Source organism: Candidatus Marinarcus aquaticus, assembly GCF_004116335.1.
GTDB lineage: Bacteria > Campylobacterota > Campylobacteria > Campylobacterales > Arcobacteraceae > Marinarcus > Marinarcus aquaticus.
Genome location: NZ_PDKN01000008.1, coordinates 1 through 57,671 on the forward strand (window position 1 = coordinate 1; position 57,671 = coordinate 57,671).

Annotated in this window: 56 protein-coding genes, 3 tRNA genes and 1 rRNA gene (1 of these 60 running past the window's edge); 21 read left to right on the forward strand and 39 right to left on the reverse strand. The window is 32.5% G+C overall.

The features are described 5' to 3' along the window. The first annotated feature begins 1 nt into the window (after position 1). Positions 2 to 117 (forward strand): 5S ribosomal RNA (gene rrf, locus CRV04_RS10285). 231 nt (positions 118 to 348) lie between these two features. Here the strand turns inward: rrf and CRV04_RS10290 are convergent. From CRV04_RS10290 to tlyA, 8 genes are all read right to left on the reverse strand, one after another. Next, a complete protein-coding gene (locus tag CRV04_RS10290) occupies positions 349 to 606 on the reverse strand; it encodes a CBU_0592 family membrane protein (protein WP_128996766.1) in 258 nt (85 codons plus the stop codon). Beyond that, positions 596 to 1,411, reverse strand: a complete 816-nt coding sequence (locus CRV04_RS10295; protein ID WP_128996767.1) for a YihY/virulence factor BrkB family protein — start codon at positions 1,409 to 1,411, stop codon at positions 596 to 598. Before CRV04_RS10295 ends, CRV04_RS10290 begins: the two co-directional genes overlap by 11 nt. Then, positions 1,412 to 2,800: an FAD-binding oxidoreductase gene (locus CRV04_RS10300; protein WP_128996768.1), complete on the reverse strand. Its 1,389-nt coding sequence runs from the start codon at positions 2,798 to 2,800 to the stop codon at positions 1,412 to 1,414. It lies immediately after the preceding gene. Beyond that, positions 2,787 to 3,857, reverse strand: coding sequence for a plasminogen-binding N-terminal domain-containing protein (locus tag CRV04_RS10305; RefSeq protein WP_128996769.1), 1,071 nt, complete (start codon positions 3,855 to 3,857; stop codon positions 2,787 to 2,789). The genes CRV04_RS10300 and CRV04_RS10305 overlap by 14 nt, the downstream gene beginning before the upstream one ends. A gap of 8 nt (positions 3,858 to 3,865) precedes the next feature. After that, entirely contained in the window at positions 3,866 to 4,372 is a 507-nt protein-coding gene (gene bcp, locus CRV04_RS10310) for a thioredoxin-dependent thiol peroxidase (protein WP_128996770.1), read from the reverse strand. 123 nt (positions 4,373 to 4,495) lie between these two features. Next, positions 4,496 to 5,203: a carboxy-S-adenosyl-L-methionine synthase CmoA gene (gene cmoA, locus CRV04_RS10315; protein WP_128996771.1), complete on the reverse strand. Its 708-nt coding sequence runs from the start codon at positions 5,201 to 5,203 to the stop codon at positions 4,496 to 4,498. Between the two features lie 55 nt (positions 5,204 to 5,258). Continuing rightward, complete coding sequence (locus CRV04_RS10320) at positions 5,259 to 6,080, reverse strand: bifunctional riboflavin kinase/FAD synthetase (RefSeq protein ID WP_128996772.1); 822 nt, start codon at positions 6,078 to 6,080, stop codon at positions 5,259 to 5,261. A 7-nt stretch (positions 6,081 to 6,087) separates the two neighbouring features. Beyond that, complete coding sequence (gene tlyA, locus CRV04_RS10325; RefSeq protein ID WP_228126536.1) at positions 6,088 to 6,798, reverse strand: 23S rRNA (cytidine-2'-O)-methyltransferase TlyA; 711 nt, start codon at positions 6,796 to 6,798, stop codon at positions 6,088 to 6,090. A 14-nt stretch (positions 6,799 to 6,812) separates the two neighbouring features. Here tlyA and CRV04_RS10330 point away from each other — a divergent pair, with 14 nt between their 5' ends. Next, positions 6,813 to 7,385, forward strand: coding sequence for a YigZ family protein (locus CRV04_RS10330; RefSeq protein WP_128996773.1), 573 nt, complete (start codon positions 6,813 to 6,815; stop codon positions 7,383 to 7,385). A gap of 71 nt (positions 7,386 to 7,456) precedes the next feature. Further along, positions 7,457 to 8,869 (forward strand): type II secretion system protein GspD, encoded by a 1,413-nt coding sequence (locus CRV04_RS10335; RefSeq protein ID WP_128996774.1) that lies wholly within the window; start codon positions 7,457 to 7,459, stop codon positions 8,867 to 8,869. Here the strand turns inward: CRV04_RS10335 and CRV04_RS10340 are convergent. The 4 genes from CRV04_RS10340 to CRV04_RS10355 form a co-directional block, all read right to left on the reverse strand. Next, positions 8,860 to 9,438, reverse strand: coding sequence for an HNH endonuclease (locus CRV04_RS10340; protein ID WP_164969148.1), 579 nt, complete (start codon positions 9,436 to 9,438; stop codon positions 8,860 to 8,862). The two genes, CRV04_RS10335 and CRV04_RS10340, sit on opposite strands and share 10 nt — an antisense overlap. Before the next feature lie 47 nt (positions 9,439 to 9,485). After that, positions 9,486 to 10,580 (reverse strand): DUF5644 domain-containing protein, encoded by a 1,095-nt coding sequence (locus tag CRV04_RS10345; protein WP_128996776.1) that lies wholly within the window; start codon positions 10,578 to 10,580, stop codon positions 9,486 to 9,488. Between the two features lie 86 nt (positions 10,581 to 10,666). Next, positions 10,667 to 11,935, reverse strand: coding sequence for a UDP-N-acetylglucosamine 1-carboxyvinyltransferase (gene murA / locus CRV04_RS10350; RefSeq protein WP_128996777.1), 1,269 nt, complete (start codon positions 11,933 to 11,935; stop codon positions 10,667 to 10,669). Between the two features lie 11 nt (positions 11,936 to 11,946). Then, a complete protein-coding gene (locus CRV04_RS10355; RefSeq protein ID WP_128996778.1) occupies positions 11,947 to 13,020 on the reverse strand; it encodes a mechanosensitive ion channel family protein in 1,074 nt (357 codons plus the stop codon). A 78-nt stretch (positions 13,021 to 13,098) separates the two neighbouring features. Here CRV04_RS10355 and CRV04_RS10360 point away from each other — a divergent pair, with 78 nt between their 5' ends. The 9 genes from CRV04_RS10360 (at position 13,099) to CRV04_RS10400 (ending at position 18,742) form a co-directional block, all read left to right on the forward strand. Next, positions 13,099 to 13,983, forward strand: coding sequence for a DMT family transporter (locus CRV04_RS10360; RefSeq protein ID WP_128996779.1), 885 nt, complete (start codon positions 13,099 to 13,101; stop codon positions 13,981 to 13,983). Positions 13,984 to 14,004: 21 nt separating this feature from the next. Beyond that, the gene (locus CRV04_RS10365; protein WP_128996780.1) at positions 14,005 to 14,382 is read left to right on the forward strand and encodes a DUF6394 family protein; all 378 of its coding nucleotides are present in this window, start codon (positions 14,005 to 14,007) and stop codon (positions 14,380 to 14,382) included. Positions 14,383 to 14,401: 19 nt separating this feature from the next. Next, the gene (locus tag CRV04_RS10370) at positions 14,402 to 16,099 is read left to right on the forward strand and encodes a potassium channel family protein (RefSeq protein ID WP_419188592.1); all 1,698 of its coding nucleotides are present in this window, start codon (positions 14,402 to 14,404) and stop codon (positions 16,097 to 16,099) included. Then, a complete protein-coding gene (gene kdsA, locus CRV04_RS10375; protein WP_128996782.1) occupies positions 16,096 to 16,893 on the forward strand; it encodes a 3-deoxy-8-phosphooctulonate synthase in 798 nt (265 codons plus the stop codon). The genes CRV04_RS10370 and kdsA overlap by 4 nt, the downstream gene beginning before the upstream one ends. A 58-nt stretch (positions 16,894 to 16,951) precedes the next feature. Beyond that, entirely contained in the window at positions 16,952 to 17,422 is a 471-nt protein-coding gene (ribH, locus tag CRV04_RS10380; RefSeq protein WP_128996783.1) for a 6,7-dimethyl-8-ribityllumazine synthase, read from the forward strand. Positions 17,423 to 17,424: 2 nt separating this feature from the next. Next, positions 17,425 to 17,817 (forward strand): transcription antitermination factor NusB, encoded by a 393-nt coding sequence (gene nusB / locus CRV04_RS10385; protein ID WP_128996784.1) that lies wholly within the window; start codon positions 17,425 to 17,427, stop codon positions 17,815 to 17,817. Further along, complete coding sequence (pyrF, locus tag CRV04_RS10390; protein WP_128996785.1) at positions 17,814 to 18,497, forward strand: orotidine-5'-phosphate decarboxylase; 684 nt, start codon at positions 17,814 to 17,816, stop codon at positions 18,495 to 18,497. The genes nusB and pyrF overlap by 4 nt, the downstream gene beginning before the upstream one ends. 65 nt (positions 18,498 to 18,562) lie before the next feature. Beyond that, a tRNA-Ser gene (locus tag CRV04_RS10395) sits at positions 18,563 to 18,653 on the forward strand. Positions 18,654 to 18,665: 12 nt separating this feature from the next. Then, positions 18,666 to 18,742 (forward strand) — tRNA-Ile (locus tag CRV04_RS10400). Between the two features lie 84 nt (positions 18,743 to 18,826). Here CRV04_RS10400 and CRV04_RS10405 read toward each other — a convergent pair. The 9 genes from CRV04_RS10405 to CRV04_RS10445 form a co-directional block, all read right to left on the reverse strand. Next, positions 18,827 to 21,517 (reverse strand): AAA domain-containing protein, encoded by a 2,691-nt coding sequence (locus CRV04_RS10405; RefSeq protein WP_128996786.1) that lies wholly within the window; start codon positions 21,515 to 21,517, stop codon positions 18,827 to 18,829. A gap of 232 nt (positions 21,518 to 21,749) precedes the next feature. After that, positions 21,750 to 22,631 carry a hypothetical protein gene (locus tag CRV04_RS10410; protein ID WP_128996787.1) on the reverse strand — a complete coding sequence of 294 codons (882 nt, stop codon included), beginning with the start codon at positions 22,629 to 22,631 and terminating at the stop codon, positions 21,750 to 21,752. After that, positions 22,631 to 25,465 (reverse strand): N-6 DNA methylase, encoded by a 2,835-nt coding sequence (locus CRV04_RS10415; RefSeq protein ID WP_164969149.1) that lies wholly within the window; start codon positions 25,463 to 25,465, stop codon positions 22,631 to 22,633. The genes CRV04_RS10410 and CRV04_RS10415 overlap by 1 nt, the downstream gene beginning before the upstream one ends. Positions 25,466 to 25,634: 169 nt before the next feature. Then, a complete protein-coding gene (locus CRV04_RS10420; protein ID WP_128996789.1) occupies positions 25,635 to 26,132 on the reverse strand; it encodes an SbcC/MukB-like Walker B domain-containing protein in 498 nt (165 codons plus the stop codon). A 175-nt stretch (positions 26,133 to 26,307) separates the two neighbouring features. Continuing rightward, positions 26,308 to 28,761, reverse strand: coding sequence for an AAA family ATPase (locus tag CRV04_RS10425; RefSeq protein ID WP_128996790.1), 2,454 nt, complete (start codon positions 28,759 to 28,761; stop codon positions 26,308 to 26,310). Then, positions 28,761 to 29,024, reverse strand: a complete 264-nt coding sequence (locus CRV04_RS10430) for a hypothetical protein (RefSeq protein ID WP_128996791.1) — start codon at positions 29,022 to 29,024, stop codon at positions 28,761 to 28,763. Before CRV04_RS10430 ends, CRV04_RS10425 begins: the two co-directional genes overlap by 1 nt. After that, positions 29,003 to 29,272 carry an exonuclease subunit SbcD gene (sbcD, locus tag CRV04_RS10435; RefSeq protein WP_128996792.1) on the reverse strand — a complete coding sequence of 90 codons (270 nt, stop codon included), beginning with the start codon at positions 29,270 to 29,272 and terminating at the stop codon, positions 29,003 to 29,005. Before sbcD ends, CRV04_RS10430 begins: the two co-directional genes overlap by 22 nt. A 137-nt stretch (positions 29,273 to 29,409) precedes the next feature. Further along, positions 29,410 to 29,589: a hypothetical protein gene (locus tag CRV04_RS10440; protein WP_128996793.1), complete on the reverse strand. Its 180-nt coding sequence runs from the start codon at positions 29,587 to 29,589 to the stop codon at positions 29,410 to 29,412. Between the two features lie 147 nt (positions 29,590 to 29,736). Beyond that, positions 29,737 to 31,146, reverse strand: a complete 1,410-nt coding sequence (locus CRV04_RS10445; protein WP_128996794.1) for a methyl-accepting chemotaxis protein — start codon at positions 31,144 to 31,146, stop codon at positions 29,737 to 29,739. A gap of 175 nt (positions 31,147 to 31,321) precedes the next feature. Between CRV04_RS10445 and CRV04_RS10450 the strand changes: the two genes are divergently transcribed. Beyond that, a complete protein-coding gene (locus CRV04_RS10450) occupies positions 31,322 to 31,741 on the forward strand; it encodes a hypothetical protein (protein WP_228126537.1) in 420 nt (139 codons plus the stop codon). A gap of 25 nt (positions 31,742 to 31,766) precedes the next feature. On the opposite strand, the gene CRV04_RS10455 is transcribed toward CRV04_RS10450, so the two are convergent. From CRV04_RS10455 to CRV04_RS10510, 12 genes are all read right to left on the reverse strand, one after another. Continuing rightward, positions 31,767 to 32,258 carry a nitrous oxide reductase accessory protein NosL gene (locus tag CRV04_RS10455; RefSeq protein WP_128996795.1) on the reverse strand — a complete coding sequence of 164 codons (492 nt, stop codon included), beginning with the start codon at positions 32,256 to 32,258 and terminating at the stop codon, positions 31,767 to 31,769. A gap of 10 nt (positions 32,259 to 32,268) precedes the next feature. Further along, positions 32,269 to 33,096: an ABC transporter permease gene (locus CRV04_RS10460; RefSeq protein ID WP_128996796.1), complete on the reverse strand. Its 828-nt coding sequence runs from the start codon at positions 33,094 to 33,096 to the stop codon at positions 32,269 to 32,271. Positions 33,097 to 33,142: 46 nt separating this feature from the next. Then, positions 33,143 to 33,595 (reverse strand): nitrous oxide reductase accessory protein NosL, encoded by a 453-nt coding sequence (locus CRV04_RS10465; protein ID WP_128996797.1) that lies wholly within the window; start codon positions 33,593 to 33,595, stop codon positions 33,143 to 33,145. 14 nt (positions 33,596 to 33,609) lie between these two features. Then, entirely contained in the window at positions 33,610 to 34,248 is a 639-nt protein-coding gene (locus CRV04_RS10470) for an ABC transporter ATP-binding protein (RefSeq protein WP_128996798.1), read from the reverse strand. 1 nt (position 34,249) lies between these two features. Continuing rightward, entirely contained in the window at positions 34,250 to 35,155 is a 906-nt protein-coding gene (locus CRV04_RS10475; RefSeq protein ID WP_128996799.1) for a NapH/MauN family ferredoxin-type protein, read from the reverse strand. Positions 35,156 to 35,166: 11 nt separating this feature from the next. Then, positions 35,167 to 35,652 carry a c-type cytochrome gene (locus CRV04_RS10480; RefSeq protein ID WP_128996800.1) on the reverse strand — a complete coding sequence of 162 codons (486 nt, stop codon included), beginning with the start codon at positions 35,650 to 35,652 and terminating at the stop codon, positions 35,167 to 35,169. Further along, the gene (locus CRV04_RS10485; protein ID WP_128996801.1) at positions 35,649 to 36,242 is read right to left on the reverse strand and encodes a c-type cytochrome; all 594 of its coding nucleotides are present in this window, start codon (positions 36,240 to 36,242) and stop codon (positions 35,649 to 35,651) included. Before CRV04_RS10485 ends, CRV04_RS10480 begins: the two co-directional genes overlap by 4 nt. Further along, complete coding sequence (locus tag CRV04_RS10490; RefSeq protein WP_128996802.1) at positions 36,239 to 36,982, reverse strand: 4Fe-4S dicluster domain-containing protein; 744 nt, start codon at positions 36,980 to 36,982, stop codon at positions 36,239 to 36,241. The genes CRV04_RS10485 and CRV04_RS10490 overlap by 4 nt, the downstream gene beginning before the upstream one ends. Before the next feature lie 10 nt (positions 36,983 to 36,992). Next, a complete protein-coding gene (gene nosD, locus CRV04_RS10495; protein WP_128996803.1) occupies positions 36,993 to 38,204 on the reverse strand; it encodes a nitrous oxide reductase family maturation protein NosD in 1,212 nt (403 codons plus the stop codon). Between the two features lie 2 nt (positions 38,205 to 38,206). After that, positions 38,207 to 39,001 carry a cytochrome C gene (locus CRV04_RS10500; protein WP_128996804.1) on the reverse strand — a complete coding sequence of 265 codons (795 nt, stop codon included), beginning with the start codon at positions 38,999 to 39,001 and terminating at the stop codon, positions 38,207 to 38,209. A 183-nt stretch (positions 39,002 to 39,184) separates the two neighbouring features. Then, positions 39,185 to 41,782: a Sec-dependent nitrous-oxide reductase gene (nosZ, locus tag CRV04_RS10505; protein WP_128996805.1), complete on the reverse strand. Its 2,598-nt coding sequence runs from the start codon at positions 41,780 to 41,782 to the stop codon at positions 39,185 to 39,187. Between the two features lie 215 nt (positions 41,783 to 41,997). Then, positions 41,998 to 42,684: a response regulator transcription factor gene (locus tag CRV04_RS10510; protein ID WP_128996806.1), complete on the reverse strand. Its 687-nt coding sequence runs from the start codon at positions 42,682 to 42,684 to the stop codon at positions 41,998 to 42,000. A 72-nt stretch (positions 42,685 to 42,756) separates the two neighbouring features. Between CRV04_RS10510 and CRV04_RS10515 the strand changes: the two genes are divergently transcribed. Further along, a complete protein-coding gene (locus CRV04_RS10515) occupies positions 42,757 to 44,352 on the forward strand; it encodes an ATP-binding protein (protein ID WP_128996807.1) in 1,596 nt (531 codons plus the stop codon). A gap of 42 nt (positions 44,353 to 44,394) precedes the next feature. Here the strand turns inward: CRV04_RS10515 and CRV04_RS10520 are convergent, their stop codons facing one another. Further along, positions 44,395 to 45,030: a Crp/Fnr family transcriptional regulator gene (locus tag CRV04_RS10520; RefSeq protein WP_128996808.1), complete on the reverse strand. Its 636-nt coding sequence runs from the start codon at positions 45,028 to 45,030 to the stop codon at positions 44,395 to 44,397. Between the two features lie 101 nt (positions 45,031 to 45,131). Between CRV04_RS10520 and CRV04_RS10525 the strand changes: the two genes are divergently transcribed. The 7 genes from CRV04_RS10525 (at position 45,132) to CRV04_RS10555 (ending at position 51,678) form a co-directional block, all read left to right on the forward strand. Then, positions 45,132 to 45,914: an ABC transporter permease gene (locus tag CRV04_RS10525; RefSeq protein WP_128996809.1), complete on the forward strand. Its 783-nt coding sequence runs from the start codon at positions 45,132 to 45,134 to the stop codon at positions 45,912 to 45,914. Then, positions 45,902 to 46,651, forward strand: a complete 750-nt coding sequence (locus CRV04_RS10530; protein WP_128996810.1) for an ABC transporter ATP-binding protein — start codon at positions 45,902 to 45,904, stop codon at positions 46,649 to 46,651. Before CRV04_RS10525 ends, CRV04_RS10530 begins: the two co-directional genes overlap by 13 nt. Next, complete coding sequence (locus tag CRV04_RS10535; protein ID WP_128996811.1) at positions 46,648 to 47,886, forward strand: NnrS family protein; 1,239 nt, start codon at positions 46,648 to 46,650, stop codon at positions 47,884 to 47,886. The genes CRV04_RS10530 and CRV04_RS10535 overlap by 4 nt, the downstream gene beginning before the upstream one ends. Positions 47,887 to 47,896: 10 nt before the next feature. Further along, positions 47,897 to 48,874: an ABC transporter substrate-binding protein gene (locus CRV04_RS10540; RefSeq protein WP_128996812.1), complete on the forward strand. Its 978-nt coding sequence runs from the start codon at positions 47,897 to 47,899 to the stop codon at positions 48,872 to 48,874. A 13-nt stretch (positions 48,875 to 48,887) separates the two neighbouring features. Beyond that, on the forward strand, positions 48,888 to 50,942 hold the full coding sequence (locus CRV04_RS10545; protein WP_128996813.1) for a TonB-dependent receptor plug domain-containing protein: 2,055 nt from the start codon (positions 48,888 to 48,890) through the stop codon (positions 50,940 to 50,942). After that, entirely contained in the window at positions 50,942 to 51,367 is a 426-nt protein-coding gene (locus tag CRV04_RS10550) for a hypothetical protein (RefSeq protein ID WP_128996814.1), read from the forward strand. Before CRV04_RS10545 ends, CRV04_RS10550 begins: the two co-directional genes overlap by 1 nt. A 234-nt stretch (positions 51,368 to 51,601) precedes the next feature. Then, positions 51,602 to 51,678: transfer RNA gene (locus CRV04_RS10555), tRNA-Gly, on the forward strand. Between the two features lie 410 nt (positions 51,679 to 52,088). Here the strand turns inward: CRV04_RS10555 and CRV04_RS10560 are convergent. The 5 genes from CRV04_RS10560 to CRV04_RS10580 all read right to left on the reverse strand — a co-directional run. Further along, on the reverse strand, positions 52,089 to 53,471 hold the full coding sequence (locus CRV04_RS10560; protein ID WP_128996815.1) for an ATP-binding protein: 1,383 nt from the start codon (positions 53,469 to 53,471) through the stop codon (positions 52,089 to 52,091). Continuing rightward, positions 53,461 to 54,141, reverse strand: a complete 681-nt coding sequence (locus CRV04_RS10565; RefSeq protein WP_128996816.1) for a response regulator transcription factor — start codon at positions 54,139 to 54,141, stop codon at positions 53,461 to 53,463. Before CRV04_RS10565 ends, CRV04_RS10560 begins: the two co-directional genes overlap by 11 nt. Further along, a complete protein-coding gene (nhaA, locus tag CRV04_RS10570) occupies positions 54,138 to 55,478 on the reverse strand; it encodes a Na+/H+ antiporter NhaA (protein WP_128996817.1) in 1,341 nt (446 codons plus the stop codon). Before nhaA ends, CRV04_RS10565 begins: the two co-directional genes overlap by 4 nt. 110 nt (positions 55,479 to 55,588) lie before the next feature. Next, positions 55,589 to 56,056, reverse strand: coding sequence for a secondary thiamine-phosphate synthase enzyme YjbQ (locus CRV04_RS10575; protein ID WP_228126538.1), 468 nt, complete (start codon positions 56,054 to 56,056; stop codon positions 55,589 to 55,591). Further along, positions 56,004 to 57,671, reverse strand: the 3' portion of a protein-coding gene (locus CRV04_RS10580; protein WP_128996818.1) for an EAL domain-containing protein. Its footprint extends 345 nt past the window's final position; only the last 1,668 of its 2,013 coding nucleotides appear in the window; the start codon falls outside the window, past its right edge; its stop codon occupies positions 56,004 to 56,006. The genes CRV04_RS10575 and CRV04_RS10580 overlap by 53 nt, the downstream gene beginning before the upstream one ends.

The following is a 57,671-nucleotide window of genomic DNA, read 5'->3' on the forward strand; positions in this document are numbered from 1 at the left end:
TGCTGGTGGCTATAGAGAAGTGGAAATACCCAGCTCCATTCCGAACCTGGAAGTCAAGCACTTCATCGCTGATAATACTGCACCTTTCAGGTGTGGAAACGTAAGCCGCTGCCAGCTTTGAGTATTTGTGCTAAAAAAGATTTGCATCTTTTTCAGGGACAAATTTTATTTACAGGCTTAGTTTTAGACATCATCAGATGTTTAACCCTAGGCCTTTTTTTATGTCTGCATTTTACTGCTTTATTGTGTCTTACTACTCCAATCTATTATTTACTACACAAATTCTTTCTATTGTACAATATACTATTTGGATTTTAAGATAGGTTAGGTGATTTTCTGAAAGTGAAATCAGTTTATACGTTTCTCTTTTTTATTGTTTGTATACCATTTATATAAACCAAATAAGCTGATGACTATCCAAAAGAATTCTATGATGACTGAAGCCAGATTCCAATTGTATGTTAAAGAGTAAAGAATCATTAATGAGCCCAAGGCATTTAGAAATGAATACCCAAAACCGTTTGCATTGATTCTCTCTAATTGTAAAAGTAAATAGGTAAGTACCACAATAGATACACCAATTACTCCTATAATATTAATCCACATGTGTATTTGTTTTAAATCGATGACTTAAGGCTTTGATATTGAGCTGATGACACAGTTTTACTCCATATAAATAGATAATCCAAGAGATGTATATCCAAAAGAAGAAAAACAACAACGTTGCCAGTGAGCCATAAATGGTTGTATAGGTTTTATTATAAACCACATAGTAGACAAATAGGTTTTTAGTAACGCTGAGCGTTACAAGTGTTAGAAATGAACTTATAAGAGCTGCTTTATTATCGATGTATCGATTGACCGTTAATTTAAATAATCCAAAGAAAATAATCCACGCAAAACAAAAAGAGAGTAAGAAATTAAAAAATGCATTGTCAAACAAAGCAATCATAACTAAATAAGCAACAAATAAAATAGGAAATACCAATATAAATGATAGATAAAAGAAAAACGAAGCATAAATCGATTTTCGTTTTGCTTTGTGAATTTTATTGACAATGTATTCAAAGTCTTTAAAAAACATGGTAAATACAAACAGCATGTAAATAATACCAATTGAACCTAAGTGATTTGAGTTTGAAATGAAATTCTCAATTTGTGTGATGAATTGTTTGGAGTGCGTAGGGTTTAATAACTCTAAGATATATTGCATAAAGATTTCAATGTAGTTGTCAAACTGAGGTAAGCTTGATACTATGGAAATAGCTAAAGCAATAATGGGAAGAATAGAGAAAATAGTGAAAAAACTTAAGCTGGCTGCATAATACGTGGTGTCGTCATTAAAAAACGAATCCAATGCAGATATCAGCTTTTGAAAAGGAGTTTTTTCGACTCTTTTCTCTTTTTTCATTTAAAGTCCCATTTTAAATGGATTTAAAATATTATTGGGGTCAAATGCTTTTTTGATGCTTTTAAAGAGTTCCATCTCAGCTTGGTTAAAAGCGATGTTCATAAATGGAGCTTTTGATAATCCAATACCGTGTTCACCTGAAAGTGTACCTCCCATATCAACAACCAGTTGAAAAATCTCTTCGATGGCTTTGTGTCCATCGGCCATCTCTTGTTCATTGTTTTTATCTTTAACCATGACATTAACATGGATGTTTCCATCTCCAGAGTGTCCAAAACATGGTGCTTTTAAACCATATTTATCGGCAATTTTGTAAATCTCTTCAAGAGCTTCTGGCAGTTTACTTCTTGGAACTGAAATATCTTCATTGAGTTTTTTAGTACCGTACACCATGGTTGCAGGACTTGCATTTTTACGTGCAAACCAGAGTTTATCTGCCTCTTCATCACTTTGAGCTACGATAAAGCCATTGGAACCATTATCTTTAAAAGATTGTTTGAGTGTTTCAAGTTGTGAAGTGATTTCAGCTTCAGATGAACCATCCACATCTCCCACTAAAATACCACCTGCATTTTGTGGCAGGTCAATATCTGGGAATTTTTGTTTGAGAGCATCAATCACTAAGGCATCTAAAAACTCCATCGCCACTGGGTTCGCTCCAGCTGCAAGTGATTTAAATACTGCATTCATCGCTTTGGTTACATCAGGAAAAATACCCATGTATGTTTTTTTCAATTTTGGTTTAGGAATAAGTTTCAAGGTAATTTGAGTAATAACCGCCAATGTTCCTTCTGAAGCAATCAAAATACCTGCAGTGTTATATCCTGCTACATCTTTAATGGTCTTTTTACCTGCAGTGATGATCTCTCCGTTTGGAAGTACGGCTCGTAAAGCGACAACGTAATCTTTTGTAATACCATATTTAGCCGCTCTCATACCACCTGCATTTTCAGCAACATTGCCACCTAAAGTACAGTACATCTCGCTTGCTGGATCTGGTGGGTAAAAAAGTCCTACAGCTTCAGCTGCTTTTTGAAAATCCATATTGATAACACCTGGTTGTACAATCCCAAGCATGTTTTCCATATCAATTTCAAGGATTTGATTCATGTGTCTTTCAAGTGAAAGAATGATTCCTCCATTCGCAGGAAGCGCACCACCTGTAAAACAAGAACCTGCACCTCGCGGAACGATAATGATTTTATGTTCGTTACAATATTTTAAAATATTTGATACATCTTGTTCATCTCTTGGAAAAACCACGGCATCAGGTTCAAATCGTTCTCTTGTTGCATCATAACAGTATGCAATGAGGTGTGCTTTGTCTGATTTGACATTCTCAACTCCAACAATGCTTTTAAAATGATTTAAGTGTTTATTGTCTAACATCCGTTAATCCTAAAAGATTCATATAGTATGCTTCATAATTCTCTTGGTGTGTTTTTTGACCATCTGCAAGTTTCAAGTCCTCATTGAGGTACTCTTCTTCAGTTTGCTCATTGGCACCCACTAAGTCTTTAATGATGTCAATGTAACCATCAAAATCGATATCCCAGAATGCTTTGTCAATCTCTGCAACTCGCGTATAAAATGGCAGTTGTTCATCATTGTTTGAGTAAAGAACAGGATATGAGTGTAAGACTGAAAATGTTTTTGCATCCACCACATAGACTTGACTGTTTACAACAAAAAATATGGTACCAATGTTTTGGAATTTACTGAATTTAATAAATGTCTTTTTTGAAGGCAATGGTTCATTTTCAAGTTTTAAGTGCGTTGCAAAAATATCTGAATGTAAAAAGTTATTCTTTTTGAATTTTTCTCTTACCACACTGAAACTTTGTGAGGTGGGTGCAATTAAAAGTGAAGCGTCATACAAGTAGTTCAGAATAAAAGTGTCACCATTGGCACTTTTTCTGTTGGTTGTAGGAATAGCGTCTTGCTCTAAATCGTCAAATTGTGAGAGTCGTAAAACAGAGTAGCTTTCATTACTGTTTATTACATGTGCATTGTTTACAATCACCGATTTCCCATCTTCATATGTGTGTACGACAATACCACTTTGACCTTTTTTAAGGTTTGCTATATTGATTTTTGCTTCATTGTTAGAAACATCATATATTTTTGTGTATTGGATGTCAAACGAAGGAATCGTAACCTCTTTTTTTGCATTTAAAAATTTACTGACTTTAGGTTGAACATCTGTAAATGTATAGGTATAGTTTAAACCCTTTTTAGAAGAACTCACTTGAATATCTTTGATATTCCACCCTTTTTCTTTCATCTCAATAACACTGAATGTCGAGTTACACTCACCTCCATCAAGTGTTGTTGTTTCAATCGTTCCTGGAGATAACCAGTCTTTTTTATAACATATTGTCTCTTTTGCTTGAAGTGACAGTGTAACAAACAAAGATGCACAAAGCAGTAATATTTTGTTTTTCATTTTATTCCTTATTTTGATTGTAATTCTTTTAATGTCTCTTTAACAACGTCTACGTGAAGGACTTCTACCGTTTCACCTTTGACTTTTTTCTTCTTTCGAACGTTGACTTTTTCCCAAGCTGCTGCAATTTTTCCTTCAGGATTGATAATAAAGGTGCTTCTTACAACACCCATAGACTCTCGTCCCATGAACTTTTTAAGTTGCCATACACCATACGCTTCACACACTTTTTTATCTTCATCTGCTAAAAGTGTGATATCCAGTGATTGCTTTTCTATAAAGTTTCTGTGTTTAGCAGGTGTGTCAGGACTGACACCCAAAATCAACGCATCTAAGCCTTCAAAGTCTGGCATTGCAGCAGTAAAGTCGCAAGCTTCTGTGGTACAACCAGGTGTGTTGTCCCGAGGATAAAAATATAATACAATCCATTTTCCCGCTAAATCTCTCAGACAAATTTCAACATCATCTTGATTGGGAATACAAAACTCTGGAGCTTTTGTTCCAACTTCTAACATATTATTTCCTTTTTATTAGTCCCAATAAAAAGGGACCGTATTATTTCTTTCTTCTTTTTAGTATAGGAAATAAATTCCTATTAAAAGAAGCAAAACCTAAAGAGCCTCAGAAGAGGCTTTAATTTATTTGATGGCAATAAACGTTGCAAAATTCACCCACTTAAAAAGGGTTTCACAGTGTGAAAATCCTGCATCTTCTATCATTTGTCTGTTCTCCTCTTCACTGTAAGGAATCAAAACATTTTCTAACGCTTCTCTTTTTTGAGCAATCTCAAATTCAGAGTAACCTTGTGTTTTTTTAAATTTATAATACTCATCAATAGACTGTTTATTGAGTGTTTTATTGGATGAAATCACTTTTTCACTGAATATAAACACTCCGCCACTCTCTAAAGAATCATAAATTTTTTGAACCAGCTTCTCTCGATGCAGTGGGCGAATAAATTGCAGTGTATAGTTTGAGATAATCAACTTTGCATCTTCTAATGCAATGTCGTGAATATCTCCTTCAATAAACTCAATTGCTACACCAAAAGCTTTTGCTTTGTTTTTAGCTCGGTTGAGCATGGCATTTGAGTTATCAATCCCAATAAGTTGCAACTCTTTATCACAATGTTTTGCAAGTTCAATCAGTGTTGAAGCAGTTGAACAACCTAAATCATACACTTTATCATTGTTCTCTAAAAAATTCAAAGCAAAATTGATGGTCAATCGTTGCATCTCTTTGTAGTATGGAACAGAACGGTTGAGCATGTCATCAAAAACGGATGCAACCTCTTCATCAAACTCAAATTGTTTGGTTATAGATTTTTCAAATACTTTATCTATCATCTTAATATTGTATCGAATTGAAAGTTATATTCATATAATTTTTTTGCACACTGAATCATTTTTGAAAATAGTTTTTAACATCAATAATGTCTTGGTCAATTTGAAGTTTCAAGTCTTCAAAGGAATCAAACTTTTGATTGTCTCGTATTTTTTCAAAAAACTTGATCTGCACCTCTTTCCTGTGGTTGGTTAAGTTCTTGTCCAATATGTGAGTCTCTATAGCAAAAGAACCATCGGTGGTTACTCTGTGACCTAAGAAAGTAATCGATTCATAACTTTGTTTTTCTACGATGGTTTTGGTGGCATAAACCCCTTCATTGGGAAGCAAATAATCCTCAACTTTTAAGTTGATTGTGGGCACAAAACTTTTTGAACCAAGCCCTTGACCTTTGACTTGAACACCATCGATGGTATATTTTCTGCCAAGCAAAGTGTTGGCTGTGAGGAAATCTCCTTTGACAATATATTCTCGAATGATTCTTGAGTGTACGGGAATATTATTGATACACACTTCATTAATCACCACTACTTCCCCATGAAAGAGCTCTTTGAGTTCACTGATACAGTGAGTTCTATTCGCACCAAAACAAAAGTCAAATCCCACTACAATTTTTCGCATGTTGGGAAACTCTTCATTTAAAAGTGCCATAAACTCTTTGCCTTGTAAGTGTTTAATACTTTGTAAATCGTAATAGTATATCGGGTAGGAGGTGAAAGCTTCTCGTTTGGTTTTGGGGGTTAAGTTGGCATATCCGGTCTCTATAACAACTATAGCACCATTTTTTGTTAAGTTTGCAAAGAGTGTTTGATGCGCCATGTGCATGCCATCAAAACCACCAATGGCAATTGAGGTGATACTTTTTTTATCGACTAACATGTTTCTCCTACTGCTTAATAAAGTAAAGAAGCTCTTCTTGGTTGCCCTCTTTACCTTCAAGTTGACTCAAACTGTGATATTGAAGTGTCCAATTCAATTTTCTGGTCGCTTCTATAAAAGTGCTTCGTGCTTTTTCAATCGCTTTGGCATCTTTTACGACCCCTTTTTTATCACGTTTGATATGGTTACCCACTTCAAATTGGGGTTTAAATAAAATGATAATCTCATGACTGCTCAGTTCATTAATTGCATCTAAAATATGATGCAAACTGATGAATGAAACATCACAGGTCACCAGTTCAAAAGGCGTTTGTGCTTTGAAGTTTCGAATATCGCACTGCTCATGAAATGAGATTTTGGCATGATATTTGATACTCTCATGCAATTGATTGCTTCCCACATCAACACAAGTGACACTCTCAACCTCTTTTTCTAAAAGTATTTGCGTAAAACCACCTGTACTTGAACCAATGTCAAGGGCTTTTTTACCTTTGATATCTAGAGGAATCTCTTCGAGGAAATATTTTAACTTATACGCGGCTCTGGAGACATAAAGTTGCTCTTCAAGCAGTTCAATGGTATGCGTTTGTTCCACATTAAATGATGGTTTTGTTATAATCTCACCATTGACTTTAACTTTTGATGTTTTTATCAGCTCACACGCTTTATTTCTGCTTTGTACATCATGGTTTTTTGTTAAAAATATATCCAATCTCATAGGCGGTATTATAGTTGAAATTTGTTCAAAAAGAGTTTAGTTCAGTTTTTGAAGAGAAGAAGTCCAAATTCATTGCACATCTGTTTCCGTATGTGATGTTTGATGACGTGATGCAACGATTAAAAACAGAACACCCCAAAGCCAGACATCATGTCTATGCCTACCGATATCTTAATGAGTTTGAACAAATTGTTGAAAACAGCAGTGATGATGGTGAACCAAAAGGCACCAGTGGAAAACCAAGTCTGAATGTGCTTGCAGGACAAGAGCTGATTAACACAGGTGTCATAATTGTGCGATATTTTGGTGGAATAAAACTTGGAACAGGTGGACTTGTACGCGCTTACAGTGATGCAGTCAATGCCGTCATTAATGAGAGTGAACTTTATATGTATGAAAAAAAAGAAGAAGCATTGCTTCAAATGGATTACAGTATGCTTTCACAAATAGAGTATCTTCTTAACCAACTTGAAATTGAGGTTATTCATAAAGTTTTTGAACAAGATGTGACGCTCACACTTTCGGCCACTGAAGAAAAATTGGAACAATTACAAAAAGAATTGCCATTAAATGTCAAATTTAAGTGATTTTTCTCTTGCATAATTTATAAAATTGTATTATAATTGTGTTGTTTTTAAAACAATCATAAAGGGGATGAATGAATTTGAGGAAGTCCGCGCTCTCTTTTCTTCTGATGATTCAAACACTCCTTTACTCTTCTCCTTCTGAAAAAATTAAAATCAATTTCACTGACTTAAGCATACAAGAACTCATTCATATCACCTCCAAACAAATAGATAAAAACATATTGATAATTGACTCTGTCCAAGGCAACGTAGATTTTGTTTCCAACCAACAATTGAACCCTTCTGAACTTTTTAATCTATTAAAAATGGTATTGGAATCAAAAGGTTATGCCATAAAATTGGATAAGGGTATTTATAAGGTCATTCAAAAACAAACAAAGAACAATCATAAGAAAAGTGTTGAAATTATCAGTTTAAATAATGCCGATGTAGAAACGGTATTTCCCGTACTTGAAGAACTGCTCCAACATCGATTTAAAAACAAACAACTTTTTGTATCAAAAGATAACAGCAGTAATGCGCTTGTTCTCTTAGGACTTCAAGAAGATATTGCATTAGCTAAAGAGATTATCACGGAATTAGACCATGAAAAGTACCAAGTCTATGTGGAAGCAAAAATTGTGGAACAAAGTGAACTTAAAACAAAAAGTTTAGGTTTAAAGTATGGATTGAGTGGTTTGGATGTTTCAGGCAATACCATTTTCTCTTTGGGTGCCAATTTAGGTGGCGTAAGCAATGCGGTTAATGAGAGTATTTTTTCACTTTTTTCCTTTGAAACCAAGACATTGCAATCTGCTATTTCTTTGGGTGCAACGTTGAACTTTTTAAATGAGAACCAAGTCATTGATATTGTTTCTCAACCCTCCATTTTATGTATGAATAATAAAGAATCGATTATTTATGTAGGGGAGACAAAATCGTTTCAAACGGGTTCAACCACAACCGATGGGGGTACGACCAATAACAGTTTTCAAAGAGAAGACATTGGACTGACTCTGAAAATCAAACCTCGTGTCTCTAATGAACAAAAAGTAGTTTTAGATATACAAGCCATACAAGAAGATGCAAAAGAGCTGCAACAAGGACAAGTCAATCCTGATACCACTAAAAAAGAGGTGAAAACCACGGCCATTGTATCCAATGGAGAGAGTGTTATATTGGGTGGTTTGATAAAAAATAAACAGACGCAAGTCAATACAGAAGTTCCCATTTTATCAGATATCCCACTGTTAGGAAACCTTTTTAAAGACACTAAAAATGCCAAAGATCGTATCAATTTAGTGGTGATATTAACTCCATATATTGTGCCCAGTTCAAAGAATTTAACGCAAGTCACACAAGAGTTGAGCAGTTTAAAAGCACTTCAAAAAAAGTTTGCAAAAAAATTAGAAGAGAACTTACAAGAAGAGAAGACAACAACGGCTGTAAACTCTGTAAAAGTGCATCAACAACATTTACAGCAGTTGGGTTTAGCTTATGAGTAACGATTTGATAGATGGATTAAATCGTCATAGATTTTCAAAGAGGATGCCAGTTTTGCGGGTTCATCTGCTTTAACAATACGGTTGCAATCTACACAAAATGTAACCAGATTTTCTAAATGATACGTGCCACCATCCTCTATCTTTTTGATCATTCCTAAGTAAGCATCGGTTGGTTTGAGTTTTTGCCCACACCGTTTACACGTTTGTAAATCTCTTCTGTAAACCAACTCTTTTCGTTGAGAAAGATCTTTGGGGATTTTGTCTTTTTTGACAAAGGAGTTCTCTTCGTACGTTGCCCAAAGTAATTCTTTCCCTACTGAGGGCTGAGTCTTTAAACTATAAGGCATATGAATAAATTGTGAGACTAAATCCTCTATGACCATCACCTCTTCCATATTATCACTGGTTGCTTGTTCTTTACTGGTTTTAAAAATAGAATAATCCAGTGGAACCATTGGATGTCGGTTGGAAAAATAGATTTCTACTTCGTGTTTAAAGTGCTCTAAATCTGATTTTTCAAAGAGGCTTTTTTTTCTTTTTTTAACATAAATATAAAGCGGCAATAGCATTAGAAACATTGCTATTGACGCGAGAATAAATTCGTAACCCAGTTTCATCAGATCAGTTGAGGATTAATGCTGTGTTGGGCGAGTGTTTTTTGTGCTTCATCATGAAGTCCACATACCAGTTTTGATAACTCATTGCTGTGAATGACGGGAAGATTGACCTCTCTTCCACTGACACGTTGCAGTTCGTTTCTTTTTCCATCAAATAAATAGAAGTCATCTTCATTGTCCACAACCATAAAGTCTGCACCGTTGTCAAAGGCATCTAAGATGACTTCCGCAGCAAGCTTATAGGTAAAATCTTCATTGAGATGAAACACCTCTTTTGCAATGTCATTGTTCATGCTTTGCAGTTGTAAATAGTTTGCATCCAAAGCATGTAAAAGGTTGTGTGTCTTTTCACACCCTTTGTTTCCGGTGTAATATGCAATATTAAACTCTTTAAAGGTGTGTTTAATGATGGATGTACCACATGGTTTATCAAAGTCAATGTTTTTTGAACCTTTTTTCAATAGTTGTACCGATGCTTCAGAGACAACATTCAACTCTTTTTGAAGGGCAATAATACTATTTTCAATCTCTTCAGGAAGATTAAAAACTCTGTTTTTCAGTGAAGTGTGAAATGCGATGCCCTTTTCTTTAGAATTGAGAACTTCTAAAATAGCCATTTTGTTTTCTGGCTGTTTTTGGATCAGATCATACGCCAATAATATAATTGCATCGCCGATATACTCTTCATTGACATTCAATGTATTTGACGCATAATAGTAGAGTTTATAAGAGTCATAGAGTGCTTTGTCTGCTTGTGTTGTAAAGGCTTCAAGCAGTTTGAATTTTTCGTTGAAGTCATCTTCATTGATAAGTAGGTCTTTATAAACGCGTTTTATGCTCACAGGTTCAATTTGAAGCTCTACTCCAAACTCTTTTTTAATGGTTTCAAGTTCGATATCCAAAGTGGTATAAAGTCCATTTAAAACCACACCAAAATCGATGTGTGGATTGAACCCAAACGCTTCATCTTTGTGGATGGTTTTAAGAACATCTAAAAGTGTGCGTTCCTCTTTAATTTTTACAAAATGTTTTGTATAGTAGGGTAAGTAGTCCGATTGAGCATCAAATTTAAAGAGTGATATTTCTAATTTCATAATACTTTGTTCACCTTTTTGTGTTAATTTTTAATTGTAATACAAACTCACTTAAGGGTACCTCTAAAGAGCTGTTCCCGAGAGTTCTACTCGTTGAAACGTTTGACATCTGCTCCAAGTGCAGTGAGTTTTTCTTCTAAATTTTCATAGCCTCTGTCAAGATGATAGATTCGATGAATATTGGTTGTCCCTTTGGCAACAAGTGCAGCCAGTACCAATGCTGAACTTGCTCGTAAATCAGTTGCCATGACATCCGTTCCTGTCAATGCATTTGGCGTTCCAGTGATGGTTGCTGTATGCCCTTTGAGTGTAATATCTGCTCCCATTCTAAGAAGTTCGTTCACGTGCATGTATCTGTTTTCAAACAGATTTTCATCAATGATACTCACCCCATTGGCTTGTGTTGCAAGTGCCATGAACTGTGCTTGCATATCTGTAGGAAAGCCTGGGTACTCTGTGGTTGTCAGTTTCACTGGTTTGATGCTTTTTGCAGGTAGTAAGGTAATGGTTGTATCTGTTTTTTCAATACCAAATCCCATCTCTTCAAGTTTAGATAACACAGCATCTAAGTGCATGGGTATGACATTATTCAAAGTGATTTTACTGTTTGCAATGGCGCCTGCACAAAGGTAAGTTCCTGCTTCAATTCTATCAGCAATGATGCCAAAATCTTTGAACTCTAATAGCTCTTGTGCGGTTCCTTCAATCTCAATTTCATTGGTACCAATGCCTTTGATGTTTAATCCAGCATCTCTTAAGACTTCACACAGTTGTACCACTTCAGGCTCTTTAGCCGCATTGATGATTTTAGTGGTACCATGAGCTAAGGCTGCTGCCATAATGATATTCTCTGTTCCCGTTACGGTGATTTTATCAAAAACAATCGTAGAACCTTTTAATCCCTTGGGTGCAGTTGCAAGAATATATCCCGCTTTAATCTCAATGATGGCACCCATTTGCTCTAAAGCTTTTAAGTGTAAATCAACAGGTCTTTGACCAATCGCGCATCCTCCCGGCAGTGACACTTCACAATGTCCAAATCGTGCCAGCAGTGGTCCTAAAACTAAAATCGAAGCTCGCATGGTTTTGACGATGTCATAGGTGGCTTTTGTTTCATTGATGTTGAGTGTATTAATCGTAATACAGTTGTTATCAATTTTAGAAAAACTGCTTCCTAACATCTCAAGCAGTTTTAACAGGGTATTGATATCCACAACATTGGGTAAGTTGCAGATTTCTACACTATTTTTTGCTAAGATGGTTGAGGCTAAAAGTGGCAGTGCAGCATTTTTTGCTCCTGAAATGCTCACTTCTCCAGCAAGTTTTTTTTGTCCTAAAATTTGTAAATATTTCATTGTTATCCTGTTTAAATTAATTGATTGGTGTTGCTGTTTTCATTGTCGGTTTCAATATAGATTGAACGACTTGGAAACGCAAATGAAGCGCCATTTTTCTCTACAAGTTGCATCACTTTTAAGTTGACATCTTCTCTTACTTTCATGTACTCTCCCCAATTAATTGTATTGGTAAAGAAGTAGCAAAAAATACCCAGTGAAGAGTCATTGAAATCTGTAAAGTAGATGTGAATGGTCTCTTGATGAATCTCTTTATGATTTAAGAGCATTTCCCGTAACTCTTCCACAATGGTTTGCATCTGTAAGGCCGTTGTAGAGTAGGTCAAACCCAATTGCATCTTAATACGACGTTTTCCCATGGCTGACCAATTTAAAATGGCACTGTTGGCTAAAACGGCATTGGGTACGGTGACCAAGGCTTGTGCAAAGGTTCGTATTTTGGTTGAACGAATACCAATACGCTCAACAATACCTTCCACATCGGGAGTGTAAATCCAATCCCCAATTTTAAAGGGTCGATCTGAGAAAATAACCAGTGAACCAAAGAGGTTGGCTGCGGTATCTTTGGCAGCCAGTGCCAGTGCCATACCCACTAAACCAAGTGACGCTAAGAAGCCACTGATGTTGTATCCCCACTCATTCATAATGGCAGCAAACCCGATGGAAATAACGACAAATTTTAAACTCTTTATTATGAAGTTTGTAATATCATCGCTTAACTCTTTACCGAACTTAGCGGTGATTTTATGCAACACATTTGAAAGTGGATTGAGCATGTTATAAATCGCCCAAAAAATAGTAAATCCAAAGAGGGATTTTATGGTGTGACCGACAAATGCTTGCAGATCTTCTGGAATTTCAATAAATCCTAAAGCCACCTGTAAACCAATAACAATAAAAAGAAAGTGTGTTGGTTTTTCAACTGCATGTAGCAGTTCGTCGTCAAACGTTGTTTTTGTTTTTGTAACGAGTTTGCTTATAAATGTAAATATAATGATTCGAAACAGTTTTCGTGCAAGCAAGAAGAATATAAAAATAATAAGTGCAATGGGCAATTGATATTGTGGGTCATTTAAAAATGACATTGATTCTCCTAGATTGATAATAGGATGGATTTTAACAAAATATGTATTAAATTTTGATTTGAAATAAGTAGGGATTATATGACGAACGAGACAAAACAGGGAATACAGTACATGTTGATAGCTTCGCTGTTATTTGCTTTTATGGGTGCTTTTGCAAAAGAGTTGAGTGACAATATGAGCTCTGTTGAAGTGGTTTTTTTTCGAAATGTGTTTGGTGTTGTGTTAATTGCACTGTCTGTGTATAAACGACCTTTGCAACAAACGGGTGGGAAGTTTTGGCTTTTAGTGTTCAGAGGTTTAGCAGGTTTTACAGCTTTATTGATGTTTTTTTATAATATTTCACAAATTTCTTTAGCTGAAGCGATGACTTTTTCTAAAACGTCTCCTATTTTTACAGCAATATTTGCATACATTTTTGTCAAAGAGAGAATCTCGTTTAAGGGTTGGGTTGGAATTTTAATTGGTTTTATTGGGATTTTATTTATCACCAAGTTTGATGGCAGCAATTTAGATAAAACAGACTGGTTGGGGATTTTATGTGGTGTGGGCGCTGGGTTGGCTTATACTTCAATTCGTGAGCTTAGAAACTATTATGAGAACAGAGCCATTGTGTTATCTTTTATGACCATTGGTACGATAGGCCCTGTTTTTCTAATGATTTTGGCAGAATTTTATACAACTACTACGTTTGATTTTGTGATTGCCCCTTTTGCCATGCCTCAAACTTCGGACATACTTTTAATCATCGCATTGGGTCTGTTCTCAACGTTTGCACAAATTTATATGACCAAAGCTTATAGCAGTGCCAAAGCAGGTATTATAGGAACCATCAGCTATTCCAATATTGTCTTTTCAATTATTTTGGGGCTTTTTTTAGGGGATGCTTGGCCTGACATTTGGATATTTTTAGGTATAATGCTCATAGTTTACAGTGGCTATTTGGTCAGTAAAGTAAAAGCTTAGTTACAAAGTAGGGGAAGAAGTATGAATTTAGACAAAGTAATTTCTGGATTTTTTATCATTTTAGCGATGACAATTAACTTTGGGTTTTTCTATGGAGATATTGATTCATTAGAGACGCACAGTAAGTATGAGCTCTTTGCAGCAATTATCATTAACCTTATTGCGACCACTTTGAAACTGGGTGATAAAACACAAATGGGTTCAGTGCTTTTAGCAACTTCACTGGTTGCAGATATTCAACTGATTGCAGCAGCCATTATTTGGGGAGTAGCAGCGTATGCCTATACAATTGACAGAGAGATTGCATCAATTATTATTTCGTTAAGTGGTGGAGCACTGTTGGCCAATATCACTTCTGTTGCATTGTATGTGGGTGAAACCATTAAGTCTAAACGATAGATTTGCTTAACCAATAGGAATGATTGTGCAAAACAGTTCACTTTGGATCGTCTTTCACAAGATGAGGATGCCCTTTATTGTCATCATCTTAACCTACACCATTTCAATTACAGGTTTGCTGATTATTGAGGGTGTAGACAGCAATGGCAATCCATACCACATGAGTATCTTTGATGCGTTTTATTTTATTACGTATACAGCTACTACCATTGGATTTGGAGAAACACCTTATGAGTTTACTTATGCTCAAAGGCTGTGGGTCTCATTTTGTGTCTATTTGACCGTAATTGGTTGGTTTTATGGTGTGGGAGCATTAATCAGTCTGTTGCAAAATAAGATGTTTTTGCATGAAATTTCAAGGGTGAGATTTAAACGACAAGTCAAAGCCATACGTAAAAAGTATATCATCCTTTTAGGCTACAACTACATCACCAGTGAAATCATCAAACGACTGCTTGATGCAGATATTCGAGCCGTGGTGATTGAAAAAGATGAAGAGAGAGTTAATTCACTTATTTTAGAGAGTTATACGCCAACAGTCCCAGTGTTATTGGATAACGTACACTCTCCAAAATCGCTTGAAGCTGCGGGGATTTCACGCCTAAATTGTAAAGCGGTGGTTTCATTGTTTAACAATGATGCACTGAATTTACGGATAGGAATTGTCTCTAAGCTTTTAAATAAGAACATCACTTTAGCAGTTAAAGCTACTCACCCTAAAAGTGTGAATAATTTAAACGATATCAATGCAGAAATCATTGTCAATCCTTTTGTTACGATTGCCAATGAGTTAAAAATGGCGATACAATCGCCGCATTTACTCAAACTTGAAAAGTGGTTGTACCAAATTGATACATTGGATGCGCATATGCCAAAACTGCCAATTGGGCGATATATTGTATGTGGTTTTGGACGAATGGGACAGAGCATTTATCGTACCCTTAAAGATGAAAAAGAGGTGGATCTTTTCTTTATTGAAAGAAACAAAAAAAAGCTTGATGGTTTGAGTGAACGAGAGCTTCAAAATTTTATCGTGGCGGATGCAGATGATAAAGAGGTATTAGAACAAGCAGGAGTAAAAGAAGCGGTTGCTATTGTGGCATTTACCAATAATGACACGGTCAATATCTCTATTTTAGCAACTGCACGAAAACTCAACAGCAGTATTTTAACGCTTGCAAGAGAAGATGAGATGGATGATGTCTCGATTTTTAGCAATGCTCAAATGAATTATCTGTTTATGCCATCAAAAATCATCATCAATAAAATCACCAATGCGTTGATCAACCCATTGGCGGATCAGTTTGCTCGATGCATCATGGAAAAAGATGAAGCTTGGGCGATGCATTTGGTCAAAGATTTATTGCAAAAAATTGATAATGCACCGCTTTTATACGAGATGACTATCAATGAACAAGAAGCACCTGAGGTGATTAACTTTTTAGAAAAAAGCGAATTGATGTTAAGCATTTTTCAAGTTTCACTGCATAATCGTCATCAACATAACAATGTCATTCCGTTGTTGCTTCTTAGAAGTGATGATACGATTGTCCTGCCTCATTGGAATATGCCCATACGGCAAGATGACAAAATTTTGTTTGCATGCGATGCGTATGCACAAAATGACATTGAGTATATTGCTCAAAACCCTTATGAGTTCTACTATGCACTCACGGGGGAAGAAAAAACAATTTTTAAACAAAGGTTATTTAAATGATTATATTAACAGGTCCATGTGTTTTAGAAGACAGAGAGACGGTCTTTGACATTGCAAAAAAATTGCAACCACTCAGTGAAGATAAGCGAGTGGAATTCTATTTTAAAGCCTCTTTTGATAAAGCCAATCGAACCAGTTTAAGTTCATACCGTGGGCCCGGTTTAGAAGAGGGCTTACGAATTTTTGAAGAGGTGAAAAAAGAGTTTGGATATAAAGTCGTTACAGACATTCATGAATCACATCAAGCAGCGATGGCCGCTGAGGTTGTGGATATTGTTCAAATTCCAGCGTTCTTGTGCCGACAAACAGATTTACTTGTAGCTGCAGCTAAAACGGGGGCTAAAGTCAATATTAAAAAAGGGCAGTTTCTAGCAGCAGATGCGATGAAACATCCCGTAGAGAAAGTGTTACAAACTCGAGGCTTTGATGAGGTCAATTACCAAAACTCAAAAGAGGCAGGGGTGTGGTTGTGCGAACGAGGAAACACCTTTGGATACGGAGCCTTAGTTGTAGATATGAGAAACTTACTTCTTATGAGAGAGTATGCACCTGTGATATTTGATGCCACTCACTCTGTTCAAATACCAAGTACGGGTGGAACAACAGGAGGGAATTCAGCTTTTGTTCCATACATGGCAAAAGCAGCTGCCGCAGTGGGTGTGGATGGTTTCTTCTTTGAAACACACACCGACCCAAGTGTGGCAAAAAGTGATGGTCCTAACATGCTGCAAGTGGATGAACTGTATAAAACAGTGAATGATATTTTTGCAATTAAAGAGGCATTAGGCAATTAAGAGGGCTTAATGATTAATTGTAGTATAATCGCAAACATAAATAGAATACGGAGTAAACATGAAGACAATTGAAGGTAAATTAAGACTCAATGGAAATGAAAAAATCGCTGTCATTAATGGACGATTTAACCATATTATTACTGACAGATTGGTTGAAGGTGCTAAAGATGCATTCTTACGACACGGTGGTAATGAAGAAAATTTAGATTTGATTTTAGTTCCAGGTGCATTTGAGATCCCTTTTGCACTTGAAAAAGCCTTGGCAACAGGTAAATATGACGCTGTTTGTTGTGTTGGTGCTGTGATTCGAGGTGCAACTCCACACTTTGATTATATCTCTGCAGAAGCCACAAAAGGGATTGCAACAGTGGCACTAAAATATGGTAAACCTGTATCAAACGGGGTATTAACTACGGATACAATCGAGCAAGCAATCGAGCGAGCTGGAAGCAAAGTAGGAAACAAAGGTGCAGAAGCGATGGTAACAATTATTGAGATGCTGGATTTATACAGCGAAATGGGGAAATAAGGTTGGCAACAAGAGCACAAGCCCGAGAGTCAGTAATTGGTCTTTTATACGCCTATGATTTAGGGAATGAAGGCATTGCAAGTTTTGTGGATGATATTTTAGAAGACAGAAAAATCAGAAACAAACAAAAAGAGTTTGCACTTCGACTTTTTAATGGAGTGATTGAACACATTGAAGAAATCGATACGGAAATCACATTGCATTTAGACAAACGGGGTTTAGAAGATATTGGTTCAGTGGAGCGGTCAATTTTACGATTGGCAACGTATGAGATTAAGTTTGAAAGTTTAGACAAACCTATTATCATCAACGAAGCAATTGAACTTGCAAAAAGACTTGCAGGGGACAATGCACCTAAGTTTATCAATGGATTACTTGACAAGGTCAATAAGTGAAACTGTGTGTTGCATTAGATTTGCCCAGTGCAAAAGAGAATCTAGAACTCGTAGAAAAAATCAAAGAGTATGATGTTTGGTTAAAAGTAGGGCTACGAGCATTTATTCGAGACGGATATGCTTTTTTAGCTCAACTTAAAGCGATTAATCCTAACTTTAAAATCTTCTTGGACTTAAAACTTCATGATATCCCCAATACCATGGCTGATGCTGCACAAGAGATTGCACAGTTTGGTGTGGATATGTTTAATGTACATGCAAGTGCAGGAAAAGTTGCTATGAGTACAGTAATGGAAAGATTAAAAGGGTGTGAACAACAACCCATCGTTCTAGCTGTAACGGCATTGACAAGCTTTGATGAGGCAAACTTTCAAGCAGTTTATAATCAAGATATTGCGTCAAAAGCAACGCAGTTTGCAAAAGATGCACATGAGTCTGGGATTCATGGTGTTGTATGTTCTGCTTTTGAGAGTCAAGATATTAAAAACAACACTTCAAACAGTTTTGTAACACTGTGTCCAGGTATTCGACCATTTGGTGAGGATGCAGGAGATCAAAAACGTGTTGCAGACATTGCTTTAGCACAAGAACAAAGTGTCGATTTTATCGTTGTTGGTCGACCCATTTATAAATCTGAAAACCCCGCAGACGTCGTAAAAAGAATTTTAGAAAAACTCTAAAATTCTTTGTCAAATTTAAGCGATGTTTTAACTATTATTCAATAAAATTACAACCTCAAACCAAAGGATAGATGGGTGAGTTGGCTGAAACCACATCCCTGCTAAGGATGCGTACTGGTAACGGTACCGAGGGTTCGAATCCCTCTCTGTCCGCCATTTGTTTATTATGGGTCATTAGCTCAGCTGGTTAGAGCACTCGGCTCATAACCGAGTGGTCGAAGGTTCGAGTCCTTCATGACCCACCAGATACATTTAAAAATCATTATCAAAACTTATACCAAATACGATGGTCATCCCATATTGCATTTTGTAATTGTCTTTCTATCTATTCATAACAGATTAATCAAACATTTTTTTAATCTTTTTTCTTCTTTACTATCATTAGTTTTAAACCTCATAATAGCTATCTCACTTTTATTTAGAATAGAGTCTTTTACTCTATCTCTTTCTAATTGTTCAGGATTATTTTCATGATATGCATACCCATCAACTTCTACAGCTAATACAGTACTATTATTAATTTTGTTATATATCAGAAAATCAATATGAGATTCAGGATGAAGAACAAATTTTTGTTCTCTTTCAGTCAGTATACTTAAATCCCTAATTAATCTATTTAATGGCATATGAATAACTCTACCTAAGTGAGAGAATATATCCTCACTTAATATTTGTTCAATAACAATATTCATTAAATTTTCTGATTTATGCTTGCTCAAACTTTTATATTTTGTTAAATATTTTTTTAAGTATGGGGAATAACTTTGATATAATAAATCAAAAATTGAATATACCTTACTTTCTTTTATCTCTAAGTTGTTATATTTAATATAATTTACTAAATCTTTCATATTTTTATTTTTCTCTCTATCAGAAACAACAACAAAAAGTTTATCAACTGCTCTTGAAATTGCGACATTTAGAAGATTTTCATTATCAACAAAGTCATTTTCTTTGTCTACAACAGTTGATAAAATCATTATATTTTTTTCTCTGCCTTGATATTTATGAACTGTATCTATAACAATCTCTTCATCATTTTCAAATAAATTATTTAATTTAGAAACTTGTTTTCTAAAAGGTGATGCAATCCCTATATTTATTTTGTCTATGTTCGGTAATATCTCTTTTTCAATCACATCTATTTGCCGTTGATTATATGTTCCTCTTGCATGATTACCTTCTACAGTTTTATATAAAGTAAGAGGTATATCTTCATCATTTTGTTTTGTTAGAACTATTAACTCATTATTATAAAACTTTTTATTACAAAACCCTATAATTCTGGGATGACACCTATAATGTTCTTTTAACAATGTTTTAGGAATATCTTTATAAATTTTAGAAATAGAAGATAATAAACTTTCTTCATAATTATAAGGATTGCTAACTTTGTAGTTATTATATATATTATTAACGATTTCTTTTGTCTCATCTTTTATTACATGAGGTAATTGCTTTAAATCTCCAACAACTACAACATTTTTTGCACAAGACAATGCTAATGAACCAGCTACAATAGCTACTTGTGAAGCTTCATCAATAATCAAATAATCATACAATTTCCCATTGGCTATACAGTTTCTTAAAGAGTGCGTTGTACTTAAAACTACAGGATATTCTTCAATAAAGTTATCAAACTTATCACTTTTCCATAAAATATCATCATCAAAGCTATCTCTTTGGGTTTTAAAACCATATTTATTTGATAAAAAAGCTTTAAATAAAAGCATTGATTTTTCGCTAAATAGTTTCATACTATTATCAAAATCAAAGTCTTTTAAAGTATCTTCTAGTTTTTTTATCTGTTTTAATACCTCTTTTTCTTTTTGTATATAAAAATACTTTTGTAAAAGTAAAATAATAGAATCTATAGAGTTCTTATATAGTGAAAATAAAAGAATTCGATATTTTATTAAAATTTTAAATTTAAATAAAAATGATATTTTCTTATTTAATTTTTGTCTTTTCTCAAAATCAGCCCACAACGATAATATATTCTCTGTATTAAATCTATTAAATTTATGATAACTATCTATTTTATCTTCTCTTTTTTCATATAGATCCAAAAAATGGTTTTTTTCTACTTTAAGTTCCATTTGAAGCTGTTTTAATTTTGATAGTTCATTATTTTGTTCTAACATCACTTTTAAAGATTCTATATCATCAACTATTGTTTCTGTAAAATTATTTAAATCTATATCTTTTTTGTTTTTTATAAACTCTGGATATTTTGTGTTTTGATTTGAGAAAAATTCCTCTTTATTATCTTTATTCCCTAAAAAAGCAGAGATAAAAGATAAATCATATTTTTCTAATTTTTCAAATACATTTTTTGTAGCGGCATTATTATTCGATACTATTGCTATAGTTTTATTTCTCATAATAAGATTTGCAATAATATTAAGAATGGTTTGAGTTTTACCTGTTCCAGGGGGACCTTCTATCACACTAATTTGATTTAACAAAGCTTTTTGAACAGCCTTTTCTTGACTTAGATTAAAACCAAAAGGAAATATTATACTTTCTTTGTTTTCATTAGTATCTATTTCTGAAGCATTTAGATATTTTGATAAAACACTTTTTTCACTAATAAATGTCATTTTATCATAGCTATTAAATAAAAAATCATTTTCTTCATCAACACTTTTTGATAATTCTTTTAAATATTCTAAAATATTTTTTGAATTTTTATTTGTCAAACAATTTTTTTCAAAAGTTAAACGAGAAGATTTATAAATATTTTTTCTTCCATTTTCATAAAAAATCCTAAAATATAGTTTGAAACTTTGAATTTTAATTATATTTGAAAGAAGTTTCCCATCTAAATACAATATATAATCAGAGGGATCTAATTCTTCTAGTAATTCAAGTTGTACTACTCTGTGTTTTTTATATTTATAAACTGTATCATTAGTTATAAACTTGATATTCGCATAATCACTTTGAAAATCTAGTTGCTCTATATCTTCTGTTTTATCTTTATTATCTATAATTATTAAATATTTATTTTTATCCATTACTTCTCAATATATCATCCATCAATTTTTTTTACATACTCCTATTTAAATATAATTTGTGCTTGTTCATCTGGTGGTGTTAGTACACTTGGCTTGTATTTTTTAAGCCAAAGTGCTTTGGGGCATTGGATGCCTCTTGTGTAGAGGGATTTAGATAGGTTCATTGTCTTTTACCTTTGTTTGTTGTTGCATTTTTATTATATATCCTCTAATTTAAAAGACATGTATTAAATTATTTCAAATATTGTTTTGCCCAAATTAATAACTCAAGTAAATTATAAATTAATGATTTTAAAGCATAACTACTTATCATATAACTTCCCGCAGGAGTAGTATGTATATATTGTCCGCAAGACCAATATAATGAATCTGAAAAATTAAAAATTGTTTGATTTTTATATGCTGAATTATCTGGAATACGTTGTTTCACACAATTTGTTTCTGATGATTTACCTATAAGATGCTTCATTAATTTATTCCAATCTATCATACCATTAGGTTTGAACATAATATCAGGAACAATTGTTTTATTTTTTTGATTTATTTTTTTATATATAGCTTCTTGCATAGACCGTACATCACTCAATATTCCCTTAAATTTAGATGAGTCTTTTTCATTTAAATTTTTTAAAATATTCAACATTTGTATCTCTTGGGTACTATCCATTAAGTTTTGCTCAAAAATTTCAAAAATATCTTGATAATCTCTTTTAATTCTCAAATTTTCTGAATTATCACAATACCATTTAATTCTTGTAAATAAATCATCCTCTTGTCCTTTTAAAAAAACTTCTTCATGTTTATAAAATCGTTGAAATCCAGTAAATGATTCATCATCTCCAGTTAAAATTATTCTTGGAAATTTTGGATAATTTTGGTCTAGATAAGTTATCGCTGTTCCTATAAAATCTTCATTCTCTACTTCTTGATTATCATTAATTAAACATTTTATATCCAATATTACAACTGCAATTTTATGATAAAGTTTTGGCATTTCTTTTTTAAGCCCCTCAAAACTTCTTGCCGCAGCTACATTTATACTTTTAGCATTCATTTTTGTAAGAAATGCATCTACAAATTCTTTTTGATCATCTATTATTAATATATTATTCATTATATTTCTCCATTATGTTTTAGTGGGATTTCAACTTTAAATTTAAATCCTGTATCATTTTTTGTATCAATAAACAAGTCTCCATTATGGGCTTTAATAATTCTATAAATAAAATTGCCGCCTATACCTGAGCCATCACTCGATTGTCCTTTTTTAAACGCTCCTATATAATCTTCCTTGGAAACATTAAATTTTTGACCATTATTAAAATATTCAATAGTTACTATTTCTTTTGATTTATTTTCTCTTATATTAAAATCAATTTTATAATCATTATTACTATCTTTAAAAGCATGTTTTCTAGCATTTGAAATTAGTTGGTCTAATAACTCAACAAATGAAGCTTTATTAAAATCAACATAAACACTTTTCCCTTTTACATTAATAGTAAAGTTATTCCCATTTTCTGTTTTTTTTGATTCTATATATTTGGTAAAAAAATCGTATAAGTCAACATTTTCAAAATCATTATTATCAAGTTTAAAACGCATTACTTTATCTACTATATTTAAACTATCATGTAATTTTTTTGAATTTGCTTTAATTTTGTTACTAATTTCATCAAGAGTATAATCTATTGGTCTTGCAAAATCAGTGTCTTCTGGAATAATCAAATTTTTATTTTTTAAACTTCCTACATCTTGTGAATCCATAATAGTTTTTAAAATATCAACATCCATATTTATTGTAGATAATATAGCTCTTAATTGATGAGTTAAAGTTCTAACAATATCACTTTCTTTTGATTCAACTTCTTCTTTGTATCCAATGAGTTTTAATTTTGTTTCAAATTCAGCTCTTTGTAAAGCTATAATATTTGCTTTTTGTGTATCAATAAAGTTTGTTTGCTCTTCTAATTCTACATAAGGAATTACAAGTTCTGATATACTTGATATTGTTAAAAAAGTTCTAATAGAACCCGATGTTAAATTTTTTATTTGTTCTGTGACAATTTTTGAATACATTTGGTAATATAAATATTCTATTGAAACCGTATCATCTTTTGGTACCAAGGCTATTATATTAGTTGTAATAAAAATATTTGGTAGTTTGCTAGTTGGTCGATATATTGTCGGTTTTATTTGTTCACCAACAGAAGCTATTAGAATACATTCTTCACAAATCACATCTCTACTGGAAACATCTTGTAACATATCGAAAGTATCATTTTTATTTATATAGAAATCCAATACATCATTATGTAAATTTTGAATTTTCACAATAGGAAATTCACCTTGGTTAGAAAGCTTATATTTATTAAAATTTTTACCTTTTTTTATTACAGCCAAATCTTTTAGATATTTAGCTTTCCCGTCTTCTAAAGCATGGTGTAATTCAAAAATTTCTTTTTGAAATATATTTGAATCTAATCTATAATCTTTTTTTGAAATTTTCTCTATATCTATAAAAAATGAATCTTTTGTTTCATCATAGTAAGAATCCATTATGGTATCAATATCTAAAATGCTTTCATTGACAATTTCTCTATTTCTAGTCTTAGCTTCATACAGTAATTGAGCATTTATTATTTTGATTTTATTTTTTTCATTCTTATTAAAATTTATAAGTAGTAGTGATGTATTAATCCCAGAATGATACATTGTTCCAGAAGGTAGATTTACAATAGCTTCAATTAAATCATTTTCAATTAAATATTTTCTTACTTTTATATAATCTGTAGAGGTATAAAAAAGAAATCCTGTTGGAACATTAAATATAGCTTTTCCACTACTGTTAATTTTTGATAATGTATATATCATGTAATAAAGTATTGATTCTTTAGATTTGATATTGCCTATTGGATTATTAAATTTAATATTGTTAACACTACTAGAATATGATTCATTTTGTGTAAATTTTCTAGCAAGTGGCAATTCTGTAATCAAATAATCATACTTTTGATTATCTTGATATGAGAGAAAAGAATCTTCATGATTAAATTTTATATTAAAGTGTCCATACATATAAATAGACATAAAACCAAGTTGAAGAGTTCTCTTATTTATTTCACTATACTCAAGATTAATATTTGAATTATTTAGGATAGATTCAATTACTAAACCACCCAATCCACCAAAAGGATTTAAGACAGTTGAATTATCACCTAACTCAAAAAATTTTAACATTAGCTGTTGCATAGATTTGTTAGTAAAATTGTGTTCTATGTCTTTATCGATTAAATATTCATAAATTTTACCAAATTCAACTTGGTTATATTTTGTAGTGTCTAATTGTTCCAACATATAAAATATTTCTTCAAGTATTTCAATCTTAAAATTTTGAATATAATTAATAAAATCATCTACTAAATTAATTTCAAAATTATAATAGTTGTGAAATTGTTTTATATTTTCTATTAATACATTTTTTCTATCTATCTCCAACATAAAAGTAGTTAATTTTATATCATCTAATTGACGATTTTCATATTCGTTAAGTCTTTTATAAAAAAATAAAAAACTAACTATATATTGAATATCCGATTTATTAAAATAAGGGCTTAACAGATTTTTTATATAATCATGATACTTTTTAATCTTTTGGAATACTTCTTCTTTAGTATCAATAATAAGTCCATCAATATAATAAAAATTGCTAGGATATTTTAATATTTCTAAAAGTATTTTGTTTGTCTCGATATTTGGATTATGATATTTGTAATTATTTAACTCTTCTTTTAAAGTTTTAATATTAATAAATCCATCACTTTGTTCCAAAATATTTTGTATTCTACTATATAAAGTGGTACGATGTATTTCTCTTCCTTCTTCTACATGTTTAACAGCATCTTCCATGTTGAATCCTTCATCCATCATCATAGAAACTTCTTTCATAAATCCCATTATATAACCTCCAAAATCTATTAACTAATCTATTATTTTTTCTCAACTACTTTAAGAATTACTTTTTTCTAGTTTATAAATATCTAAAATAGTCATTTTTGATTATACTATTTTAATTAGATAAGTATATTTTATCTAAATATACTTGTCTAGAAATATTTTATTTAAAAATAAATGTATTCAATTCCAAACCACTCGTCCCATCACCCTTAGGCTCTATCTTTATCTGCAATGGAATTCTTTCTTTTAGTGCTTCCACATGGGAAATCACGCCTACCATCTTTCCTGAACTTTGCAGTTGATTTAGTGCATTTAGTGCTAGTTCTAGACTATCGCTATCTAGTGTTCCAAACCCTTCATCTAGAAAAAGTGAGTCTATACTTATCTTTTGGCTTGCTAGGCTTGATAGTCCTAAGGCTAAAGATAGACTTACTATAAAGCTTTCTCCCCCTGAGAGAGTGTTTACACCTCTTACTGCGTCTCCTTGGAAGCCGTCAATTATCTCTATATCTAAGAGTTTGTTTGATTCTGTGTTTCTTTGGAGTTCATATCTTGGGCTAAGTATTTCTAGGTGTTTGTTTGCTAGGTAGATTAGCTGGTCTAGGGTGATACCTTGGGCAAACTTAGCAAACTTGTCCCCTTGGCTTGAGCCTATCATATCATTTAGTTTTACCCATACTTGAAAGGCTTGTTTTTTCTTTTCAAGTTGTTTGATTTTATCTTCTGATTTTTTTATATTTTGGGTATTTATTTCTAACTCTTTTGAGATGCTTCCTATGGTTTCTTGTAGTTGGTCTATCGTGCTTTGTAGGTTTTGTAACTCTTTGTTTATATCATCTTGTAGGGTTTATCTCTTTTTCTAAGAGTTTGTGTTCCTTTAGTTTTTTATTTGTGTCTGTTTTTAGAGTTTGTATTTGTGTGTATTTCTCTTCTATAGTTTTGCATAGATTTGTTAGGGTTTCAAACTCTTCTTTTGGTAAATTTGCTTTTTCAAACTCCTCTTGTGAGTTGAAGCCATACTCTACTAAAGCTTTCTCAAACTTCTCTTTTATGAGTTGTAAGTTTTGTTTGTCATCTTCTTGTTTTTTATTTAGTTGAACTATCTGTTTTGATAGGGATTCATCTTTTGATTTTAGGCTTGAAAGATGGTTTTGCAAACTGTTATAATGTTTTGAAACAGTGTCTAAACTCTCTTGGATATTTTTCTCAAAAAGGTCTAAATCTTCTATATCTAAGATATTTTTGCTTTGGGTTTCAAGCTTTGTTATCTCTTCTTTTAGTGTTGATTGTTCCTCTTTTAATTCTTTTATAGTGTTTATGCTTGTGTTTATCTGTTGTTGTTTTTGCAGCTCTTTATTTAAAGATATTTGTAGAGACTCTTTTTTTACTTGTAAAGACTCTTTTTGCTCTCGTAAGTTTACATACTCTTTTAGCTCGTTTTCGCAAAATTGTATTTGCTCTTGTAGTGTGGCTTTTGAGTCTTCTTGCAGTTTGAAATCACTTGTTTTAAAGTACTCTTCTATTTGCTCTTTTGTAGTTTGTTGTTTTTGTATTTCTAGGTTTGAGCTTTCAAGTTTTGAGCTAAGTTTGGCTAGGTTTATTTGAGCGTTGTTTAGTTCACTGTTTTGCGCTTGTAGATAGATTTCTTGCTCTTTTATTTTAGCTAGTGTTTGACTTATCTCTGTATCTATATTTAAAGAGTAATTTATATATGGATGTTCTTTTGAACCACATAAAAAGCACTCTTGCCCATCTTTTAGTTTAGCTCTATCTTGCTCGTAGTTTTTGATAAGAAGCTCTTTTTCTCTTGTTTGTTTTAGTGAGTTTAGAGTTTCGTTTATTTGCTTAATTAGTTTTGTTTTTTCTTCGTTTAGTTTTGTTTGTGATTCTATTTGAGCGTTGTACTCTTTTATCTTGTTTTGCTCTTGTGTGATTTGCTCTTGTAGTGTTTCATAATCACTTAGGGCTTTTAGAAGTGTTTCTATCTCTTTTAGTTTGGCTCTTGTATTTTGCTCTTTTTGGTTTATATCTTTTGTTTGGGTTTCTAGTGTTTTATATTGTTCTACTAAAGTTTCTAACTGCTCTTTTTTTGTGTCTAGATTTGATGAAAAGTTTTTGTATAGATTGTCTATTTGTGTTTCGTCATTTAAAAGTGTTTCAAATGCTATCTCAAAATGTTTTACTAACTCTTGTAAGTGTTGTGATATTTTTTTACTTTTTTCTACATATAAAGAGTTCTTACCATCACTTTGTGTTTTTATAGTTCTTAATTCTTTTAGTTTTTTATAGTTTTCATTGTATGTAGTTTGCTCTTTTGTTTGGATTTGTTCTTTTAACTCTTTATCCTCTTTTTGCAAAGATTCTAAGCTTTGTTTATCATTTGTGATTGTGTTTGTTAGTTGGTTTTTCTCTTGGTTCAAAGCTTGTATTCTTATGGCTTTGTTTGCTAGTTCAAGCTTTGAAAACTGTTCTTTGTTGTCCTCTTTTTCTTTGCTTATTTGCTCAAACTCTTGGTTGTATTTTTGACTATCTACTTCTAGTTTACTTAGAGTTTCTAGGTAGTTTGATAGTTTTTTTAGTTCGGTTTCTTTTTTATCTAATTCTTGTTTTTCTTTTTTATTTGTTTCTAGTTGTTTTGTTTTCTCTTCTACTATGTTTGGCTCTAGTAGTTCTATACTTCCTAGTGCTATCTCATCGGCTTCTATCTCTTTTTTCTTTGACGAGTATGTTTCATAGATACTTTGTGAGATCTGTTTGTAGATATATGTTCCAGTAATCTTTTCTAGTAGGTTTGAACGCTCGTTTTCTTTGGCTTTTAAAAAGGCATCAAAACTTCCTTGGGCTAACATCATAGATTGAACAAACCTACCAAAATCAAGCCCTGAGATTTCCTCAACTACTTTTGGTACTTTTGAAAGATATGATTCTAGTATTTTGTTAGAATCTAATTCTACTATCTCCATCTTAGCAGATTGGAAGTTTCCATTTGGATTTTTTCTAGCTCTTTTTTGCGCCCAAGAACTTCTATAGACTTTGCCTTTGATTTCAAACTCCACTTCACATAAACACTCGCCTGTGTGTCTACTCATCAAGTCATTTGGGTTTGTTAATCTGGCTGTTCTTCCATATAAGGCACAAGTAATTACATCTAGGATTGTACTTTTCCCTGCTCCTGTTGGTCCTGTTATGGCAAAAAGAGATTCATCATGCAAAAACTCTTGGAAGTCTATGCTAAACTCACCTTTTAGGGAGTTTATATTTTGTAGTCTTACTTTTAGTATCTTCATTAGACCTGCTCACTTTTTGGCTCTTCATGAAGATTTGAGACTACTTCATTAAAAGTTTGTGATAACTGCTCTTTAAACTCACTGTTTTCTATCTCTTCTAAGTCTAATCTTTTTTCAAAAACCTCTTGAACACTTAGTTCATCTAAACTTATAGCTTTTAACTCTTTTGCTCTTAGTTGCTTTTCACTTTTTTCTATTTTAACTGCTAGGATTGTTAGCTCAAGTTTTGTGGCTAATTCTCTTATCTCTGTATTTGCAAACATTGGGTTGTCATCTTTGTATTTAAACTATTTACTTGTGATAGTTGTTTCAAAAAGTTATAATATATTTCAAGTGCATAGTTTGGTGGAGTTCCTGTATCAAAGATATCTCCTGATACAAGTAATACGTCTATATTATTTTCTTTTATTGTTTCTAAAAGCCAAGATAAAAAAGCTTCATGCTCTTCAATTCTGCTTTTTCCCATAAAGTTTTGACCTAAGTGCCAGTCAGAAGTGTGTAAAAATTTCAAATGATTCCTAAAATATATTAATAACTGTAATAATTATAACAAATAACTGTTACAAAAAAGTGTAAATCTTCTTTTTTTAGGAGGAGGGTGTTCAAAAAGAAACACTCTTTATATATATAATTATTTAACTAACGGTGTTAGAAGAGTTTTTTGATGTCGTGTATAGTATAAGATTTGTTTAAATAAGCAAACAGTAATCCAAAACATAACAGTATACCACCCATAGCAATAGCATTATTGTCATTGACAGTAAATAGTATTGTAGCAGGTAGTATGAGTAATATAAAAAAGATAATGTAGTCTTTATACTTTGTCATTAATTGTTTGCTCTTCACTTTCAATTTAATCTCATTTTTTTATGGATAAGACATTAAATATAAACAACAATTACTCTTAAATTGAACTTTTAATGTTATATAGTACAATTTATTTTGATATAAATATTTCTAACCATGGTTAGACTTTTATGCACATCGGCTACAAGAAATTGTATCTTTATTTTCAAACTCTTTTTCATTGGCTTTATCTACAATAGTATTTGCGATATTTGATGTGTTTGTTGCTATGATATGAGCTTGTGAAGAGACTTCAGAGTTTGTATGTACTTGTTGTTCTAAAATAGACATGGAGTTGTTGATTTGTACTATTCCCTCTTGTTGCTCTTTTGATATGTTTGCTACATTATTAATAATATGAATGGTTTTATCAATATCATGATGAAGACAACTGTAACCTTCTATCATATCATTGGCAATATCTTTGCCTTGGTCTGCTTTTTCTTTTGCAAATTCAACAATATTTTTTATCTCTTTGGCTGCTTGAGTACTTCTGTTAGCAAGGTTTCGAACTTCACTTGCAACTACAGCAAAACCTTTTCCTGCTTCACCCGCAGTTGCAGCTTCTACGGCTGCATTGAGTGAAAGAATATTGGTTTGAAAAGCAATTTGATCAATAATTGCAATGGCTTCATTGATTTGATTGACTTGGGTTGAGATTTCATCCATAGCGCTCGTTGTTTGAGAAGCGAGTTTTTTACCTGTATTGGCTGAAGAGATAACAGCATTTGCCAGTGTGGACATCTGATTCATTTGTTGCGTTGTTTGTGATACATTAAAAGTAATCGTTTCAAGCGCGGTTGATGTATATTGTAAACTTTTTGTCGCTTCATTAGAAGAGAGGTTGAGCTTATCAACATTATCTAAAAGTACTTCAGATGAGTTTTGCAAATTAACACCATTTTTTTTATTATCAAGCAACATTTGAGTGATGGCCTCTTTTAATTGATTCACAGAAGATACAATTTGTTCTAAATCACCCTCTTTGATTAAACCATCAATACTCAATTGATTTCTGTAGTCATAGTTGGTGTATTCATTTAAAATTTTATTGGTATTTGCAAAATGTTTTTTTGTCTCTAAAATCATCTCATTGACACTCTCTTTAAATAATTCTAAAGGCTCATTGGATGTTGAAGCTTCTATGGTCTTAGAATATAAACCTTGCTTTAAATTATTCATTACAGCATTGGCTTGCATAATAAGAGCTAAATCTTCTTGTTCTTTTTTCAGTAATTGCACTTCTCTTTTATCAATCACTTCTTTAATTTGACTGTATTCATTCGCCATAGATGTATTTATTTGTAATGTTGCATTTTTATTGTCCATATTTTTTAAAAACTCAACAAGTTTTTGTGAAAGTTGTTTTCCATTTTTCCTTTCATCCAATTCATGAATTATTAATGCTAAAGTGATAATGATTTGAATTGTTTGTGATATTGTATTTGATGAAAATAAAAAAGCATTGATAGGCAATAGTATCATCCCCACATAATGCACTATGGTCATTCTAAAATAGAGTGATCTAAAATTAAACATAAAGAATCCTTTGATTAAGATAATGAAAATTTATCACAACAAGGAATAAATTTAATTGACAATAATCAATATAGGACTATTTTTATCCTATTTTAGAAAATGAATAAAAAATTGAGTAATATCATGAAAAAAGAGATACAATCAAGCTATACTTCTCAATTAAAAAAGGAGCACAATGGAATATTTATTTATTAAATTGGTGCATATTTTCTCAGTATTGATTTATGGTGGTTTTTTATTTACAGATAATCTTATTTTAATGAGAATGCAAAAAGTTTTATCTAAAGAGAAGTATGAAGAGGTTCGGTCATATTTTAGAGGTTTTACAAGAACAATTGTTCCCGAAGCGTTGGTCTTAGCAGTAATTTCAGGCGTGTTTTTGTTCCATAATAGTTTTGGCAGTGTAGGAGAGAATGGTTTAACTCATTTCCAATTATTACTTTCTATAAAAGCTATTTTGGGTCTGTGGTTAGGACTTAGAGGTGTGTTGCAAGTCTTTTTTGGAATACAACCTTTTATTTTTAAAAGCCATAAATTGCCCTTTATTTTAGTGGTGGTTATTGTCATTTTGTCTCAAGTAATGTTTTACGTTTGATGAATAAAAGGGAGTTTTTTCCCTTTTATATATCGCCATTGAGTAACTCAATTAAGGCCTTTTTTACTTCCTTAAAAGAGAAAATACGTTTTCCATTATTATGTTGTGCAAACTCGTTAGCATCATCGTAACTCGCAAATGCGGGTAAATCATCACCTGATGGAGATGTTTTATTACTGCCATAGACATAAAACGCACCTTTTGCATTGATGGCTTTGTGTGTTTTATAATCTGTCACAACAATTTCTTTGAGTGTATTGGTATCATCCACTTTTGTATCTGCCCATTTTTGTGGATCAAAATAAAATTCAAACATTGATTTTGGGCTAACAAAGTAAAACTCTTTGGATTCTTTGGTTACAACTTTAGCAACCCAACTTGGATGTTTATACACAAGCATATGTCTTACCAAACTTTTTGTCTCTTTGTTAAACTCTAACGAATAAGCCGATTGTGCATTGAGTCCTAAAAGACCAACTGTACACACTAATATAATAATGAGAGCTACTTTTTTCATAACAATCCTTTTAAACTAAATCTTTTTTTGCAAATATAATATAACCCAAGAAGGCAAAAACCAATCCTAATATAACAGGATATGCGATGGATAACAGTACAAATGTGGTTTGTTTGAATGTGTCTAAAATATAAAAAGCTACGGGTCCCATCACTGTTAAAGAGGGATCAAACAAAGAAATTGCGGCAACTCTGAACATTTCCATTGGATTTAAAAGTGCAATGGATATAATCAAAGTCTCATCAAATCTGTTTTGCATCATCAATGATATCAAAGCGATATCGATAAAAGCCAATAAAAAAATCCATATAAAAAATGAAAGCCCCAGTGCAATTTCACTGCTTTTTACAAAGGAAGAGATGAAAAATGCTATCCCTAAAAATGCAGAAGAGAGTGAAAAAAGTAATCCCGTATATAAAATAAAAATATCCCAAGGAATCTCTGCACCAATAAAGACACCATATATGATTGCCAAAAACATTGCAAAAAATACAGGTAAAAAGACAGTGATAAATCGACCCAATACCTTTCCCCAATAGTACTGTTTTAAAGAGATAGGAAAGGAGAGCATGTACTCTAAAATATGAGTATCTCGGTCTCCTGATATTGAACGTACGGTTGTAATAAGTATGAAAATGGGTAAAATTACAATTGTAACTTGTATATACATAAGTAATAAACGACTTAAACCACTGAACCCCATTACTTGGGATTGCGTGACACCTGCAATAAAAAAGAGTGCAATCATGCCCCCAAAGACCAAGGTGTAAACTAAAAACCATTTTGCTCTAATAGACTCTTTTAGATCTAAATAGGCAATTAAGAGTAAATTTTTCATATATTATTTTCCATAAAGTGTTTCTTTATTTTGTTGAACAAAACAATTACCGACCTCTTGCAAGGATTCGTTTAACCATTTCATTGTAATCAACAACCTCATGTCCCGACTCGATATCCTCTTTGGTTTTGTGTGCAGAGAAACCATATCCCATGGGTGTTCTTGTTTCTGTCTCATAAAATGCAGTTTTTGCATTGAGCCAATCGCCTGTTTCTACATCAGTAATCCAGATGTTTGCACTCTCTTTCCATGCAATGTTTTCTTCTTTAAACCAAAAAATTGCACATCCAATATCATCAAATTTATAAACGTGACCATCTTGTTCATTTCTTACTTGAACCGCATGTTTCCTTTCACTGATAACCATTTTACATCTCTCACACATGTCTCTGTCCCAGTGCATTTCTGCAACATTTTGTGATGTTTCATTTTCTTCACAACCAGAAATAAAAAACAATAATGAAAGTACAAATAGACTTTTTAATAGTATTTTTAACATATTACATCCTTATATTAAATTTTTTCATCAGAGATAATCTTCCCTAAATCCATGTATATTTCTCTGTTAACAATATCTTTGATTTCATCCAATCGGTGTGTTACAAACAGGGAGATTCTCTCTTTTTCATTATCTTTCAATAGTCTATAAAAATCATCTCTTGCTTTGGGATCCAAATTGGCAGTGGGTTCATCATAGATAATAATTTCACTGTTTTTGGCCAAACTGATTGCAATTAACATCTTTTGTTTCATCCCACCAGAGAGTTTAAAAAAAGATTTGTTTAAATTGGCATTGATGTCCAATTTCATCTCATTTGCATAGTGCATGATCTCTTCAATATTCACATTTGAACTGGCGTGAATATATTTCATTAACTCATTCAAACTCAGTTTAATAGGCGGAGGTAGTTGAGGCACAAATGCAATGGAGTCTAAAACCTTTGTTCTGTTTTTTATAGGATCAAGCCCGTTGATATGAACTGATCCTGAACTTGGATGATAGTAGCCCATAATTGAGCGTATCAGTGTTGTTTTACCTGCTCCATTGGGACCCATTAATGCCGTATAATCATTTTTTTTAATTTGAGTTGTTACATTATCTAAAGAGATGTGAGAACCAAACTGTTTTGTTAAATTTTGAATATCAATCATTTTATATCAACCCTTTTAATCTGAAGTCAAATTTTAAAGCATCAGAGTGACATACATCTATACATCGTCCGCATAGCGTACAGTCTGCACCTGTGACATACTGTTTTTTAATCCCTTTCTCTTTTCTTTGTTCATCATATTTTGCTTTGGTCAGTTCTAAGACTTGATTCTCAAAACAGACATCATGACACACCATACAGTGATCACAATTGTCATTCCATTCAACTCTTAATCCACTTATTTTTCCTATATAACCATACGTTGTTCCAATAGGACAAATATAGGTACACCAAGCACGTCTTGAATAAAAAACTTCAATTAAAAATATGATTAAAACCCATGAAAGAGCTAAACTCCAACCATAGGCAATAAAACGACTCAGAATTCCCACAACATTAAAAGTTTCAAATACCAAATAACCACTTGTAAATGCCATAATCATAAACATTATCCAAAAAATATGTCGAACTCTGTGGTCAAATCTTCTCTCTTTGATTATTTTTTTGTGCACCAAAGTATTGTGGATTTTTTCACCAATTTCACTCAATAATCCATACGGACAGACCCAAGCACAATAGCTTCTTCCTCCTATCAGTAAATAAAAGAACAAGATGGTTGTTGTTCCAATAATGATATTTACTGGCATATGGTAAGTGGCAAGGTACATTTGAATGGTTGTGAATGGATCAATTAAGTGAAAACCTAAGAATCTAGAACCATTCAAAGTTCCTTCTAATGTTTGAATATCAATTGCAAACGATAAAAAGAATAAAAGGTGAATTGAAATGATCACAATCCATCGTTTCATTCTGTATGAAAATTTTGTTTTTCCATCTTTGGTTTTATCAAAAAATGTCGATATAAAACTTGATTTGTTTATTGTCTCTTTGTTATTCCATTTGTCCATTTTATATCTCCTTATTTTAAAGCATCTTGACGTGCTTTAAATTCTGAAATCTCTTTTGCAAACTCTTTTAACTCCTCTTGTGAAAGATTCATTAACAAGCCTTTCATAATGAGATTCTCTTTTCTTCCTGCTTTAAAATCATTTAGTTTCTTTAACAGTGTCTCTTCACTTTGGCCAATAATAGCTGGTCCCATTAATTTTTTACCATTTTGGGTACCTGAACCATCAACGCCATGACATGAAGCACATTTTTTTCTATAGCTGTTACTTACTTCAAAAGAAGAGGTATTTCCTGCTTTATCTCTTAAAGCTTTTAATTTTTCTTGACCAATATCTTTCTCTTTGATCGGTTCAATTTTTGCTTTTTGTTCCAGTGTTTTTAAATCTTCAATAATATGTCCTGCTTTACCTCCTTGGTATGCGGGACCTTTTAAAAACGTATAAATCATTAATCCTAAAACAACAACAGTTGCTATGAGCGCTATTGTTCTTTTCATTTTAGATCCTTGATTTGTTGATTAAACTCATAGATTTCGGTTGCAATTCTTTGTATCTCTTCTTTCGTCATTTGATTCACTAAGTCAGTCATTAAAACATTGGCATCTTTGTTGTTTCTAAATTTCATGATACTTTCATAAATAAAAGTATCATCTTTACCCAACAGTGAAGGACCAATTACACCGTTGGCATAATCATTATGACAAGCTGAACATTTCACAATAAACTCTTTACTGAGCCGTTTGACCAACATTGAAATTTTCACCTCTTCATAAGGACTTCTTACATGCATGTTTGCATCAATTGAATTTCGAGGTTTGACTCGAATGGCAGCATCTTTATTGGCAGGTTTTGCATTGGGGTCATATTCACTTTTAATTCCGTAGTTAAAATAGTAGGTTTCATTCTCTTTTGATTTTTCATTTTTTAAAGCAACTTTGATCTCTTTTGTATTTGAGCTCTCTTCAACTTCTATTTTAAGTGGTTCTTGTGTTTGTATCATTTTTGCATTTGTTTTTTCATCTTTTTTTTCACCACAACCTGAAATCAGTAAAATAACTGCCAGAGGGAATAAAATATTTTTAATCATGAGTTGCTTCCTTTTATATAGTAATCGTCATATGACATTCTTGGTTTTATTACAATGGCAGCTTCATTAGCAGGGCATAACTCTTCACAAGCACCACATCCAATACATCCATCATATACTTCGGGTTTTTTCCCTTCCCCATCACCAATCATTGAAATAGCACTTAAAGGGTTTGGAATAGGGCACATGTCTGCACAAATGGTGCACTGTTTTCCTTCAAATTCATCAAGCTTGTTAAGCAAATCTATTTCAAGTTGAGTGACATTATTTTGGTTATTGGTAAAATCATGAACTCTTTTACTGTGCCCTTTGGGTACGGGTGTATTCGTTCTTGCCAGACATCGGTCTGGAAACTCTAAGACGGCAATCCCCATTTTTATATCTTCGGGTTTTTCAGTTTTATGATCAAGTGCCCCACTTGGACAGGCTAAAACACAAGGAACCGCAGTACAGGAGTAACATCCTCTTTCTCTTGCATCAATATAAGGCGTACCAATACCATGCCCTTTGGCCATATCAGAAAGTTTAATCGAATGATACGGACAGACTTGTAAACATTGACCACATTTGATGCATAAAGCTAAAAACTCATTCTCTTTTACTGCACCAGGTGGTCTTAATCTCATCTCGGCTTGCAAGGCATAAGGACTTATTACCATTCCTGCTCCAAGTGTTAATCCCAAGATTCCCAATGTTGAGAATTTTAAAAACTGTCTTCGGTCTTCTTTTATATTTGCCATTATCAAATCCTTATTGCTTAAGCTTTGGTTGTGTATCTTCCATTAAAAATACGGGTTCACTAAATGGAGCCAATTTTGCAAGGAAGTTGAGTAAAGAGATTACAGGAGAACCATAAAAAAACTTCACATCTGAATTATAGACCCAAAGTTGGTCTGCATATTGATAGACTTTATGCGGAGTATCTCCTATATTATCGCCATTTCTGTCAAATCCTTCATAGTTGTCCCAATAATTATTCACAATCTCATTTTGATGTGTTCTTGCTCCTCTGCTGTCATTTACAATATCTTCAATATTTCCTACAATAGCATTTTGTTTAATTACATTATTCTCACTTAAAGAGTGAAAATGAATCGCTTCTGAGTTGTATAAAATATGATTGTTCTCTATCCAGTTATTTGTATCTGGTTCAAAAGGAGATCGGTCCACATAAACCCCAATTGCATTATAAATAACAGTATTGTTTTTTAATGTAAAGTTTGAGACATCTTTAAGTCCAATCCCCATGCCTGTAGCACCCAAAGAACTCTTTACCACATTCCCTGTTGCAATGGTGTCTTTGCTGTACATAAAAAAGATGCCAACCGAGTTAAACTCATAGGTATTGTTATGCACAAAATTCTTTCCTGCATACATAAAGTGAAGAGAGTATCGGTTGTGTTCGCCATAATTTTCTGTGATTTGATTTCCGTGTGAATACCATACAACCATATCTCTTGATTTTACCAATCGATTTTTTGTAATAATATTGTCATTGGAATACCAAATTCTTAACCCATCTCCTCGAAGCCCCAGAGGTAAACTCTTTGAGGTAATATTGTTATTAGAAATAATCGAGTTATTTGTTGTTGCCATATCAATTCCAAATAATGAGTCTCGTATGATACAATCTGAAATTTCCGATTGTTGCGAGTTTTCTATTCGAACACCGGCATCCACATTTTCATGTCGACTTCCACTGTTTTGGATGGTGAGATTTTTTAAGGTTACATAAGCACTGTTGATGGTTACAACAGTACCTTCCCCTAATCCATCAATAATCACACCATCTTCTTTCCCTATGATTGAAAGTGGTTTATCAATTGTTATTTTCCCTTTATATACCCCTTTAGGCAGTTTTAAAATAGAACCTTCTTTGGCTTTATTAATTGCCTCTTGCAACAAGTTTGCATGACAGAAGTTTATAAAGAGTAAAAGCGTTGCGATTAAAATTTTTAACATCATTAAACCTTATAGTTCATACCTGTTTCTCTCATTGCTTTGTTTTTTGACAGAATTGATAACAGTGAAAAAAAGCCAATGGCTAAAATCACATAAAAGCCAATTGTTGGGTACGAGTGTGTTGTAAACTGCGCAATTTTTCCATCTCCAAAGACGGTGGGCATAAAGGGTTTGATTTTAAATGCTCCCCAATCATGTAGGTTATGACCAAACCAGTATAACCAGTAGGAGTAGTCTGCAATAAAAATTAAAGGAAGAGCTGTTGGTATATACATGAAATAGGTCAATATTTTTTTATGAAACAGAATAAAATAGACCATAAACAGTGAAAGACCCAATAAAGCATAGATACCAATTTCTCGTTCAAATATTCCCCCTCTCCACATTGGATCCATTCCTACGTAGTGGTTAATGGTATTCATCTCATGAACTTCTCCACTGAACCCATCAAAGTGAAAAAATACTGGGATTCCTTCTGGAAAAGCTTTTTTCGGATAATTGGGTGCTTCAAGAGAACAGGACCAAATAGGAAGTGAAGCAACACCTATCTCTGCAGCATTCTCTATCATCTTTTCCAAATCATTATGGGCTTCTTTGGGGGTTGTTGTACTTTTGTATCTGCCTTGATTATAAAAATTCCATGTTTTTATTGCTAAAGGAGATATCTCTTCAATTCTATCTTCATCAATGGCATTTAATGTGCCATGAAAAGCAATCATGGGAAATGTAAATGCAAGTGTAAGCAGTATCAGTGCGAGTGAAGCATAGACTTTTGATTTAATAAAACTAGAATGCATTTTTATCCTTCTTTAAATAGAACCCATTTTGGTTCTTTGTTTGAAAAGTTTTAAAGTATAATTTAAAAGAGTAATTCATACTTTACGACTTATAATAAAAGTACTACAATTGGTACATTATCTTATTGATTCTTATCAAAAAAGAGGGAAAACTTTTTGTTTTCCTCCTCTTTTAATAGGATTTTAGAAAAGGTTGGCGTTTTCTTCAATCCATTTGAGATATTCAATAATATCTTTTGTCTCTTCTTTCGTCATATGTTGATTAGGCATTTTTAAATTGAAGTAGTCAATCATCCCTTTCACATATGGATCATCATACATTTTTTCAGGGCCTAGAATAAAGTTACTGACCCATTGTTCACCATTTTCATGTCTGAGTAATACTCCTGTTAAATCAGGACCTGATGAAACTTTTCCAATAACATGGCAACCATTACAACCGCCTTCAGCAAAAGCAACTTCACCTCTTGCAGCAGCAGCGCTTTGTTTGGTTGCTATTTTTCTTACTAAGACATCTTTGGCTCTGATACCAACATCAGCTGTTTTAACCATCAATTGCCAAATCATATTTTCAAACAGAATGGCTTTTTCAGTATCTCCTGCTTTTAAAGCCTCGTTTGCTTTTTTCTTTTGTTCTGGGATTTGATTGTATTGGTCAAATGCATCAGTGACAAGGTTGGCAACGACTTTATGGTCTTGATAGTTGTTGTCTTTTAAGAATTTTACAACCGATTGAATGACCGCATCAGTTGAATTATTAACTGCAACTGTTTTATCGTATTCTGCTTTTAACTCTTCTGCTGACATCGATTTCATTTTAAGTTTTTGAGCACTGACATATTTTTTATTTGGGTCTTTAACCATCATATATCCCATCATTTCCAAGTGAAGTGCTGAACAGAATTCTGTACAATAATATGGGAATACCCCTTCGATATCTGCTTCAAACTCTAAGGTTGCTGTTTCACCTGGCTCTAAAGAACCATGGATATTATAGTTGTCAATGGTAAACCCATGTGTTTCATCTTGTGCTCTTTCAAGATTGGTCATGTGAATAGTGACATGGTCACCTTTGTTTACCGTGATTCTTTCTGGATTGATATGAGATCGCACTAAAGTTGCATATACTGTAACATTTTTGCCGTCTCGCTCAATTCTCTCTTCACCTGCAAGTGTTTTCCCAATATGTTGTTGACCTGTTTTAGAGTTTGTACCCATTTTGTATCGTACATGAGGGTGAAGTTTACTTGCTCGGATTGCAACTGCTTGGTGAGGTTCTCCAAGTGGCAGAGGCATATCAACAAGTAAATCCATGGTTTTACCGCTAATATCAATTAATTGGTGATTTTGAGGATGCAAAGGCCCCACATTTTGGAATCGATCAATGGCTAATTTATTTAAAGCGATGATATAATCCCCTTGTGGATCCGCTGATTTTCCTTCCATACCTGCTAAGTGACCAATGTTGTAATGTACGTTCTCTTTATCAATCACTTTAAGCTCTTTGAAGTTCCATTTTACAACTTGTGAGTCAACATACAATGAAGTATAGATTTCACCATCAACAGGAGAGTATTGGTTATGCAAAGGCCCAAGACCTAATTCAACTTGTCCATGTAATGATTTTTTCATATCTAAAATAGGAATACCGTATGGATCTTTCCCTGCAAACTCTTTGTTTTTAATCAGTTTTTGGATTTTTTTAAAATCATAAACAGAGGCATGTGTATCGAGTTTTCCACATACAACTAAGTATTGTCCTGTAGGATCAACATCGACACCATGTGGTGATTTTGGTTCAGGAATTAAAAACAGTGCATCGTTTTTAACTGCAATATCAATAGGAATAACTTTATGGTCATTGATGATTTTTACATTTTTTGGATTTTTTGCCAGTTCAGCCAGTTTCTCCCAGTTGTAAACATGTAAAAAGTCCGTGTCATTTCTTGACATACCTGCTTCATTTGGTGGCATACCTACTTCAATTCCACCTGTATACATTTCAGTATTAAATGAATTAGTAAATCCCCAACCATAACTCACACCCTTACCTGCATCTGATAAATCTTGGTGATAAGGAGGGAACTCAATCGTGAATGAATCTTTTGGCATAATTCGACCGATTTTATTATCAAATTTCCACATGGTAACACCACCTCTGTACGTCTCTTTGTACTCTTCAATTGGATGGTAAGCATTATCATATGGTGCAGCATATTGTGATGCTTCAATAATATACTCAGAGTTTGGAGTAAAGAATGCTCCACCGTGATCTGATTTAAAGACTGGGTTTGGAACGATTTGTTTTGTTTCAAAATCTGAAAGATCGATAATCGCAATTCTTGGATTGGCTTTGTCATTAATTGCCAACCATTTTCCATCATATTTTCCATCAATTTCTGACAGTGCTGGATGGTGCGTATCTCCCCAATTAATTTCTCGACCTCTTATATTCCCTTGTCGAAGGACCTCTAAGGAATCTTTATCAAATCCATATCCTTGCCATGGTTCAGGTGTAAATACACCGATGTATTTTAGAATTCTCATTGACGGAACACCATAAACAATGACTTGTCCTGATTGTCCACCGGATGAAAAAACAACATATTTATCTTTTACACCTGTTGGGTTGTAAGTTTTTGCAGCTCTGATAACATCAATTTCAGATAAGCCTCTCTCTTTCATGACTTTAGATAATTCATTGGTAGCTCCAGAAGCAACTGAAGCAGTTAATGCTGTACCTAAAACAAGTGTAGAGAGTTTAATGTGTGACTTTTTCATATAACTTCTCCTTATACTTTGTCTGATGACACCTAAAGTATACTACTGACTAAGTAGACTTTTTTAATTGATTAAAATCAATATCAGAATCAGTTGGTATTTAAGACCAACTTAATCTAATCAACTAATGTTTAATCTTAAAAAGCATTATAATACATGTGGAGTTTCTTTTGAGTCGCTGCGTAATTTTTTAAGAAAATTTCTGAAGGTTATGATTATTTGATCATATATCCAAGTTTTGAAACAGTTTGAATGATGTCCGTATCTAGTTTCTTTCTGAGTTTAAAAACAAGGTTTTTTAGGGCACTGAGTGGTGCTTCTTCATAAATATATAATTTACTTTCTATTTCACGTTTAGTGACTAAGGTACCTCTATGTGCCAATAATATTTCTATAAATTCCACTTCTTTATTTGTTAAAAGAACACTTTTGTTTTTATGACTGAAAGTTTTATTACTGTAATCATACAAAGTATCTTTATCAAAATGTATAATGGTTTTTGAGTTTTTAAGCAGCGTTTTTGCACATCTTGTTAATAAATCAGAAAGACAACTTTCTCTGATGGGTTTTACAACATATTCTACGAGAGATAATTTGATGGATTCCAGTAAGAAAGTTTGGTCTGTATATGCACTGGTGACAATTATTGGAATCTCTTCATTCTCTTCTCTGATCAGTTTGATTAAATCCAAACCATTGATGATGGGCATTTTCAAATCGGTAATAAGAATGTCAGGTTGGTGTTTTTTATAAAGGTTTAAAGCCTCTTCTCCATTGGAAGCTGTGTATACTTTCTCAACATAAAGTAATAAAACTTTCTTAAAACTTTCTCTTAATTTGTCTTCATCTTCGGCTAATAAAATAGATGATTTTTTGAGTATTATTTCATATTTTTCTGTCAATTTTGATTCCCAGTGAGTTATATTCAGCGAATTATGATAGCATTATTAGTGTAAAAAACCATTAAGGCTTTCATGTTAGAGAATTTTAGTTTTACCAAAAGATATATTTTAGCACTGAGTATTATTGCTCTTTTATCCATTTTAGCATTTGTGAATTTAAGTAAACTGTTAACGATACAATCAAGCGATGCACGCATTGTCAATATGAGTGGTAATCAAAAAATCATTACACGAGAAATTGCCTATTTTGCTATCTATTATAAAATTGATCAACTCAAAGATAAAATAGAGGAGATGGAGAAAACCCATAATGAATTGATTTCATTGGAAATGTCAGAAGCGTTGAAAAATATTTATTATGGTGAACAAATCAATTTAGATAAGAAAGTTCGTGCATACTTACAACATGCAAAAAGTTTTTATGAAAAACGAGATGGAAAAAGCCAAAATTATGTTTTAAAAAGCTCTGAAAACCTTCTTGTGGATTTAGAAAAAGCAGTTTCAATCTATTTGGAAGAGGCACAAGCAAATACAAAAAAAGTTCAACAAGTTGAAACCTTTATTCTTATTATGACACTTTTAACGCTTCTTTTTGAAGCCATTTTTATCTTTATGCCAGCAAATAAAAGTATCAATAAACGAACCAATGAATTAATCAGAGAAAAAGAGTTTTCAAATGCTGTTATTGAATCAAGTCCCAATGCAATTATCACTTTGGACAGTGATTTAAAAATAAGAACATTTAATAAAGAAGCAGAAAAGATTTTTCATTATACAAAAGAAGAGATGTTAGGTGAGCGTTTTTTGGGTCGATTGATTCCCAATAGTGATATTATGAAGACTTCTAACGTCAGAGAATATCATGAAATTGAAGCTGTTACAAAAGAGGGCCGAAGTTTCCCTGTACGTATATCTTTTGGTACCAGTGGAGAAAACAAAGATATTGCCATTGTTGCTAACATTCAAGACATCTCAAATGAAAAATTAAATAATGAAATTTTAGAACAACAATCTAAATTAGCCGTTTTAGGTGAAATGATTGCAATTATAGCTCATCAATGGCGACAACCTTTATCACAATTAAGTTTTAATTGTATGTATATCAAAAAGAAAACTGAAGATCCAGATATCATAAATGAGTCTATTGAAAATGAAGAGATTATTCAATTTATGTCTGAAACTATCAATAATTTTCAAGACTTTTATAAAAAAACAGATGATGCCATTTTTAATCCTGTTGTTTCAATCAATCAAGCTTTAAAAATTGTGGATTCAATTTTAGAATTACATCAAGTTCAGCTTATAAAAGAGATAGAATCAACAATAAAAATATATGGGAATGCGAATAGTTTAGCACACATTATTTTGTCGATAATACAGAATACCATTGATATTATTCGAGTCAGTAAAGTTACAAATCCTTGCATAAAAATTACTCTTCAAGATAGTCCAAAAAATATAATTTTAAGCATACAAGATAACGCTGGAGGCATTAAAGTTAATCCAATTGATGATATTTTTAAACCATTTCATTCAAAAAAAGAGAAACCTTCCACAGGAATTGGATTGTATATGTCAAAAATGATTATTAAAGATCATTTTAAAGGTTCAATCAGTGCAACCAATAAAGACACTGGAGCAGAGTTTTTAATTTGTCTTCCTCATTAAGTTCACTTTAGTGAACATGAGCATGGAATAAATATTAGAAAATTACTTTAGCATTTCATAAAAAGAATCATCTGAAATCATATTATCTTTATTTAAATAACCCTGGTCTTTAAGCTTTCTTAGTGATCTTGATAATGTTGCAGGTGCCATATTTAAAATATTAGCAATGTCTGAATGTTTTTTTTCAACCAAGATATATGGGGATTCTTTTAAGAGTGAACATACTTTTTGTGTAGCATCAAATACCAAATTACGATGAATGGTTTGTTCCAAAGTCTTCATTTTTTTAATAAGTGATCCCATGAGATGAAATGATAAATGAGCGTTGTTTTGTAAAAGTGAAATAAACATCTCTTTTTTTAAAACGGCAATTTTTGACATACTGCTTGTACTGATTGCTGTTGCAGGAAAAGTGGATTCTTGAAAGGTAGCCATTTCTGCAAAAATAGTTGGTTTATTGAACGTATGCATAATAATTTGATTTCCCAAAGGTCCCGTTTTATAGAGTTTCAAATTTCCTTGAAGTAAAATATAAAACGATTTTGCAACATCTCCTTCATAAAATAGTACATTGTCTTTATACAGTGTGATGATTTTGCAAGCATTGCTTATTAATTGAATCTCTTCATCACTTAAATATTTAAAAAAATCTATTTTCTTTAATATCTCTTTAGGCATAAAAAATCATAACTTAATCATACTTAAGAATTCTTGATTTAAGTCATTGATAATTAAAATCATTTTCATTATGATTTCAAAAAATATGATTTAGGATAGAGATGAAATTTATATTTAAGATACTTAAAGACTTTCCTTCTTATGTGTGGAGTGGTTGGGGATCCATTGCTTCGATTTGTCTTTTTTTTGCTTTGTGGGATTTTGGAAATCAACTATATGGCAACCTTGTTTTACCAAATCCCAAAGAAACAATCGCAACTTTATTATCTGTTATTTTAAATGATGAAATGCTTACAACTATAGGGATTACAATAAAAAGAGCTTTTATAGGTTTTTTTATATCTCTTATATTTGGTTCGTTTTTGGGACTGCTTGCTGGACTTTTTGCAACCGCATCCATGATGAGCAGACCAATTGTTACCATACTTGTGGGAATGCCTCCTATTGCATGGATTGTTTTAGCAATGATTTGGTTTGGTATGAGTGATATGACGGTCATTTTCACAGTAATTGTGGCTTCTTTCCCTATTGTTTTTGTGGGAGCTTTACAAGGAACCAGAACTTTAGAAGGAGATTTAAAAGAGATGGCTGATAGTTTTAATCTCTCTTTCAAAATGAAAATGTTTGATTTATATTTCCCTCATATTTTCTCTTATGTATTTCCAGCTTGGATCAGTGCCTTAGGTATGTCTTGGAAAATTGTTGTCATGGCAGAACTCCTTTCATCAAATGAAGGAATAGGGGCAAGTTTAGCAATTGCTAGAAGTCAATTAGACACACCAATGGCTCTTTCCCTTGTTTTAATTATGGTTGGCAGTCTGCTTTTGATTGAATATTTAATTTTAGAACCAATAAAAAGAGAGGTTGAAGCATGGAGAGATTAGAACAACTATCAGTTAAAAATGTCTCGTTCTCCTTTGGATTTAAAGAGATTCTAAAAAACATCAATTTCGAGCTTACAAAAGGTCAAGTTGTTTCAATTGTAGGACCAAGTGGTGGAGGAAAAACAACTCTGCTTCATCTTTGTGCAAAATTGTTAACTTTAGAAGAAGGAAAAATAAAAAACAGTTTTAAAAACTCCTCTTTTGCTTTTCAAGAAGCACGACTGCTTCCTTGGAAAAATGTGCTTGATAATATCTGCATAGGCCTTCTTGCAAAAGGTGTTAAAAAAAGTAAGGCACAAATTTTAGCAAAACAGATTGCTTTGAAGTTTGGACTTGAAGAGGATGATTTCTCAAAGTTTCCAAAAGATTTAAGTGGAGGAATGAAGCAAAGAGTATCTTTTGCTAGAGCTTTAGTTCTTAAACCTTCACTTCTGTTTTTAGATGAACCCTTTTCTGCTTTGGATATTGGTTTAAAAAAAGAGCTTCAAAGTTTACTCATTGAAACCATTGAAAAAGAAAACTTAAGTATTTTATTTATTACCCATGATTTAATGGAAGCTATTAAGTTGAGTGATGAAATTTTAGTTTTACAAGCCCAACCAGTAGGACATATTGTAAAAAGTTTTAAATTTAATACACCAAGAATTTTAAGGGATGATACTTTTGTTTATGAACAAACAGCAAAACTTTTAAGTGATGAATATATTATCAATACTTTCGAATTGGAGCTAAAATGATGGATAATAAAAAACAGTATGCTGCAAAACATTATGAACATTACCCCCAAGGTGATTTTCCTATCTATTTAGCCTATGGGTTTAGGCCTATATTTTTACTGCTTGCCCCATATATAGTGATTTCTATTATTCTTTGGAGTTTTACTTTTAGCGGTTTTATCTCTTTGGGATTTATTGATAATCTTCTGACATGGCACATTTATGAAATGATGTATGGAGTAGGAAGTGCGGGCATCATTGCCTTTTTTCTTACGGGAGTTCCAGAGATGTTTCCTGGTGCAGTTCCTATTGTAGGAAGAAAACTTTTATTTGTCGTTTGTCTTTGGATAGCTTCCAGAATTAGTTTTTGGTTTATAGCATTTTTAGGCGTTCCTTTGGTTGCATTTCTCAATTTGTTTTTAAGTGTATATATTATTTTACTTATTATAAAACCTGTCTTTGCAGATGTGAATAAAAAGCATATCTCACTTGCGTTTGCTTTGCTTGCTTTACTTATTATTCAGGCTCTTTTTTTCTTAAGTATTTCTGGGCATTTGGTAGTGGATGCTGTATCTGTTTTGATTTTAGCATTAGGTTTTTTTATTGTATTAATATTATTGGCACTAAGAAGAGTCAATATGGAAGCTATAAATGAACTTTTAGAGAGTGAAAATATTGATGAGACTTTTTATTCAAGAGCCCCACGATATAATCTGGCCATTTTTTGTGTACTTTTATACACGCTTGTGGAGTTTTTCTTTCCAAATAACTCTATTTTAGCTTATTTAGCACTTGCTTGCTTTGCAGCTATTTTAAATATCTCAAATGATTTTATTTTAAAAGATAATAATATTTTAACAAAACCCTTTGTTCTGTATATGTTAAGTATTATTTTACTCACTTCTATTGCTTATAGCTTCTTGGCTTATGATTATTTAAATGAAGAACTTTATGCATTAAATCACTTTAGACACTTTCTTACAACAGGAAGTTTTGGTCTAGTTTTTTATATTGTGATGATTGTTGTCTCTACTATTCATACAGGAAGAAAACTCTTTACAAACCTTTGGTTAAACCTTGGAGTTATTTTAATATTTTGTGCAACTTTTATAAGAGCACTCATTCCTTTTTATGAAGAGTATTCAATTGAAGCATATATTGTATCGTCCATTTTATGGGCAATCCCATTTATTATATATATGAAAATCTTTTTTCCGTTTTTACTTTCAAAAAGAGCAGATGGAATCAAAGGTTAAAAGGAGAATTATGAAAAAAATAGTATTACTTGGTTTTGTGTTTTTATTATCACTTTGTGCAAAAGATGAAAATAAAATTGTTGTTGCAGGTCCTTTTGCCACAGTCTCTCACCCTATTATGCATATGATACAAAGAGATGCTCTAAAAGAGTTGAACAAAAAAATAGAGTTTAAGTTGTGGAAAAACCCTGATGAGCTTAGAGCAATTGTTTTAAACTCAAATGTTGATTTTATAGCCTTGCCAATCAATGTGGCTTCAAATCTTTACAATAAAGGAGTTGATTTAAAACTGCTCAATGTCTCTATTTGGGGAATCCTAGGTATGATAAGTCGAGACCCCAGTTTAAAAACTTTAAAAGATTTTAAAGGTAAAAAAATAGCGCTTCCTTTTAGAGCAGATATGCCTGATATTATCTTTCAAGAATTGGCTAAAAAACATGGTTTAGACCCTAAAAAAGATTTTAAAATTCAATATGTAACAAACCCAATTGATGCAATGCAAATGCTTATTTTAAGAAGGGTTGATCATGCCCTTTTAGCTGAACCCGCTATTTCAATAGCTTTAAGAAAAACAGGTTCTTTTCCTATGAATATTGTTGCACCTGATTTATACAGAAGTGTTGATTTACAAGAAGAGTGGGGAACACTTTTTAAAACTGAAGCAAAAATTCCTCAGGCGGGCATTGCATACTTAGGTAATACAAAAGGAAAAGAAAAATTAATAAATAAATTCTTAGAGGAATACGAAACTTCACTTAAATGGTATCAACAAAACCCTAAAGAAGCTGCAAAATTAGTGGTTAAAACTTTACCCATGCTTGAAGAAAAAGGTTTAGCAGATTCAATCAAGTATGTCAAACTGAAAAGCATAAATGCCTATGAAGCAAAAGAGGATTTAGCGTTTTTCTTTACTGTTTTACAAAACAGTGATCCAAAGCTTATAGGCGGCAAATTACCCAATGAATCATTATATTATCAATCTAAATAAAAGGAAAAATGAAATGAAAAAAAGTCTGATTTTATCAAGTGTTGCTGCAATAGTGTTAACAAGTAATGCATATGCAAATACAGATTTAGGTGAAGTGTTGGTTACAACAGCCACTAAAACAGAAAAAAATATAGAAGGAGTAAGTGCATCTGTTATAGTTGTTTCAAAAGAAGATATTGAAAAAATCTCTGCTTCTACACTCAAAGATGTATTTGAAAAAATACCATCAATTAATGCTCAGTATGGAAGATTTCCACATCCAAGTTCAGCTTCAAAAGCTGCTATTTCAATAAGAGGTGTAGGTGCAAATGGAACACTGCTTCTGTTAGATGGGAAAAGACTTTCCGCAGAGACAGAAAACCCGTATGAGATGAATCGAATCCCCGCTTCCATGATAGAAAGAATTGAGATTGTTAAAGGCTCCATGTCGACACTGTATGGTTCAGATGCCATTGGTGGAGTTATTAATATAATTACAAAAAAGATTACAGAACCTCAAACAGCCATTGATTTAAAATATGGATTAAATCATAAAGGGGATGCAAAGCAAAAAAACTTTAACTTTACAACCATTGGAAAAAATGAATATTTCAATTATAAAATATTTGGTTCCGTGATTGATTCTACATCGTTTACAAAAAAGAAAAGTTACACACAATCGGCTGTGAACCCTCAAACAGGCATGATTCTTGGTGCAAATCCACAAAATGGAATATCTGGGAATGAAGGGGTTACCTATGCAGATGATGCTACTGTATTAAGTTTTGGAACAAGAATAGAAAAAGAGTTGACAAAGAATTTCATAGCAGGACTAGATTTTAATTACTTTAAAGAAGAGAGAGAAGGAACCTACCTTGGGAATGCAAAATTTTCAGGAGGAGGACTGATAAAAAATACCCCCATTTTATCTGAGGACAATAATAAAAGAATTGATCTCTCCAGTGATTTTGTCTATCATGCCAATGATGATTTAACAACAAGCTTGCGATTTTATCGTTCATATTATAAAAAAAGAAATGAAACAACGCCTCAAAATTTTACGGGTCCAGTGAATAAAAAATTCAGTGCAAATGTAACCATTGATAATGTAGAATCAACGACAACATATACATTAAATGATTTTAATACATTAACTTTTGGAGCAGAATATCGAAAAGAGAACCGAGATTCAAGTGCCATTAATCCAGATCCAAATTCGGATGAGTTTATTACTAAAGAAGTCACCTATAAATCAGCTTATATACAAGATGAACTGAGTATAACGGATTCTTTAAATGCGACTTTGGGTGCCAGATATGATAATATTTCCAATGCAGAAAATAAAGTAACTTTTCAAGCAGGAATGGTACAAAAATTTACAGATAATACTTCATTAAGAGTAAATTATTCTCAAGGATTCAGAGCACCTGATATTGCTGAACTTTATGTTGTTGCTCCTGTATATAAAGATGGAAAGAGATTTGGTTCAGATGTTATTTATGGACCTAAAACCACTTCATATGATTTGAAACCTGAAGAATCACAAAGTTTTGAAATAGCACTTTTAAATAACTTCAATGATTTTTCTTCTGAAATTGTTCTTTTTCACACAAATATAAAAGATAAAATTGAATTGGTATCTTATGGTACTGGCAATGCTAAGTTTTATACTTCAGAAAATTTAGATAAAGTTGAAATCAATGGTGCTGAGTTAAGACTTGATTATAAATTCAGCAAATTTTTTCAATCAAATTTTAATTTAACGTATCTGGATTCAGAAGATAAAAGTTCAAATAAAGAACTGACTTTTACTCCTGATGTATCTGCTTCATTAGGGCTTGATTATAAAATCAATGATAAGTTGAATACCAATGTATCTTTTCGATATATTGCAGAACAATACACCGATACTCAAAACAGTGAAACAACAGATGCCTATACTCTTGTAGATTTAAGTTTAAATTACAAAATTAATAAAATCATAAATTTCTATGCTGGAATAGATAATGTATTTGACAAAAAACTTGAAGAAGAGTTGGGTGTCAACGTAGGCAGTTATGTTTATGGTGGATTTAGGTTTAACTTTTAATGATGTATGAATTTCTTAAATTTATTCATATAGCTACTGTTATTTTGTTTGTTGGTACTGTATTTTTTAGAACATTTGTAGTTTTAAAAACTCTTGAAGCTTTTCCTAAAAATCAAGCAATTAAAATACAACAAGCAATGGGGCAAAAAGCCAGAGATATAATCAAAATCAATAATCTGATTTTGATTATATCCGGTGGTTTATTATTGATGGTATATATAAAGACTCATTTACCAATTTTATATCTTAAAGTGGGAATGGGGCTTGTATTGGTTATTGGATTCTATTTTGTTCCTTTATTGTTTAATAAACTTGAAGCAAATCAAAGGTTTAAAATGATTTTTCATTATCTCTTTTTTTTGTTTTTGATGTTTATTGTGTTGTTGTCTCAATTTATATATTTTGATTTTAAGAATTTCAGTTAAAATTTTGGAAATTTTCCAAATAATAATTTTAATTGATTTTATCTATTATACTTATGTTGTTACATAGTTGTAATAATTATATCATAGCGCATAAAAACTGTTACGATTTTTTCAATTAGCTAATATATAGGCACTCAGACTCACTTGCAGGGGTGTGTTTTTATAAATATAAAAAAGTTTATTGATATATAAGAAAAAAATCATTATAATTTGGTACTTTCAATAAGTATCAGTGCGGGAATAGCTCAGTTGGCTAGAGCCTCTGCCTTCCAAGCAGATTGTCGCGAGTTCGAGTCTCGTTTCCCGCTCCACTTTTAATCTATCATTCCTATTCAAATTTCTCTTTTATTACAAGTTTTTTATTGCATAATTTAAAATAGTACATACAGTGACATGTGGTTGACATTGAAAATATTGATAGGGTGTAATAAACGCAGATTTAAAATAAGAGAGTTGTAAACAAAGCCCTTAAAAAGGGCAAAGTTTACTCATAGAGATAAACACACTTCACGAAAAAAATTTTTAGGTTTTTTCAAACCTATGCAAAACTAGAACTGATTAAACCAATTGTAGCCATCGATACGACAACAATGATTACGAGATTTCTTACAAATTCCATCATTGATCCTTTGAATTATAATCTTACATCTTTTAAATTGTATAAGAAAAGTGTCAATTCTAAAATAGGAAGACTCTTTACAATTTCTTGACAAATGAAATGTTAAAACTTTATAGAAAATATGTTGTAGGGGTTTTTATAACTGTAATGGAGTTTAAAGCCGTGCATTTGGGTGATTTTATTGACAATATTCAGACCCAAACCATGTCCTTGTTGTTGGTTGGGCTCTCTTGTAAAAGGTCTTATATAATAGACAAGGTCGTTGCTGAGTTTTTCTGCCATATTTTTAATATCTAAAGAGCGTTCGTTTGTTTCAATTTTAATGGGATACTCTTGTGCATATTTCATGGCATTATCGATAAGGTTTTTAAGTGCTAAAGTAAGGTAGTATTTATCGGCATGAATAGTAAAGTCTTCTTTGATATCCAAGACTATTTTTGATTCATCATCAATAGAGAGTTTTGAAAGCGATTCTAAAATCAAACTGCTGACTTTAAAGCTTGAAGCATTGATGGTTGCAAAGTTGAGTTTCTCTCTTTGAAGCAGTTTACTTGTAAGCTCTTCTATGTCTATGAATACTTTGTTGATGTTCTCTATTTCAACATTGTGAAGACTCTTTTTGAGACTCTCTACTAGGAATTTTCCTTTGGTAATGGGCGTTTTTAACTCATGACTGATGTTTCTTAAAAGCTCCTCTCGTGAGTGAATAATGGCACTTTGTTTTTCTAAATAGGAGTTCAGATTATTGGTGATTTCACTGAGTTCATTGTTTTTCCCAATATCCACTTTAATGCTGTTTTCATCATCATTAAATAGTTGCAGTACACCCTTGTTGAGTTTGTCCAGTTTATCTTTGGTCTCTTTGATGATTTTAGAAGCAATGACAAATGAGACAGTAAAGGCAAGAAAAAGCAGTATCACAACCTCTATTTTAATGGTATCAATAAACTGGTTTCGACTCTGTTCGGTTTTATTGAGTTGTTGTTGTAAGTACTCTATTTCTTGAATTAAGAGCAAATTGGTTTGTTGGTTTAATGCATCAAATGCTTGATGAAAAGAGATGAAAGTCGTAGAGTCTTTTTTAACCAAGACGTGTGCAAATAATTCTACTTTAATCGCTTTTTCCATCTTTTCGAAGTAGGAAAAAATCAACTTTAAATTCTCTTTTTCACTCACAGATTCTGAGTTTTCAATGGTCTGCTTTTTTTGTAAATGTAGGGTTTTAAAAAGAGTATCTGCTTTGTGCAGTCGCTCTTTGACCACATTGACTTTGTCATAATCGGTGATGATATCTAATACAATCCACGAAAACGAGTTGTTATACTCTTTGAGTTTTTCAACACGACGTATTTGGTCGTAACGATGGTTTTGAGACATGTGTATTTCATTGAGGTTGTAAATGGAGTAAAAAAATACCCCAATAATAAACATGGTAATCAATAAAATCAATGAAAGTGCAATGTAGAGTCGTTGTCTAATGGTCATGAATAAATTTATACCCTATACCCCAAACTGATTTTATATACTTTGGCTCTTTTGAGTCATCGTTGATTTTAAATCGTATGTTACTCACGTGCATGTCAATCGTTCGGTTTTTTGTATCATTTTTTAAAGAGGTTTGATTGACAATATCTTCTCGTGAGACCACTTTGTTGATGTTTTTGATGAACATAAAAAATATCTCTGATTCAATTTTGGTAAACTCTATCTCTTGCTCTTCTAAAAAGGCACGTTTATTATTCACATCAATGAGCAGTTCATCCATTTCAAGAACATCGTCATTGGTATAACGTTTAAGGGTGGCATCAATTCGAAGAACAAGCTCTCTTGGCTCATACGGTTTGGAGAGGTAATCATCAGCACCCAATTCAAAACCATATATCTTATTGCCAATATCATCGCGTGCAGTGGAGATGATAATGGGGGTATTTTTTATCTCTTTTATTTTCTTAAAAAGATCAAAACCATCCATTCTAGGAAGGCCCAAGTCTAAAATGATAATGGCATATTTTAAATGGTTCGTTTCGAACTCTTTTAACGCTTCTAAAGGTTGAGAATATGCACTGCACGTGTAATTATAATCTTTTAAAAAATTACAAATAAGTGTTTGCAGTTCGAGGTTATCCTCAATCAAAAGAACGTGTCTGTTTTTCATATTTGACTCGGTTTATTCCCAACAGCTCGTAACCAAAAATATCCAAACAATCCAGACAGAAGTGAGGCTGTTAAAATTCCCACTTTGGCTTGAAAAATCAGTTCAGGATTTCCAACAAAAGCAAGTTCTGCAACAAAAATAGACATGGTAAAACCAATTCCACCTAAGAAAGCCACACCAAAGACTTGACTCATAGAGCTTCCTTTAGGAAGTTCAGCAATTTTAAGTTTAATGGCCAACCATGATACCCCAAAGATGCCAATGACTTTTCCTAAGATAAGTCCTGTGATAATTCCTAAAGAGACAGGTTCTAAAATGGTAGAACCAATTGAGCCAAAATCAACTTTTATCCCTGCATTGGCAAGGGCAAAAATAGGAATAACGATTAAAGCTACTGGCAGATGAAGCGTGTGTTCCAGTCTGGCTGCTGGTGTTCCCACTTCGTCAATTTTATCTTTGATGTTATCAAGAATCTTTTTTTGTTTTTCATGCATTTGATGGTTCTCTTGTACGGGATATTTTTCATACTCTTCAAGTAAATGAATGGTGTCTTGAGTAAAACTTTCTGGAGCTCGTTTAGGTGTTGAAGGTATGGCTAATGCTGCAAGAACTCCAGCAATAGTGGCATGAACACCTGATTCAAGCATAAAAAACCACATAAACAGACCCACAATAAAGTACGGCAAAATCATATGAATACCAAATCGGTTAAAGATAATCATAACTCCTAACATCACACCTGCTAAACCTAATGGAATCATGTTAATGGTGTCCGTATAAAAAAGAGCAATGACCAATACTGCCCCTAAATCATCTACAATGGCCAATGCAACTAAAAACGTAACTAACGTAGTAGGAACTCTTTTACCTAAAAGTACCAAAGCACTGATAGCAAATGCGATATCGGTTGCCATAGGCACACCCCACCCATCTGCACCTAGTGTTCCTTGGTTAAAACCAAAGTAAATTATTGCAGGAAAAACCATACCACCAATGGCTGCAAGAATAGGTAAAATGGCTACTTTGATGTTTGAAAGTTCACCAGCTGTAATCTCTCGTTTGATTTCAAGACCAATAATAAAAAAGAAAATGGCCATCAGTCCATCATTGATCCAATGATGCAAGGAGTGAGAGAGTGCCCAAGAACCTACATTAAAGTCAATGTTCATGTGAAAAAAGTGTGCATATGACTCATACAGTGGTGAATTGGCCAGTATTAGTGCCAATATGGTCATAATCATTAAGATTAAACCGGTTGTTGTTTGTGCATGTAAAAACTCCTCAAATGGGGTTGATACTTTTTTAAACGCTTTCTCCCAAGGGGCGTACAGTTTCATTTAAACTCCTAATATAATGGGGTGGTTATTAATTGTCAAATTATACATAATATTTGTCAATATGGTAACAGACAAACTCTTGACACTTTCTTTACAAATTGTATATTTGTTTATGTCATAACAGTCAGTACAATTTTTCTTGAACCTCCATAGTTTCTATGTTCATTTAAGTAAATGCCTTGCCATGTTCCTAAGTTTAACTTTCCATTGCTGATAGGAATATTTAAAGAGACACCTAAAAGTGAAGATTTAGCATGAGCTGGCATGTCATCATTGCCTTCATAGGTGTGCTGGTAGTACGGTTTATCATCACACAGTTCATTCATAAGGTTTTCTAAATCTTTTCGAACTTCTGGTTCAACATTTTCATTGATACTCAGACTTGCACTGGTGTGTTTTAAAAATATATTGAGCATCCCAACATTTACATTGGATATATCAAGGGCATTGAGAATCTCATCGGTTATGAGGTGAAATCCACGAGGCTTTGTTTGTAGTTGTATCTCTTTTTGAAACATGATATCGTTACTCTTTTTTTTGTGTTTGGTTAAAATTTTTTGAATAGGTTTGGACTTCATTAAATGGAATCGCTTTTGAATAATACCACCCTTGAACGTAACTCACATATGGATTGATTAATCGGTCATACTCTTCTTTCGTCTCAATACCTTCTAAAACAATTTCTAGGTTTAGATTAGCACAGAGTTGGCAAATATCTGTATAGAGTTTCAGTCCCTTTGATGTTTGCGTAAAGGTAATAACTCTTTTATCAATTTTCACAACATCCAATGGAAGTTCATAGAGCATTGAAAAGTTTGTATAACCTACACCCAGATCATCCAAAGAGATTTTAAACCCATTTTCTTTAAGAAGTTGTAGGTTATTTAAAATGTTTTGATTCAAAGCTGAACGTCGCTCAATTATTTCAAAACCGACAGTATAACCTTTAAGTGTATCAATGATTTGCTCTGTATAGTTCGCATCTTCAAGTGTGTGAGGGAACAGATTGATACAGACATGAGGATAAAATCCAGCTTCTGCCCATGTATCAAGATCTTTTTTTACCCCTTTACAGACCCAAATGTCAAGAATAGGTGCTAAGCCTGAGTTTTCAATGTCTAAAATAAAAGTTGGTCCTGTGATACTGCCATCATCTTGTTTGACACGAATCAGAACTTCAAAATGACTACAATTGTGGTTTTTAATATCAATTTTAGGTTGATAATAAAGCAGTAAATTGTTTTGGTTTATTGTATCAACGATTTTATTAACTTTGTAATGAGCGTTAATCAATAGCGATTGTGCTTCTTGAAATTTGATACTTTTTTGTGCTTCAATCGATGTTGTGATGTTATATTTTCTGGACATTTTATCTAAAAGGGCTGTGGAACTTTGTGAGTGTGTATATCGTTTTATAAAAGGGATATAAACAAGCGTACCCAGTATAATGAGTCCCAGTTGGAAAAGTACGGCTAAAAAGTTTCCTTCTGTAGAAAAATAGACATTAAACAAAGCAGGTGTGGTCCAAGGAATGTAGCCATTGCTGAAAGTAATAAAATCAGTATAGCTTAAAAGTAAATAGCTCAATATAAAATTGATACAAGGCACTATAATAAATGGAATGATAAGTGTAAAGTTCATAAAAACGGGTATTCCAAAAATCAGTATTTCATTGATATTAAACACAACAAAAGGAAGTGACATCTTTCCTATAAAAGAGGTATGTTTATCTTTTGAAAAAAATAAAATAGCAATGGCAAGAGACAGACCAGCTCCTGAACCACCTAAGACAATAAATGTATTAAAGAATTCTTCATAAGTGAAGTTTGGAAACATAAAGTGCTTAAGAAAACTCACATCAACCAAAGTATCGAAGAAATTAACACCATGTATTCCAAAAAACCAAATAAAACTAGAGACCAATGTTCTTAAAAAAAGAAGCACTCCTTGGTCTATAAGATGAGTCAGTGAAAAACTGGTTTCAATATAGGTATAGATATGAAAAGCCGTTAAAATAAATGTCAATATAAAAAAAGTCAAAGCAAAGGGAATGATATAGATAATCATAGTGACGATGTTGTTGGTCAAAAGAGAACTCAGCTTTTTTTCATATTGCTTAAGAAGTTTTAAAATTTGAGATAAAGACCATGTTGTACAAAAAGGTACGAGCATTGCTAATAGGATAGACTCAGG

Coding starts and splice junctions, on each gene's coding strand:
- CRV04_RS10425 (WP_128996790.1), bottom strand. CDS start 28,761: ATGAAGATACTAAAAGTAAGACTACAAAATATAAACTCCCTAAAAGGT.
- CRV04_RS10370 (WP_419188592.1), top strand. CDS start 14,402: ATGATTGTGCAAAACAGTTCACTTTGGATCGTCTTTCACAAGATGAGG.
- CRV04_RS10345 (WP_128996776.1), bottom strand. CDS start 10,580: ATGAAATTAGAAATATCACTCTTTAAATTTGATGCTCAATCGGACTAC.
- CRV04_RS10525 (WP_128996809.1), top strand. CDS start 45,132: ATGAAATTTATATTTAAGATACTTAAAGACTTTCCTTCTTATGTGTGG.
- ribH (WP_128996783.1), top strand. CDS start 16,952: ATGAAGACAATTGAAGGTAAATTAAGACTCAATGGAAATGAAAAAATC.
- CRV04_RS10335 (WP_128996774.1), top strand. CDS start 7,457: ATGAATTTGAGGAAGTCCGCGCTCTCTTTTCTTCTGATGATTCAAACA.
- CRV04_RS10530 (WP_128996810.1), top strand. CDS start 45,902: ATGGAGAGATTAGAACAACTATCAGTTAAAAATGTCTCGTTCTCCTTT.
- CRV04_RS10305 (WP_128996769.1), bottom strand. CDS start 3,857: ATGAAAAACAAAATATTACTGCTTTGTGCATCTTTGTTTGTTACACTG.
- CRV04_RS10520 (WP_128996808.1), bottom strand. CDS start 45,030: ATGCCTAAAGAGATATTAAAGAAAATAGATTTTTTTAAATATTTAAGT.
- CRV04_RS10515 (WP_128996807.1), top strand. CDS start 42,757: ATGTTAGAGAATTTTAGTTTTACCAAAAGATATATTTTAGCACTGAGT.
- CRV04_RS10455 (WP_128996795.1), bottom strand. CDS start 32,258: ATGAAAAAAGTAGCTCTCATTATTATATTAGTGTGTACAGTTGGTCTT.
- CRV04_RS10480 (WP_128996800.1), bottom strand. CDS start 35,652: ATGAAAAGAACAATAGCGCTCATAGCAACTGTTGTTGTTTTAGGATTA.
- tlyA (WP_228126536.1), bottom strand. CDS start 6,798: ATGAGATTGGATATATTTTTAACAAAAAACCATGATGTACAAAGCAGA.
- CRV04_RS10320 (WP_128996772.1), bottom strand. CDS start 6,080: ATGTTAGTCGATAAAAAAAGTATCACCTCAATTGCCATTGGTGGTTTT.
- CRV04_RS10560 (WP_128996815.1), bottom strand. CDS start 53,471: ATGACCATTAGACAACGACTCTACATTGCACTTTCATTGATTTTATTG.
- CRV04_RS10490 (WP_128996802.1), bottom strand. CDS start 36,982: ATGGCAAATATAAAAGAAGACCGAAGACAGTTTTTAAAATTCTCAACA.
- bcp (WP_128996770.1), bottom strand. CDS start 4,372: ATGTTAGAAGTTGGAACAAAAGCTCCAGAGTTTTGTATTCCCAATCAA.
- CRV04_RS10420 (WP_128996789.1), bottom strand. CDS start 26,132: ATGATAGGCTCAAGCCAAGGGGACAAGTTTGCTAAGTTTGCCCAAGGT.
- cmoA (WP_128996771.1), bottom strand. CDS start 5,203: ATGATAGATAAAGTATTTGAAAAATCTATAACCAAACAATTTGAGTTT.
- CRV04_RS10295 (WP_128996767.1), bottom strand. CDS start 1,411: ATGAAAAAAGAGAAAAGAGTCGAAAAAACTCCTTTTCAAAAGCTGATA.
- CRV04_RS10450 (WP_228126537.1), top strand. CDS start 31,322: ATGGAATATTTATTTATTAAATTGGTGCATATTTTCTCAGTATTGATT.
- kdsA (WP_128996782.1), top strand. CDS start 16,096: ATGATTATATTAACAGGTCCATGTGTTTTAGAAGACAGAGAGACGGTC.
- nosD (WP_128996803.1), bottom strand. CDS start 38,204: ATGTTAAAAATTTTAATCGCAACGCTTTTACTCTTTATAAACTTCTGT.
- CRV04_RS10460 (WP_128996796.1), bottom strand. CDS start 33,096: ATGAAAAATTTACTCTTAATTGCCTATTTAGATCTAAAAGAGTCTATT.
- CRV04_RS10415 (WP_164969149.1), bottom strand. CDS start 25,465: ATGAAAGAAGTTTCTATGATGATGGATGAAGGATTCAACATGGAAGAT.
- CRV04_RS10470 (WP_128996798.1), bottom strand. CDS start 34,248: ATGATTGATATTCAAAATTTAACAAAACAGTTTGGTTCTCACATCTCT.
- CRV04_RS10340 (WP_164969148.1), bottom strand. CDS start 9,438: ATGCTATTGCCGCTTTATATTTATGTTAAAAAAAGAAAAAAAAGCCTC.
- CRV04_RS10465 (WP_128996797.1), bottom strand. CDS start 33,595: ATGTTAAAAATACTATTAAAAAGTCTATTTGTACTTTCATTATTGTTT.
- CRV04_RS10485 (WP_128996801.1), bottom strand. CDS start 36,242: ATGATTAAAAATATTTTATTCCCTCTGGCAGTTATTTTACTGATTTCA.
- CRV04_RS10500 (WP_128996804.1), bottom strand. CDS start 39,001: ATGCATTCTAGTTTTATTAAATCAAAAGTCTATGCTTCACTCGCACTG.
- CRV04_RS10575 (WP_228126538.1), bottom strand. CDS start 56,056: ATGAAGTCCAAACCTATTCAAAAAATTTTAACCAAACACAAAAAAAAG.
- CRV04_RS10550 (WP_128996814.1), top strand. CDS start 50,942: ATGATGTATGAATTTCTTAAATTTATTCATATAGCTACTGTTATTTTG.
- CRV04_RS10475 (WP_128996799.1), bottom strand. CDS start 35,155: ATGGACAAATGGAATAACAAAGAGACAATAAACAAATCAAGTTTTATA.
- nosZ (WP_128996805.1), bottom strand. CDS start 41,782: ATGAAAAAGTCACACATTAAACTCTCTACACTTGTTTTAGGTACAGCA.
- nhaA (WP_128996817.1), bottom strand. CDS start 55,478: ATGAAACTGTACGCCCCTTGGGAGAAAGCGTTTAAAAAAGTATCAACC.
- CRV04_RS10405 (WP_128996786.1), bottom strand. CDS start 21,517: ATGGATAAAAATAAATATTTAATAATTATAGATAATAAAGATAAAACA.
- CRV04_RS10565 (WP_128996816.1), bottom strand. CDS start 54,141: ATGAAAAACAGACACGTTCTTTTGATTGAGGATAACCTCGAACTGCAA.
- CRV04_RS10445 (WP_128996794.1), bottom strand. CDS start 31,146: ATGTTTAATTTTAGATCACTCTATTTTAGAATGACCATAGTGCATTAT.
- CRV04_RS10300 (WP_128996768.1), bottom strand. CDS start 2,800: ATGTTAGACAATAAACACTTAAATCATTTTAAAAGCATTGTTGGAGTT.
- CRV04_RS10545 (WP_128996813.1), top strand. CDS start 48,888: ATGAAAAAAAGTCTGATTTTATCAAGTGTTGCTGCAATAGTGTTAACA.
- CRV04_RS10355 (WP_128996778.1), bottom strand. CDS start 13,020: ATGTCATTTTTAAATGACCCACAATATCAATTGCCCATTGCACTTATT.
- CRV04_RS10360 (WP_128996779.1), top strand. CDS start 13,099: ATGACGAACGAGACAAAACAGGGAATACAGTACATGTTGATAGCTTCG.
- CRV04_RS10365 (WP_128996780.1), top strand. CDS start 14,005: ATGAATTTAGACAAAGTAATTTCTGGATTTTTTATCATTTTAGCGATG.
- CRV04_RS10430 (WP_128996791.1), bottom strand. CDS start 29,024: ATGTTTGCAAATACAGAGATAAGAGAATTAGCCACAAAACTTGAGCTA.
- CRV04_RS10410 (WP_128996787.1), bottom strand. CDS start 22,631: ATGAATAATATATTAATAATAGATGATCAAAAAGAATTTGTAGATGCA.
- CRV04_RS10540 (WP_128996812.1), top strand. CDS start 47,897: ATGAAAAAAATAGTATTACTTGGTTTTGTGTTTTTATTATCACTTTGT.
- murA (WP_128996777.1), bottom strand. CDS start 11,935: ATGAAATATTTACAAATTTTAGGACAAAAAAAACTTGCTGGAGAAGTG.
- CRV04_RS10535 (WP_128996811.1), top strand. CDS start 46,648: ATGATGGATAATAAAAAACAGTATGCTGCAAAACATTATGAACATTAC.
- CRV04_RS10290 (WP_128996766.1), bottom strand. CDS start 606: ATGTGGATTAATATTATAGGAGTAATTGGTGTATCTATTGTGGTACTT.
- CRV04_RS10440 (WP_128996793.1), bottom strand. CDS start 29,589: ATGACAAAGTATAAAGACTACATTATCTTTTTTATATTACTCATACTA.